50 protein-coding genes and 1 riboswitch (1 of these 51 cut by a window edge) are annotated in these 57,671 nt (G+C 56.9%); of the genes, 34 read left to right on the top strand and 16 right to left on the bottom strand.

Going from position 1 to position 57,671, the window contains the following annotated elements; genetic code table 11:
- Nucleotides 1-180: 180 nt before the first annotated feature.
- A complete protein-coding gene (locus tag HS103_07625) occupies nt 181-1,122 on the bottom strand; it encodes a thermonuclease family protein (protein ID MBE7512669.1) in 942 nt (313 codons plus the stop codon).
- Nucleotides 1,119-1,574 (bottom strand): transcriptional repressor, encoded by a 456-nt coding sequence (locus tag HS103_07620; GenBank protein MBE7512668.1) that lies wholly within the window; start codon nt 1,572-1,574, stop codon nt 1,119-1,121. Before HS103_07620 ends, HS103_07625 begins: the two co-directional genes overlap by 4 nt.
- Nucleotides 1,575-1,775: 201 nt before the next feature.
- Here HS103_07620 and HS103_07615 point away from each other — a divergent pair, with 201 nt between their 5' ends.
- Complete coding sequence (locus tag HS103_07615; protein ID MBE7512667.1) at nt 1,776-3,005, top strand: ABC transporter substrate-binding protein; 1,230 nt, start codon at nt 1,776-1,778, stop codon at nt 3,003-3,005.
- A 15-nt stretch (nt 3,006-3,020) separates the two neighbouring features.
- Nucleotides 3,021-4,361, top strand: a complete 1,341-nt coding sequence (locus HS103_07610) for a HAMP domain-containing protein (protein MBE7512666.1) — start codon at nt 3,021-3,023, stop codon at nt 4,359-4,361.
- Between the two features lie 246 nt (nt 4,362-4,607).
- Here HS103_07610 and phoU read toward each other — a convergent pair whose 3' ends face one another.
- A complete protein-coding gene (gene phoU, locus HS103_07605; GenBank protein ID MBE7512665.1) occupies nt 4,608-5,282 on the bottom strand; it encodes a phosphate signaling complex protein PhoU in 675 nt (224 codons plus the stop codon).
- A gap of 309 nt (nt 5,283-5,591) precedes the next feature.
- Between phoU and HS103_07600 the strand changes: the two genes are divergently transcribed.
- The 8 genes from HS103_07600 to HS103_07565 all read left to right on the top strand — a co-directional run bounded on the left by HS103_07600 (nt 5,592) and on the right by HS103_07565 (nt 13,731).
- On the top strand, nt 5,592-7,643 hold the full coding sequence (locus tag HS103_07600) for a protein kinase (protein MBE7512664.1): 2,052 nt from the start codon (nt 5,592-5,594) through the stop codon (nt 7,641-7,643).
- An 86-nt stretch (nt 7,644-7,729) separates the two neighbouring features.
- A complete protein-coding gene (locus tag HS103_07595) occupies nt 7,730-9,331 on the top strand; it encodes a GAF domain-containing protein (protein ID MBE7512663.1) in 1,602 nt (533 codons plus the stop codon).
- Between the two features lie 104 nt (nt 9,332-9,435).
- On the top strand, nt 9,436-9,780 hold the full coding sequence (locus tag HS103_07590; GenBank protein ID MBE7512662.1) for a hypothetical protein: 345 nt from the start codon (nt 9,436-9,438) through the stop codon (nt 9,778-9,780).
- Between the two features lie 15 nt (nt 9,781-9,795).
- A complete protein-coding gene (locus tag HS103_07585; GenBank protein ID MBE7512661.1) occupies nt 9,796-10,239 on the top strand; it encodes a hypothetical protein in 444 nt (147 codons plus the stop codon).
- A 162-nt stretch (nt 10,240-10,401) separates the two neighbouring features.
- On the top strand, nt 10,402-10,638 hold the full coding sequence (locus HS103_07580) for a KH domain-containing protein (protein MBE7512660.1): 237 nt from the start codon (nt 10,402-10,404) through the stop codon (nt 10,636-10,638).
- Between the two features lie 3 nt (nt 10,639-10,641).
- Nucleotides 10,642-11,223: a 16S rRNA processing protein RimM gene (gene rimM, locus HS103_07575; GenBank protein MBE7512659.1), complete on the top strand. Its 582-nt coding sequence runs from the start codon at nt 10,642-10,644 to the stop codon at nt 11,221-11,223.
- A gap of 16 nt (nt 11,224-11,239) precedes the next feature.
- Nucleotides 11,240-12,067: a M23 family metallopeptidase gene (locus HS103_07570; GenBank protein ID MBE7512658.1), complete on the top strand. Its 828-nt coding sequence runs from the start codon at nt 11,240-11,242 to the stop codon at nt 12,065-12,067.
- A gap of 2 nt (nt 12,068-12,069) precedes the next feature.
- Nucleotides 12,070-13,731 carry a hypothetical protein gene (locus tag HS103_07565; GenBank protein ID MBE7512657.1) on the top strand — a complete coding sequence of 554 codons (1,662 nt, stop codon included), beginning with the start codon at nt 12,070-12,072 and terminating at the stop codon, nt 13,729-13,731.
- Nucleotides 13,732-13,786: 55 nt separating this feature from the next.
- On the opposite strand, the gene HS103_07560 is transcribed toward HS103_07565, so the two are convergent.
- From HS103_07560 to HS103_07530, 7 genes are all read right to left on the bottom strand, one after another.
- Nucleotides 13,787-13,942: a hypothetical protein gene (locus tag HS103_07560; GenBank protein ID MBE7512656.1), complete on the bottom strand. Its 156-nt coding sequence runs from the start codon at nt 13,940-13,942 to the stop codon at nt 13,787-13,789.
- Nucleotides 13,943-14,202: 260 nt separating this feature from the next.
- On the bottom strand, nt 14,203-15,264 hold the full coding sequence (locus HS103_07555; GenBank protein MBE7512655.1) for a ScyD/ScyE family protein: 1,062 nt from the start codon (nt 15,262-15,264) through the stop codon (nt 14,203-14,205).
- Nucleotides 15,265-15,467: 203 nt separating this feature from the next.
- Nucleotides 15,468-16,883, bottom strand: a complete 1,416-nt coding sequence (serS, locus tag HS103_07550; protein MBE7512654.1) for a serine--tRNA ligase — start codon at nt 16,881-16,883, stop codon at nt 15,468-15,470.
- The gene (locus tag HS103_07545) at nt 16,880-17,125 is read right to left on the bottom strand and encodes a hypothetical protein (GenBank protein MBE7512653.1); all 246 of its coding nucleotides are present in this window, start codon (nt 17,123-17,125) and stop codon (nt 16,880-16,882) included. Before HS103_07545 ends, serS begins: the two co-directional genes overlap by 4 nt.
- Nucleotides 17,126-17,240: 115 nt before the next feature.
- Entirely contained in the window at nt 17,241-18,110 is an 870-nt protein-coding gene (locus HS103_07540; protein ID MBE7512652.1) for a response regulator, read from the bottom strand.
- 84 nt (nt 18,111-18,194) lie between these two features.
- Entirely contained in the window at nt 18,195-18,833 is a 639-nt protein-coding gene (locus HS103_07535; GenBank protein ID MBE7512651.1) for a 4-vinyl reductase, read from the bottom strand.
- A gap of 70 nt (nt 18,834-18,903) precedes the next feature.
- Nucleotides 18,904-19,275 (bottom strand): roadblock/LC7 domain-containing protein, encoded by a 372-nt coding sequence (locus HS103_07530; GenBank protein MBE7512650.1) that lies wholly within the window; start codon nt 19,273-19,275, stop codon nt 18,904-18,906.
- A 240-nt stretch (nt 19,276-19,515) separates the two neighbouring features.
- Between HS103_07530 and prfA the strand changes: the two genes are divergently transcribed.
- The 8 genes from prfA to HS103_07490 all read left to right on the top strand — a co-directional run bounded on the left by prfA (nt 19,516) and on the right by HS103_07490 (nt 29,319).
- Nucleotides 19,516-20,610: a peptide chain release factor 1 gene (prfA, locus tag HS103_07525; protein MBE7512649.1), complete on the top strand. Its 1,095-nt coding sequence runs from the start codon at nt 19,516-19,518 to the stop codon at nt 20,608-20,610.
- Nucleotides 20,611-20,929: 319 nt separating this feature from the next.
- On the top strand, nt 20,930-21,076 hold the full coding sequence (locus HS103_07520) for a pilus assembly protein (protein ID MBE7512648.1): 147 nt from the start codon (nt 20,930-20,932) through the stop codon (nt 21,074-21,076).
- 271 nt (nt 21,077-21,347) lie between these two features.
- A riboswitch (glycine riboswitch) is annotated at nt 21,348-21,470 on the top strand.
- Nucleotides 21,471-21,555: 85 nt separating this feature from the next.
- Entirely contained in the window at nt 21,556-21,951 is a 396-nt protein-coding gene (gene gcvH, locus HS103_07515) for a glycine cleavage system protein GcvH (protein MBE7512647.1), read from the top strand.
- Between the two features lie 54 nt (nt 21,952-22,005).
- On the top strand, nt 22,006-23,358 hold the full coding sequence (gene gcvPA / locus HS103_07510; protein MBE7512646.1) for an aminomethyl-transferring glycine dehydrogenase subunit GcvPA: 1,353 nt from the start codon (nt 22,006-22,008) through the stop codon (nt 23,356-23,358).
- A gap of 15 nt (nt 23,359-23,373) precedes the next feature.
- Nucleotides 23,374-24,876 (top strand): aminomethyl-transferring glycine dehydrogenase subunit GcvPB, encoded by a 1,503-nt coding sequence (gene gcvPB, locus HS103_07505; GenBank protein ID MBE7512645.1) that lies wholly within the window; start codon nt 23,374-23,376, stop codon nt 24,874-24,876.
- A gap of 2 nt (nt 24,877-24,878) precedes the next feature.
- Nucleotides 24,879-26,279, top strand: a complete 1,401-nt coding sequence (gene lpdA, locus HS103_07500) for a dihydrolipoyl dehydrogenase (protein MBE7512644.1) — start codon at nt 24,879-24,881, stop codon at nt 26,277-26,279.
- Between the two features lie 192 nt (nt 26,280-26,471).
- Nucleotides 26,472-27,578, top strand: coding sequence for an aminopeptidase P family protein (locus HS103_07495; protein ID MBE7512643.1), 1,107 nt, complete (start codon nt 26,472-26,474; stop codon nt 27,576-27,578).
- A gap of 490 nt (nt 27,579-28,068) precedes the next feature.
- Nucleotides 28,069-29,319 carry a hypothetical protein gene (locus HS103_07490; protein ID MBE7512642.1) on the top strand — a complete coding sequence of 417 codons (1,251 nt, stop codon included), beginning with the start codon at nt 28,069-28,071 and terminating at the stop codon, nt 29,317-29,319.
- Nucleotides 29,320-29,355: 36 nt separating this feature from the next.
- Here HS103_07490 and HS103_07485 read toward each other — a convergent pair whose 3' ends face one another.
- On the bottom strand, nt 29,356-29,664 hold the full coding sequence (locus HS103_07485) for a DegV family protein (GenBank protein MBE7512641.1): 309 nt from the start codon (nt 29,662-29,664) through the stop codon (nt 29,356-29,358).
- A gap of 54 nt (nt 29,665-29,718) precedes the next feature.
- Nucleotides 29,719-30,339: a DegV family protein gene (locus tag HS103_07480; protein ID MBE7512640.1), complete on the bottom strand. Its 621-nt coding sequence runs from the start codon at nt 30,337-30,339 to the stop codon at nt 29,719-29,721.
- Nucleotides 30,340-30,550: 211 nt separating this feature from the next.
- Between HS103_07480 and HS103_07475 the strand changes: the two genes are divergently transcribed.
- The 10 genes from HS103_07475 (at nt 30,551) to recO (ending at nt 45,917) form a co-directional block, all read left to right on the top strand.
- Nucleotides 30,551-31,522 (top strand): hypothetical protein, encoded by a 972-nt coding sequence (locus tag HS103_07475; protein MBE7512639.1) that lies wholly within the window; start codon nt 30,551-30,553, stop codon nt 31,520-31,522.
- A 15-nt stretch (nt 31,523-31,537) separates the two neighbouring features.
- On the top strand, nt 31,538-32,545 hold the full coding sequence (locus tag HS103_07470; protein MBE7512638.1) for a class I SAM-dependent methyltransferase: 1,008 nt from the start codon (nt 31,538-31,540) through the stop codon (nt 32,543-32,545).
- Nucleotides 32,546-32,556: 11 nt separating this feature from the next.
- Complete coding sequence (locus HS103_07465; GenBank protein MBE7512637.1) at nt 32,557-33,849, top strand: hypothetical protein; 1,293 nt, start codon at nt 32,557-32,559, stop codon at nt 33,847-33,849.
- Between the two features lie 142 nt (nt 33,850-33,991).
- Nucleotides 33,992-34,873, top strand: a complete 882-nt coding sequence (locus HS103_07460; GenBank protein ID MBE7512636.1) for a M48 family metallopeptidase — start codon at nt 33,992-33,994, stop codon at nt 34,871-34,873.
- Between the two features lie 522 nt (nt 34,874-35,395).
- The gene (locus HS103_07455) at nt 35,396-37,174 is read left to right on the top strand and encodes a hypothetical protein (protein ID MBE7512635.1); all 1,779 of its coding nucleotides are present in this window, start codon (nt 35,396-35,398) and stop codon (nt 37,172-37,174) included.
- A 387-nt stretch (nt 37,175-37,561) separates the two neighbouring features.
- Nucleotides 37,562-39,274: a hypothetical protein gene (locus tag HS103_07450; protein ID MBE7512634.1), complete on the top strand. Its 1,713-nt coding sequence runs from the start codon at nt 37,562-37,564 to the stop codon at nt 39,272-39,274.
- Between the two features lie 549 nt (nt 39,275-39,823).
- Nucleotides 39,824-41,503 carry a ribonuclease J gene (locus HS103_07445; protein MBE7512633.1) on the top strand — a complete coding sequence of 560 codons (1,680 nt, stop codon included), beginning with the start codon at nt 39,824-39,826 and terminating at the stop codon, nt 41,501-41,503.
- A gap of 74 nt (nt 41,504-41,577) precedes the next feature.
- Nucleotides 41,578-43,926 carry a protein kinase gene (locus HS103_07440; protein ID MBE7512632.1) on the top strand — a complete coding sequence of 783 codons (2,349 nt, stop codon included), beginning with the start codon at nt 41,578-41,580 and terminating at the stop codon, nt 43,924-43,926.
- A 159-nt stretch (nt 43,927-44,085) separates the two neighbouring features.
- Nucleotides 44,086-44,883 (top strand): cyanophycinase, encoded by a 798-nt coding sequence (locus HS103_07435; protein ID MBE7512631.1) that lies wholly within the window; start codon nt 44,086-44,088, stop codon nt 44,881-44,883.
- Between the two features lie 239 nt (nt 44,884-45,122).
- Nucleotides 45,123-45,917 (top strand): DNA repair protein RecO, encoded by a 795-nt coding sequence (recO, locus tag HS103_07430; GenBank protein MBE7512630.1) that lies wholly within the window; start codon nt 45,123-45,125, stop codon nt 45,915-45,917.
- Between the two features lie 501 nt (nt 45,918-46,418).
- On the opposite strand, the gene HS103_07425 is transcribed toward recO, so the two are convergent.
- The gene (locus HS103_07425; protein ID MBE7512629.1) at nt 46,419-47,615 is read right to left on the bottom strand and encodes a glycosyltransferase family 4 protein; all 1,197 of its coding nucleotides are present in this window, start codon (nt 47,613-47,615) and stop codon (nt 46,419-46,421) included.
- 304 nt (nt 47,616-47,919) lie between these two features.
- On the opposite strand from HS103_07425, the gene HS103_07420 reads away from it, so the two are divergent.
- The 5 genes from HS103_07420 to HS103_07400 all read left to right on the top strand — a co-directional run bounded on the left by HS103_07420 (nt 47,920) and on the right by HS103_07400 (nt 53,344).
- A complete protein-coding gene (locus tag HS103_07420) occupies nt 47,920-49,152 on the top strand; it encodes an ABC transporter permease (GenBank protein ID MBE7512628.1) in 1,233 nt (410 codons plus the stop codon).
- Nucleotides 49,153-49,172: 20 nt separating this feature from the next.
- On the top strand, nt 49,173-50,135 hold the full coding sequence (locus HS103_07415) for an ABC transporter permease (GenBank protein MBE7512627.1): 963 nt from the start codon (nt 49,173-49,175) through the stop codon (nt 50,133-50,135).
- Nucleotides 50,136-50,137: 2 nt separating this feature from the next.
- Nucleotides 50,138-52,459: an ABC transporter ATP-binding protein gene (locus HS103_07410; GenBank protein ID MBE7512626.1), complete on the top strand. Its 2,322-nt coding sequence runs from the start codon at nt 50,138-50,140 to the stop codon at nt 52,457-52,459.
- Between the two features lie 118 nt (nt 52,460-52,577).
- The gene (locus HS103_07405; GenBank protein MBE7512625.1) at nt 52,578-52,877 is read left to right on the top strand and encodes an NHLP leader peptide family natural product precursor; all 300 of its coding nucleotides are present in this window, start codon (nt 52,578-52,580) and stop codon (nt 52,875-52,877) included.
- 155 nt (nt 52,878-53,032) lie between these two features.
- The gene (locus tag HS103_07400; protein MBE7512624.1) at nt 53,033-53,344 is read left to right on the top strand and encodes an NHLP leader peptide family natural product precursor; all 312 of its coding nucleotides are present in this window, start codon (nt 53,033-53,035) and stop codon (nt 53,342-53,344) included.
- A 137-nt stretch (nt 53,345-53,481) separates the two neighbouring features.
- On the opposite strand, the gene HS103_07395 is transcribed toward HS103_07400, so the two are convergent.
- Nucleotides 53,482-54,372, bottom strand: a complete 891-nt coding sequence (locus HS103_07395; protein MBE7512623.1) for a hypothetical protein — start codon at nt 54,370-54,372, stop codon at nt 53,482-53,484.
- Between the two features lie 828 nt (nt 54,373-55,200).
- Between HS103_07395 and HS103_07390 the strand changes: the two genes are divergently transcribed.
- Nucleotides 55,201-56,154, top strand: coding sequence for a site-specific DNA-methyltransferase (locus HS103_07390; GenBank protein MBE7512622.1), 954 nt, complete (start codon nt 55,201-55,203; stop codon nt 56,152-56,154).
- Here the strand turns inward: HS103_07390 and HS103_07385 are convergent.
- Together HS103_07385 and HS103_07380 are read right to left on the bottom strand one after the other, a co-directional pair.
- Nucleotides 56,143-56,793 (bottom strand): hypothetical protein, encoded by a 651-nt coding sequence (locus tag HS103_07385; protein ID MBE7512621.1) that lies wholly within the window; start codon nt 56,791-56,793, stop codon nt 56,143-56,145. The genes HS103_07390 and HS103_07385 overlap by 12 nt on opposite strands.
- Before the next feature lie 240 nt (nt 56,794-57,033).
- A protein-coding gene (locus HS103_07380; GenBank protein MBE7512620.1) for a 2-oxo acid dehydrogenase subunit E2 crosses the window boundary here: on the bottom strand, nt 57,034-57,671 show its final stretch. The gene runs 679 nt beyond the window's last position; the window shows 638 of its 1,317 coding nt (coding positions 680-1,317); the start codon falls outside the window, past its right edge; the stop codon is at nt 57,034-57,036.

Below are 57,671 nucleotides of genomic sequence, written 5' to 3'. Positions count from 1 at the left end.
CAATCCACCTACCATGTATGAAGGCAACCCTGAGGGGGAGATCGTTTCTATTCCGCTATTTTACCATAGCCGCTCACTGGCACTGTGTTCGGTTGTGTTGACGTTTTTATTCCCGCCCCCCATTCCCCACTGGCAGGGAACGGGGAGATTGGGCGACAGGATAGGCGACCCTGTTGAGATTCAGCGCTGCCCATTGCATGTCTGGGGCGACCATAACCCCAGATCGTCGCGCTGTGCCGTTCTTTGGGCAGCTTTGAACTGTGCCTGATATTGGTAGGGGTTGCTCCGATCATAGGTGTATTCATAAGCGTACCCCTCAGCGATCATTTGCAGATTGAACAGACTGCCATCCTCCAACCAGATGAAGCGCAGCAGCCGCCCATATTGATCTACCGTGTCTGCTTTGGGGTCGGTTTCAAGGTAGACGGTCAGTCGGGCTGGCAAAAGTTCTTTGGCGCGATTCGCCGCCTCTTTGCCGAAACACTCCACCGGACGATTTTCGGCAACCGATTCCGGCGTGTTGATCCCAAGCACGCGCACCCGCTCATCACGCCCATTAAGGGTGATAACCATCGTATCCCCATCGACAACGCGCACAAGAGTCCCCTTCACCAACTTTGTTTTGGCAGGCATCGTGGGGTAGTTAATCGTGGTATCGGCAGGGGTAGCAGCTTCTGCTCTTGGACTGACCGTGTTTGTTGGGGGGATAGTGCGCTGTGTCGCGGTTGGGCGGGGCGTGTTCGTCGGTTGGGCGGGGCGTCGCGTCGCGGTATAGGTGGGCGTCCATGATGGCGGCAAGGCGACGATCCGCGTGGCTGGTACGTTTGTGGCAGTGTTGGCAGCGGACAAAGGCGATGTGGGAGATGGGGCGTGGGGCGTGGGGGATGTTGGTGTGGCAGATGTACAACCCGCCAATACACCGATCAGCAAAAGAATAATGATGCCGCCTAAGCGTGTTTCCACGTTTTTTCGAGGCGGTTCGCTGTTATTGGTATTGGGTGTCGATGTTCCTTGCGGGGCTTCACGGTGGGGCGGAGTCCACGAGGGGGTTCGCCGCCGCTTAAAGAGGTTTTTTCCCGCCCGGACGAAAAGACTGCGAAAGAAATCTCGAAGGGGGCTCACACGTTCTCCGTTTCTTGAGCAAGGATGACAACACGGCAGCGTTCGCAGCGACCATAAAGCTCCAACAAATGCCCATCAATGCGGCAGCCATAGCGCATCTCAAGGTTTTCAATGAGCGACATAAGCCCGCAGTCCTCAAACTCAATGCGGACGCCGCAGTTGGTACAGATGATGTGATGGTGGTGTCCGCTTGGCATGAGCATATAATGGACAGTGCTGCCGCCCTGCACCGTCGTCCAAATGATGCCCAATTTAATCATCAAATCAAGCGTGCGAAAGACGCTCGCCCGCCCGATGGACGGATCGCGTTCGGTGACGCGGGTGAGCAGTTCAGCCGCCGTAATATCGCCTTCGGATGCTTCTAAAATCTCCAGAATCGTCAGCCGAGGGATAGTCATTTTATATCCAGCGCGGCGTAGCGCGGCAACAGCGGGTGATTCAAAACTAGCCATGTGCGCCGTCCATTCCATTCACATTCATGATGCTATTTTACCACTCTCGAAAAATAGTGATGGATGCCGTAGTTACAATGCCCCCTCGCTTTTATTCCCTTGCCGATTTTCGCTTTTCTCCAATTCTGATATACACTTAACTCTCACAACCTTGTTCGTGAATCTTGTGCGCATCGTTGGGGAACTCATTCGGGGATGATCATGATTGTTCGTAACCCACGCTTCACGCGCCGTCCGTTGGCTCTCACGCTGGTTATAGCGCTCATGGCGCTCATGGTTTTGCCAGCTTGCTCCACCACACCCTCAAAAATCATCACGATTGGGATCGTGAACTTTGCGCCCGTCCTCGATACGGTGGTCAATGGCTTTAAAGAAGGCATGGCTGATCTCGGCTGGCGCGAAGGCGTGAACATCCGCTATCTTTACGAAGGTGACTTGGGCGGTGTGCGTGATAAAGTGACCCCCGCCATCCAAGCCTACCTTGACCAGAACGTTGATCTTCTCCTTGCTATCAGCACACCCGTTGCCCAAGACGCGAAAGTACTTTTTGAAAAATCCGAATACAAAAAACGCCAATTTGTCTTTTCCAGCGTCCTTGACCCCATCTTTGCCAAGATTGTGACCGAAGAAGAAATCGTTCGCCGCGAGGGGAACTTCACGGGGATTCGGCATGGTGTGAACGAGCCAAAACGGATGGAATGGTTCTTGCGCCTTGCCCCAGAGATCAAAACCGTTTATGTCCCCTTTAACCCCAATGATGCCGCAGCAGTAATCAATTTGCAGGTGGTTAAAGAGATTGCCGCTAAGTTTGGGGTCAGCGTGATTGAACGCGAGACTCCTGATGCGGCTGCCGTTCGTCAGGCGATTGATGAAATTCCTACCGATATTCCCGGCTTGGGGCTTGTCCTTTTGGCAGATAACGTCGTCGCCTCTCAGTTGAATTACTTCACGGCAGTGGCGCTCCAACGAAAATTACCGCTCTCTGTGCCAAACGGACCCCAAGTGCCGGCGGGAGGGCTGCTTGCCTATGGTTTTGATTTTACGGCGATTGGGCGACAATCGGCACGCTTGGTCGATCAGGTTTTGAAGGGCGTTGCTCCGGGCGACCTTCCCATTGAAACGGCGGAGTTCTTCCTGACGATTAACCAATGGGTTGCCAACCAAATTGGCTTGCCTATTTCCGATGCCATTTTGCGCCAGGCAGATCGGGTGATCTATACCGCACCAGCCCCAACGGCAACGCCTATCCCACCAACACCCTCCAACGAAGCCACCGCCGAACCGACCAATGCACCAATCAGCGCACCGACGACGGTACCCACTGGTGAGCCAACCACACCCCCAACGGAGATACCTCCAACGGAGTTGCCCACCAGTGAGCCAACACCAGAGCCAACAACGCCTGCAACGGCGACACCAGCGAGTTTCTAAGGGAGGGTAACGCCCGTGCGAACCAGCAGTATCCGCCGCCGTCTAACGCTTGCTTTCATCCTTGTGGCTGCTGTGCCGCTCCTTTTGGTCGGCGTCGTGTTGACCTTGCGCAGCTTCAATGTTCTTCTTGAGCAAGCCACATTTTTTGAGACCACCGTTGCACAGCGTGTGTCTACCGAAGTAACCGCCTTCATCAAGCGCATGGAAGGGGAGTTGAAAACGGTGGCAAACACGCTCCCCGGCAATTCCTTATCTCGCCAGCGCGATATGCTCTCGCTGCTGCCTTCGTTTCCCGAAACCTTTGAGGAAATTGCCCTCCTAGATCGGGAAGGGGTTGAACAACTCCGCCTGACGCGCTTGGATGTGGTTGCCCCCTCCGATTTGAAAAATTGGGCGGATAACGATGCTTTCACCATCCCGAAAACGCTCAAACAAACCTACTACGGGACGGTTGAAACGGATCCCCTCAGTGGCGAGCCATCGATGCTTATCAGCGTGCCGATTCCGAATGTGCGCAGCGGCATTGTGGATCAGGTCTTGATCGGGCGGATTCGCTTCAAGCCGATTTGGGACTTGTTGGGGAATATCTCGCTCAACACGGGAGAGAGCGTCTACATCACCGATTCGACAGACCGCGTGATTGCTCATCGCAACCCTTCTGTGGCGCTGCGCCGTCCGCTGTTTCCCATCCCTAGCGCAACGGGCATTACACGAGGGTTGGATAACCTCAACGTGGTTCTTGCCACAAATACAATTCGCTTTGGCGATGCCTCTTTAGCAGAGGGAGAAAACCCAGACACAGGCAATGGCAAGCCTGCTATCCCTAGTGGCGTTCAGATTTTCAATGTGATTGCCGAGCGTAATTCCGCCAACGCCCTTGATCTGTTGATCCAAACGGCGATTATCACCGGTATCCTTTTGATCGTCGCCCTTCTCATCGCCACCACACAAGGTATTCTTGCGGCGCGGCGTATCACGCAGCCAATCCAAGACCTTGCCCAAGTGGCGCAGGAACTCACCGAAAAATCGGAATCCTTTGACCCCAAGCGCCTTCACGAGGCGGCTGAACGCACCGATGAAATCGGGCAGTTTGCCCGCGTGTTCCAGACAATGGGGCAGCAAGTGGTGATCCGTGAGACGACCCTGAAGAAACAGGTCATGGCGCTCAAAATTGAGATTGACGAGCAAAAGAAGCAGGCGAGCATCAAGGAAATTGTCGATACGGAATATTTCAAGGATTTGGAAAGCAAAGCCGCCAGCATCCGGGCGGCACGGAAAAACCGTACCAGCAGCCTTGCTACCGATACACCCGCCACACCCGCCACAGGCGAACAGACAACAGAAAAAAAAGAGTAATCTTCCAGATTGCCTCAAGCCTGTTTCAGCGAACGATCCCAATTGGGATCGTTCGCTGTTTTTTAGGCTGTGCTGACGTTTTGGTTCAGAACCGCTATCCCCCCGGTTACTGCGCAGCAGCAGCCTTTTCCTGTCTACGGGGAAAGGGGGAGAGATTCCCTCTCTTTGTTTATAGGGTGGAGGTTAGGGTTTCCAAGCCCCGAAGGGGTGGCTATTCATAGCCCGCCGCTTGAGCGGTAGAGATACTTACGGCATGTCGTCCGTGCGCGGTTCAAAGAGATTGCCCGTGACAACATAGATGATCCGCTCGCAGATGTTACAGACACGATCGGCAAAACGCTCCACATTGTGCGACACCCATAGAAGCATCGTCGCCATCTCCACTGTTGTTGGGTTATCGATCATCGTCTTGATCAACATCGCGTAGACATGCTCGTGGAGGGCGTCAATGGCGTTATCGCTGCGGACGATCTGCCGCGCAAGGGGCGCATCGTGGTTGCCCAATGCCAACATCGCGCTGCGCAGGTTTGTCGTTGCAAGGGTTGTCATGTCTTTGAATTCTGGAATGTTGATCACCACTGCCTCAGGGTTCATCCGCAAAACGAGGCGGGCGATTCCAGCCGCATGGTCACCCATCCGCTCTAGATTGGTGGCAATGCTCACCGCCCCAACAATCCGCCGCATGTCGCCGGAGTTTGGCTGCTGCAAAGCGAGCAGCGTGTAGGAACGCTCCTCTATCTCATAGCGAAGGGTGTTCAAGGCGGCGTCAAATTCATGAACGCGCTGGGCGATGATCATGTCCATCGTGTAAAGGGCTTTGATCGCCTCTACAAGTTGTGTCTCTACCAATTCCGCAAGGCGCAGCAGGTCGGTTTCCAACATCTTCAGTTGACGGTCAAAAGCAGTACGAACGGTTGTCATGGCGTGTCCTCCTCGTGGCTGCTTTCGCAGTGGTTGCATTAAATGATTTAACCTGTATTTTACATTCTCTTAAACTTAAGAGAAGATTCAATTATGTGACCGTTCAATTAAAAAGTGGTCATAAAGCATCCTCTCCGCGCTGTTTACAGGCAGAGAAAGGGGGTATTTCCTTTCCCTGTCTGAAGGGAACAATGAAGGGGGAAAGGTTCTCCCGTTACCCGCGATCATCTTGTAATGAGGCAGATTGTGATCACTGCCGACCACCGCGCTATAATCAAACCTTGATCCATGCGCAAAGCGGAAACATCCATGTCCGACCTGCTTCTCGGAAAAAAACTAGGCGATTATCAAATTCAGCGGCTGCTCGGCAAGGGCGGTATGGCGCGGGTGTACGTTGGCTTTGATGAGCGCCTTCAACGTCACGCTGCGGTCAAGGTGATCAACAGCGATCTGATGGTTGCCGACAAAGGCGAATATGCCGAACGCTTCCGGCGGGAGGCGCGTGCCATTGCCCGCCTAAACCATCCTAACATTGTTGGCGTCTACCAATTTGGCGATTACGAGACGCTCTACTACATGGCAATGGCGTTTATCGAAGGGCGTGATCTGCGTCAAATCCTGCGCGAGAACAGCGATAGGGGAACACGAATGCCTTACCGCGATATTCTCAATATCGTTCAGGGTATTGGAGCAGCCCTTGATTACGCACACAGTCGGGGGGTAATCCACCGCGACATCAAGCCCTCGAATATCATGCTTGATGCCGACAACCGTCCCGTCCTAACGGATTTTGGTTTGGCGTTGGCACAATGGGAAGGGACACTTGGGGATACCTTTGGTACGGCGCATTATATTGCCCCAGAACAGGCGGTTTCCTCAGCAAAAGCTGTCCCCCAGAGTGATCTGTACTCGCTCGGCATTTGCACCTACGAGATGCTTACTGGAAAAGTTCCCTTTGACGACCCCTCGGCAATGAGTGTCGCGCTCAAACACCTGAACGACGCCCCGCCGCCCCTGCGTACCTATGTCCCCGATATTCCTCCGGCGGTGGAAGGGGTGATCCTCAAGGCGATTGAAAAAGACGCAGCCCGCCGCTTTGCCAATGGGGTGGAGATGGCAGACGCCCTCGCCGTCGCTATGGCGCATCACATTACCGATAGTCGCCCATCACGGCGCTCTGTTCTCTTTAATGATTTGAAACTAAGCGAGTCGCAAATGCGCCGTTTGGGGATTCTGTCCCCAACAAGTGCGAGCAATGCGCCCACCTCCGGCGCTAGTGCGCCACGCCCACCCATCCCTATGGAAGGGTATTCGTCCAACGCCCCTACCAGTGAGGTGAAGGCAGCAAAAACAGACGCGCCCTCTCTGCGCCGCGAGACTCTACCGGTTGCCAGTGCTGGTGCCAAACGAAGCCGCCGTCCGTTGATCCTTGCTGCTTTGCTCCTTGTCGGTCTTTTGGCTGGCGGGTTGTTTGTCTTCCTCAATCGCGGCGGCACAGACAGCCCTATCCCAACGGCAGTTGCCGGACTTGGGGGAACGGGAACGCCCACCACGCCTGAAGGAACAGCAGAATCAACCCCCAACCCGACGGGCGAGGGGACAATCGCTGTGATCGTGGAAACGCCGCCGACCTCTGCTACCGCCGATGTGGCAACCGAAATTTCTACCCAAGCAACGGGCGAAGCGACAGGGACGGCAGCCGCCACTACCAAACCGACACAAGAGTCGACGAATCAGGCAACAGAGGTCGTCACAGGGAGCGCCCCAACGGTGGATACGGCACTGGTTACAGTAGTGACGAATGTACCCACCAACCGCGCATCGCCCACCGCCACCCAAACGATTACCCAGACACGCCCGCCGCCCGCCACAAACACGCCACGCCGGACGCCCACACCCACCGCCAGCCCCACTGCCAGCGCTACGGTCACCTTAGGACCAACGCCTTCGGTGAATACGGCGGCGCAAGGCGATCTGCTCCTGATCTACAACTACCTTCAATTAAACGTGATCAACACCAGTGGGCGAACACTCGATATTTCCAAACTCGTCTTCCGGCAAGGTATGCGAGGGTTTGAGGCAAGCGTTTGGGGGCGCTTTGCCGAGTTTCCCCCCGAAGCCCTGCCCGACAAGGTGTGTTTTCAGGTAGGGCGCTTGGATCGTCCACGTGGGCTGCCCTTTGATGAGTGTGAACGGCTTTCTGGGTTTCGGCTGACCTCAGATCCCGGGTGGTTCTGGCTGAGGGAAAACCGCTCCATAGAAACCTTCGCCGTCTATCAGGGGGACATTCAGGTAGCGACCTGTGAGGTTGGCACGACAGCAGACGATACACTTCGGCGCTGTGTGATTACCCTTCCCTAATGCCGCCGTGCGGAGGGTTTGGCAAGCGTCCTTTCATGCGATGGTGGTGAATCTATCATGATGAGTAAGTGAGACAGCAGACGATCATGGCACATGTATCTGGTGTATCCGGGCAGCAGCCCAACCCCACCGACCAAACGCGCCAACTGAAAATGTTGGTTGAGATTGCTCGTCTGCTTTCGACGCTTGATTTGGATCAGGTTTTAAAAACAATCATTGAATTGACGACAGAGACAGTCAACGCAGCGCAAGGCAGTTTTTTTCTGATTGATGAAACGGGACGACGCTTGCAGCGGTTCATCCCGGCACGCCCTATTGACCCGGAAAAAATGGAGGCGGTGTCGGGAAAGATTTTGGAGAGTGGGCTTGCTAGTTGGGTCATTGCTAATCGTGTCTCTGCTCGTATCGATGACACAGCAAACGATCCGCGCTGGCAAATTTTAGATCGTGAAGCCGAATTAAAACGTGTTCGCTCAGCTATATGTGTTCCGTTTTTTGTGGCAGGGCAGCTGCGCGGGGTGGTGACCCTAGAACACCCCAACCCCGCCCATTTTACCGAGGATGACTTGCAGCTTGTGCAAGCGGCAGCAAACCAAGCAGCAAATGTCCTCCGCAACGCCCAACTCTTTGACAAAGTGACCCAACAGCAGCGGCAGTTGGAGGCAGTTCTTAACAGCATCTCCGATATACTTCTGGTCATTGATGGCGACTGGCGTTTGAAGATGGTCAACCCTGAGGCGCTGGCGTTCATCGGCGCTCCCTCAGACTTGATTCAAGACCGCCGCCTGTTCGAGATCAGCGGGTTAGGCAAACCCATTTTCGAGAACATCTATGCCAAACTCTCAGCCGAGGCGCGGCGCGGCGAAAGCATCACCTTTGAAGCCCGTGACGAACTGAGCAAGCGCGATTTCGCCATTCACGCTGCCCCGCTGAACCTGACCGATCCTAAACAGGATGGGTATGTCATTGCCCTCCACGATATTTCCTCGCTAAAAGACCTAAACCGCCTTAAAAATCACATGATTGAACTGGCGACACACGATCTAAAAAACCCCATCGGCGTGGTGAAGGGCTATCTGACCGTGATTAAAGAAGATGCCGAGGCGGGCGTTATCCCCGATGGAGCATTTTTAGAGAACATGGAGAAGGCGATCAGCCGGATGGAAGGGCTGGTGGCAAATCTGCTCGATATTCAGCGGGCAGAGAGCAGTTCTCCCTTGCGGCGCGAATTGATTGATCCCCTGCACCTTGTAGAAGTCGTTCTCGATGATATGGCGCCAACAGCCGATCACATGAATCAGACAATCGTCCGCGATATTCAAGCGAACTTAAACCCCATTTCGGGTGATTTTGACCGCCTTCGAGAGGTGATGAACAACCTCCTCGAAAATGCAATCAAGTACACCCCACCGGGCGGCACAATCACGGTCAAAGTGTTTAGCGAGGGGCGACGCTTTGCCTTCCACGTTGTCGATACGGGGTATGGCATCCCCGAAGACAAAAAAGCGTTCATCTTTACCCCGCACTTCCGCGCCCTTCAGTCGGGAACGGAACATATTCCCGGCACGGGCGTTGGCTTAAGCCTCGTCAAAGAGATGGTCGAACGGCATGGTGGGCAGGTTTGGTTTGTGAGTAAAGAGGGTGAGGGCAGCACCTTTGGGTTCTGGCTGCCGCTCTTAACAGAATGATCATCGAAAGGCGATGATCAGACGCCCCCGCTGTGGTACAATGGGGCAACTACTGGCAAAGACACTGAGCGATACTGGGCTTTTCGCCCCTACTGAGGCGCTTTATGGCATACACCCTAGAACAAGTTCAACAGATGCGCGATGCAAAACTTCGCGGCGCGTTGGGCGCTCTTGCCCCTATCTGGCTCGTCAAGGAGGAGTTTCGCCCTCGTGAGGATGCCCTGATCTTCCACCTTGTCTACAACGACCAATCCTATGGGTGGATGAACCGCGCTTACAAATACGATGCCTTTAACAACGTCCTTTACCACATGGGCTGGCATTTGGTCAGCGAGGACGATGCCGTAGCCATTCAAGACCTTCCCCCTCACATTGAGGGCGACGTTGCCAGCCATGTCCCCAACGCCCCCGCGTTCCGTGCGGGCAGCGCGGCGGGGCGTCCGCGCTAAGGAGAGCCACCACCCATGAGTCGTGTGATCAACCCCGATAGTGTCGGGAAAGAGCGTAACCAACTCATGCGCACCGCCGCCGAACTGCTGCGGCGCCTGAGCCAAAAAACGGAGATTGATGACGAGGCGAAGGATATGGTCGCCGCCCTTGTCTATTGTTTTCGGGGCATTGAGGATGGCATTGAAGCCTCCATGGTGGCGTGGGAAAAACGGAACTATTGGAACAAGGTGGAGCAGTTTCGCAATGAGTGGATTTGGGTAGGGAGCGCCAGCGCCCGCCTGACGGAACTCATCCGTAACGGCGCATGGGACGCACTCCCCGCGCAGATGGTGACTCTTTTGCCCCGCTTCGCCAGCATCAGCATTAGCAAATTCACACGGGATGCCTCCTCATGGCAGGGGGCATTTGCCAAGCTGACGGCAGAGACGCCTCCGGCAAAACCAACGTTGAAAGCATAGGACACTTCGCCATTCTTCGGTAGGCTGCCGCATATTCGGCATAGCCTACCGAGAGGGCAAACATCGCGGACAGCCTTACAACCCACCATTTGCCGCAACACCCTCTAGCCGGACGCACCAGAATTGAGTATCATTCTCCAACTTGAAGAAAGTTGGGGTCCTATGCGTGATCTTGTCTCTCTCGTTGAATACATCGCCAAAACCCTTGTCAGCCACCCCGAAGCGGTGGAGGTTGTGGAGATTCCCAAGCGCCACCTGACGGTGATCGAACTGCGTGTTGCCCCCGACGATATGGGGCGGGTGATTGGCAAAGAGGGGCGGGTGGCGAACGCCATTCGCACACTCATTCGCACTGCCACTGCCGATAGCGGCATGCGCTACGTCTTGGATATCACCTAAACCGTGCTTCCTCCAGCAAACGATTCCCCCTCACCTTCCTATCTCATCATTGGGCGGGTCTCCCGTCCGCATGGTGTGCGCGGCGATCTGCGTGTGCTTGCCCTCACGCCGGAGCCAGAACGCCTCCGCGAGATAGAAACAGTATTCGTCGGGCGTGACCCTGACAATCAGACGGCGCTCACCGCCTATACGATCACCCGCGCTCGCCCCGATACAAAAAACGAATGGCTGCTTCATCTTGTCGGAATCGACACCCGCGATGATGCCGAACGCTTTCGGGGGTGTTACCTTTTCCTTCCCCTCAGCGAAGCAGTCCCTTTAGCTGAGGATGAGGTTTATCTCTTTCAAATCATTGGGGCGGAGGTGCGCACCGAATCCGGCGAGGTTATCGGACATCTTGCCGATTACATGGAAACAGGCGCACACGGGATTTACGTCGTGCGTGGCGAGCGCTACGGCGAGGTCTTAATTCCCGATGTGGAAGGGTTTATCCGCGATATTCGCCCCACCGAAAAAATCATGATTGTGCGCTTGCTGCCCGGGCTGCTGCCCACCGATCCTGATGATCCCGACGAGACAGCTTAACGAGGTTAACGGCATCATGCGCTTACGCTGGATTGTGTTTGCACTACTGTTTATTTTCTATGTCGGAAGTGTGCCAGCGGCAGCCGAAGACCCTGTAGGGGCGACGGTAGCCACCCATTACACGTTCAGCCGACCCCTGCCCGCCTCTGCCAAACAAATTCCCGAATACCTTTACCCCTATGGATGGAATCGCGGCGGGACGCTGCTAACCCATCACGGAGCCGATATTGTCAACCCGCGTGGGACACCCGTCCTCGCCGTTGGGGAGGGGACGGTTTACTATGCAGGCGGGGACGCGGAGCGAATTTTCGGCACAAAGGGCAACTTTTACGGGAACGTGATCGTCATTGAGCATGATTTTGATGCGCCAGAGGGCGGCAAAGTCTATACCCTGTATGGACACCTGAACACGATTGATGTAGAGGGAGGCACGCGGGTGGCAGCGGGGCAGCAAATTGGGACGGTGGGCGCAAAAGGCGTGGCGCTTGGCAGCCATCTTCACCTTGAAGTGCGCGTGGGGAACCCCGATGATTACAATGCCGTGCGTAACCCGATGTTGTGGCTACAGCCCTTGCAAGGTTCAGGGACGTTGATCGCCCGAATGGTGAATGCCGATGGCACCCTTGCCACTGGCATACGGGTGACAATCACTACAGAGGACAGTGTACGCCCCACCTTTACCTATATTGAAGGCTTCAGTCAGGTCGATCCTGCCTATAACGAAAACCTTGTCCTAAGCGACCTTCCGGCGGGTTGTTATCGCCTTCGTGTCCGAGGGCGCTATGATGCTGTGTTCTGTATTCAGGCAGGCGAGGCAACCTTTGTTGAGGCGGTGTTGAACTAACGATGCGTCGTCGGCAATTTCTGATCGGGATGGTTTTCTTCGTCGTTACGTTTACAGTGCTTCGTGTGGTAGGGCGTTCCCTTGCCCAAGAGCCAACGGGAACACCAACAGGAACGGGGACGGCAGCCCCTACCTTGACCCCGACGATCACGCCTACGCCAACCATCGTCCCCACCGAAACGTCTACCCCCTCACCAACCCTTTCGGGGACGCCGCCAACGCCCGCCCCTCTCTTGGATCGTCTGAACGCTGAGACACTTCTTCCCTATGCCCTGCGCTTTTCTATTTTTCTCAGGACGACGCCACCCGCTCTAACAAAGATAGCCCTCCGCGTTTACAACGATGTCTACAGCCGCGATGTGCCGCTTGATCTGAACAAAGACCCTGTAGAGCTAACCTCAGGGCTGGTCTTAATCACGGGTATCATGCCGCTTGATTTGGCTGATCCCACCACACCACCTGTCTTTACCACTGTCAACTACACTTGGACAATCACAACGCGGGATGGGCGATCCCTTGTTGAGACACGCAGCCTGACCATCCAAGATGAGCGTCAGCCGGAAGGCGGCAGAGGCGTCTGGCGGCGGATAGGCGTGCCGCCATTGGAGATTTTTAGCCATAACCCGACACTCTCGCTGGAATTCATTCAAATCGCAGCCAACCGGACACTCTATCGCCTAAGCACCGATTTGGGCATACCCTCATCACTCAAGATAGCCCTCTATGACGCCGAGGCGCAGCTTTGCCAGCGCGATGCAGCGACGGGAGAAGCGTTTCTCGCCTCAACGATCATTGGCGGGGTGCGTTTCGCCTGTACCCCCAATGATGCCCTACAGTATTACAGGCAAAGTGGTTATACCGTCATTCGCCGTCCCGATAACAGCCTTCCTGCCACCCGTGATCGTGTGGCGGAGATTATCGCTGAGCGCGTTTTAGCCGATTACGTATCAGGTGTACCGCTGCCCCACTCAATCTCTGCGGGGGTTGTTGCCCTTTATGGCGCACGGACGCGCCCCCGCGATCTAGAGAGCGTTCGTGCAGCGCTGGCGGAAGGGCGCTGGCTCTCGCCAGAGGTGATGAATGCTCCACCGCCTGAAAACGCTGTGCAGCTTGCTCAATACAACGCCCAAGCCTATATTGGGATAGTTTATTTGGCAGATCGTTATGGGGCGCGGACTCCGCTTAATCTTGTGCGGTGGCTGGCAGCGGGGGGAAGCTATGATGATTTTTTGCGTCTGATTTTGAACACAGAGCCAGCCGCACTTGATGAGGCGGCGCAAGCATGGGTGAACACAGCCGCAGCGGAACGAGCAGTGAACTGGTCGCCCTTCTTACAGACAACTCCCACAGCCACCTCAACACTCACGCTCTATCCTAGCACCACCCCAACTTCTAGCGTCCCCTCTGCCACCCCAACGCGCATTCTCTCGCGCACGCCCGCGCAGGTGCTGCCCACACGTACCCTGACGCCGACAGTCACGCCGCTGCCGCCCGGAAGCCTGCGCCGGACGGTCACTGCCGAACCGGCGGATATTCCACCTCTCCCCCCCTCAAGCCAAAGCGAGGCTGCGCCGTTCAATGCCTTGTCGTGGTTTGTTCCAGTGGCTATTGTCGTGATTACCATCGTTGGGTTGTTCCTTGCCCTTCGGCGGCGGCGACTATAACGCGGGGCGCAGCATGTCATGCGCCCCTACCTCCCAACGTCTGCCTACCTCCCATCTACCTTTGCTGCTGTTCAAACCAATTGAGGGCGTAATCGGCAAGTTCTTCCCACCCCGCTTGCCCAATCCCGTAATGATTGCGGTTGGGAAATTCTTTGAAGGCTGTGACGGATGGTGAGGCGTTATAGGCGGCGAAATTCTTCCTGTTCGGCAACTCTTACAAGAAGGGCGGGCGTCGTTCGTTTGCCCTTTAGATCACCACCGCCTAGCCCATCGGTAAGTATATTGTGATAAGCGGGGCTATCAACCACTAAGGGGTCAATCTCCTTGAAAAATGCTGTAGGCACAGCAGCGGCAGGTTCTCCGAGGTGGGGAGAGCAGATCGGGGTGTGATCGTCCTCTTGGCGATCTCAGCCCGGCGCGAAAAACACCGGGCGAGATTAACGGCAATTGTGACCAGATACCAGCGATTACCTAGGGCATATTGTCCAGCTTTAGCACACCGCCAACAATGCCCGGTCCAAGTGGGATTGCCCCAAATGTGACATAAAAGGCGCCATCGGGAGATTTCGCTAAAGCAAACGGTGCAGGCAGCCCATCGGCAACAATCGTAGCCCCTGTGGCGTCCACTTTCACCACATTCCCCGCGCCGGGACCTTCCGCGCCAATGGTGAACAACTGAACAGCATAAAGGGTATCCCCATCAAGCAGTATGTCGGTCACACCGTCAAGTCCGCCAAACGTCTCAGCTAGTTTCCCACCTGACCAACGTTCGATCTTTGCGACGCCCGGGGCTTGCCCCGATCCAAAGAACCCAACATAGAGATCGCCATTCGCCGCAACTTCCACAGCCGTTGGGACAGAGTTATCGGCCCATGCAGCGACCACCGCCAAGCCTTTTTCTGCCGTCCACGAGAGAAGCGAATTCGCCCGCGCATCGGTAATATAGAGCGTTCCATCCGCACCCCAAGCAAGGTCACTGGGATTGCTTTCCGGCAAATTCCCATCGGGGTTGTTTGCTTGTTCAAAGGCAGAGAGGTTAATCACATGCTTTGGCTCAAGCGTGTTCATATCCATTTCTACAACAGACGCGCCCCAATACGTGCCGGGTCCCGTCCAATTGTAGAGTATCCACATTGAATCGCCCTTTGGGATGGCGCGATAGACTCCAAGCGTTTCTTGCGGTGTGGCGTAGCTAGGCAGTGCGGATAAGACAGGGAGAACCTCGCCCGCTGTGCTAAGGGCAAGGATGCGCCCGGTCAATCCGGCAGCAATGCTCATCATCACCGTTGGGTCTTCAAAACTGGGAACGCTAATTTCGGTGTCGCCACCATTTCCGGCATCCGTCACAACGAGCGTCCCATCATCAGCAAAGGCAAGCCCACGCGGAGAAACAAGATCGCTGAGTACCACGGTGCCGGGGAGAGGGGGGGCGTCTTGTGCGGCGGTGGGACGAAGGGGGCTAGAGAGTGCCGCTGCCAAAAGAAAAAGGATTAGGCTAAGTTTCATGGAAGAAATGAGGTGTTTCCTGTACATGGTCGTTCCTTTTTGCCATGTGGAGATTACCAAGAGACATTTTACTGTAGGTTAGGGGATGAAGCCACTTGAGTAGAGCGTATTTCAAAAACCCCTATCCCCCTACCCCCTTTCCGTTTATAGGGAGGGAGAAGGGGTGGCACTTTGAAATGACTTGCAGTTCGTACCGCCCCATTCTCAACGCGAGCGTCTAAACGAGATATTTATGATCCCTCTGGACGGATCACCTCTAAACCGCCGAGATAAGGGCGCAGCACATCTGGCACAACGACAGAACCATCCGCCTGTTGGTAATTTTCCAAAATAGCGATGATCACACGGGGGGCAGCCAACCCCGACCCATTCAGGGTATGGAGGTATTCCGACTTCCCCCCCGGTGTGGGGCGATATTTCAAGGCGCTGCGCCGCGCTTGATAGGCTTTCGCATTGGAACACGAGCTTACTTCTAGCCATTCATTGCAGCCAGGCGCCCACATCTCAAGATCAATCGTCCGCGACATGGCAAAGCCCATATCGCCCCCGCAGAGTTCCACTTTGCGGAAGGGAATCCCCAAAGAGCGGCACAAATCACTTGCCGCATTGATGATTCGTTCGTGTTCGGCGGCGCTTTCCTCTGGCGTACAGAGCGTGTACATCTCCACCTTTTGAAATTGGTGGACGCGCTTGATTCCGCGCACGTCACGACCAGCACTGGTCGCCTCTCGTCGCCAACAAGGAGTGTTCGCCATATAACGCAGGGGGAGTTGAGCCGCCTCCAACACCTCATCGCGGTGGACATTTGTCAAACCGATCTCTGCCGTCGGCAGAAGGTACAACCCGGCGTCTTGATCGGTATAGACCTCGTTTTTGAACTTCGGGAACTGCCCCGCCCCATAGAGCATGTCTTCTTTGACGAGGTAGGGCAGGTAAAACTCGGTGAACCCCCGCCCTCCGTGAAAATCAAGGAAGTAGTTCAACAGCGCCCGTTGCAGCCGGGCGCCCATCCCTTTTAGGATATAAAAGCGCGTCCCGCTCAGTTTGACGCCCCGCTCAAAGTCAATGATGTCGAGGGCAGGACCAATTTCCCAATGGGGTTTCGGCGTGAAATCGAACGTGCGAGGTGTCCCTTCCGCAGGGTGAATCACGTTATCATCACTGGTCACCCCTTCTGGCACAGCATCATCCAGAAAGTTGGGCAGCCATTGGAGGTGATCATGAAGATCGTGGTCGATCTTCTCCAATTGGCTGTTCAAGCCCTCTACCGCCTCTCCCATAACGCGCAGCGCATCCGAGAGGGCGCTCAGCCCGCCTTCTTTGTCGCCTTCGCCCGTTGTGGGTGGGTTGCTCAGCAGGTCAAGGGCGGCGCTGTAATCCCGCGCTGCAATGAGCATCGCTGCACGGCTGGCAGCCGCCCCCGCTGCGCCCGGCAATAAGGTTTTGTTCCCTCGAAACCGCCCAATCGCGGCATTCAGCTTTTTGCGTTCTGCTTGCATGGCTTCCGCCTGCTGAATGAGCGTCCGGCGGAGTTTATCAAGTTCAAGCAGGGGATCGATGCGGGCGAGTGCCGTCTCATCATGACGGCGGGCGATGTGCGCCTTCACCCAATCAGGTTTTTCGCGGATCAGGGCAAGGTCTATCATTGGTGTTTTTTCTCCGTCTTGCTCGTCTTGCTAGGGGTTGTCTCAGGTCTAACATCCGTCGTGGTGGGGCTGGCGGTCTTGGCAAAGGAGTCGAGCGACTGCCGATACCAGGGATCGCCATCGTTGGGAAAGCGCGCCCCCCGTTTGAAATCGGTGCGGAGGCGGCGGAGGGCAAAAAACGCCCCAACACCGATCAGGGCGATCACGATGAGATCAAAAAAAACAGGAGGGATGGTTTGCATGTGGTCTTATCCTTTGCCTTCAGTACGGCAAATTCGCTATCAAGAATGAAAAATCCCCCCGCCAAGAAAGGTCGGGGGGACTGAGTATCTTACACCATTCGCGCTACCGCGTGCCTCAGTTTGCCGTCCGCTGCCCTTTCTTGAGTGCCTCTTTGAGCGCCTCCAGAGAGCCAAGGTCGTCTTCTGTAGATCGCACTTCGGAAACGATCAAGCGCAAATGCCCCTGCGACATCGCCTGACGCGCCTTTTCGCGATCTTTCAAGGGATAAAAATACTCCATCGACTGCTTGATGCGCATTTCAACCCGTTCGCGGATGGGGGCGATTTTCGAGGGGTCGGTGAGGATGATGAACTCTGTTGGGGCAAGGTGTCCGAGGAAATCGGTATCGCTGCCTATCTCACGGATAGCGTTGTTCATCATCAGGGTGACTGCCCGCAAGACATCATCGGAGTTGACAAAGCCGTACATCTCGCGGAATTGATCTAACCCCTCAATGCCAAGCGCCAAAGCCCCCCAGGGCGTTCCAGCCGCAATCACTTGGTTGATCCGTTCGCTGACGAGCGACCCTTCAGGGGTGTTCGTCACCGGATTGATCATGGTTGATTGCTCTGCCCGTCGAAGGACATTACGCACGCGCAAGCGCAGTTCCTGAATGTCAAAGGGCTTCGTGATGTAATCAACGACGCCCAATTCCAAGCCCATCAGTTTATCAACGCGATCCCGCTTTTCGGTCAGAAAAATAACGGGGACATCTTGCGTTCGGCGGTTGGTGCGGATGCGCCGACAGACTTCGTAACCATCAATATCGGGCAGGCGAATATCAAGCATTACAAGGCTTGGTGTGTTTTCGCGGGTTAACCTCACGGCGTCTTCGCCCCACGCTGCGGTGAGGACATCATAGCCCTGTACCCGGAAATAGTTGTTCAACATCTCCGAGAGATCGGGATCATCTTCGACGATGATGATTTGCGCTTTGTCCGTCACGTTGATCTTTCCAAAAGTTTGTTTTGCTGTACCGCATGATCGCTTGAACCCAACATGCCCTTACACAGAACGCAATGGAGAGCTTTACCCGATTGGTTCTTTGTACACAACAAAGACGCCGTTTTCATCGCCCTTTGCTTTGCAATCGGTTTCCACGACGCGGAATTCCAGTCCACCGCTCACCCACCGCAAGCCTTCTTGGAGCAGCCCCACCGCCGCATGACCCACCGGCTTATCCGAGGTGCGCTGCCAGCACAGCGGGCATTTCTTGATGATGTAGGCAAAATGATCGTCGTGTTCTTCAACCACCGAAATTTGATCGCTGAAGTTTGTGAAGATTGATGCCATCGCTGGCAAGCCCATCTTCAGCTTTGCCGAGAGCGGCAGCACCTTAAAGGCAAGGTCGCCCGCGCCGGCCAAGGCGCCGAAGTTTTTCAACCCCTGGGCAAAACACGCCCGCCCCGCCCGCAGTGCCAAGCCACGCCCGCCACGCGGACCGTACATATCTTCCAGGGCAATTTGGAGTGAGGTGAAATCCGAGAAGTCAAACTCCCGCTCCAGATTATCTGGCGGGAAATTATCAATGTATTTCTGTAACCCGGCGAGGTTCAGAATTGCATTTAGCCCGTTTTTCCCCATCACATCTTCCATCGCCGCAAGGAAGATACGGGCGATTTTGTTGGGGTAATACAACCCGCTCAGTTCCCGCACTTTTTCAGCCACGAAGTCCCTCCCTAGCTAGGCATTCTCAGTGAACCATCCAGGACGTAGAATTCCGATGCGCCGAGTGCGCCTACACCAGCTTCGTCAATTCTTTTACGGCGCGGCTCATATCAAGGAAAATTAACCCCAGTTTCGCCTGTTCCCGCGCCAAAACAGTCAACACGGCTTCGTCCCCCACCGACATAAGGATGACATAGCCATATTGCCCCTTCACATACACCGTGTCAAGGTTGCCGCGTCCGAGTTCGCCGGTGATCCGTTCACCGAGGGAGAGCATCGCCGCTGACATTGCCGACACACGGTCTTCATCATAATCAGCAGGCATGACAGAGGCTATACTCAAGCCATCTACACTCACGATAGCGGCTGCCTCTACGTCTGCCGAACTCGCTTGTAAATCGCGCAACTTTTCAACAAGTTGATCGTTTCGTGTCCTAGTCAAGGCGTTATTCTCCTTCAACGAAATGCGCGTAGGTCCGCGTTTTGGGGTGCGGTACTGACGGAAGTCAATCTCTTTAGTGTAACGCTAGTTTTCTTACAAAGCCTCACCTTGTGCCGTACTGTAGCACAGCGTGACAACTATTGTCAAGCAATCCTCCCTCCCCTTCTCTGGGTAGGATTTCTATCGTTCCTCGTCTAGAATTGTACCCAGAAATTCAAACAGCAAAACAACCGAGGTTGTATGTTCGATAAATTGCGCGGAATAGCCGCCCGCTTTGAGGAACTTGAGCGGCTTTTGGCGGCGGGCGCTCCTGATGGTGATTACAGCAAAGTGGTTGCCCTTGCCCAAGAACGCGCTGAGCTTGACCCCATTATCACCGTCTACCGCGCCTATCAACAGGTCATGCATCAACATGATGACGCCCACGCCCTCCTTGAAGGGGAAACCGACCCCGAACTACGCCTTATGGCAGAGCAGGAAATTAAGGACTTAGAGCCGACCATTGCCGATTTAGAGGCACAGCTTAAGGCACTTCTTCTTCCCAAAGACCCCCGCGACGACAAAAACGTGATCCTCGAAGTTCGCGCCGGTACAGGTGGTGACGAGGCGGGCTTGTTTGCCGCCGATCTCTTTCGGATGTACACCCGCTATGCCGATGGGCGGCGCTGGAAGGTCGAAATTCTCAGCGAGAGCGAATCGGGCATTGGCGGCTATAGCAATGTGGTTGCCTCCATTTCCGGCAAAGGGGCGTATTCTCGTTTTAAATATGAGAGCGGTGTCCATCGCGTTCAGCGCGTCCCCCAGACGGAAAGCCAGGGACGCATCCATACCTCTACGGCGACGGTGGCGGTCATGGCCGAAGTGGGCGAGGTCGATATTCAGATCAACCCCACCGAGATTGAAGTAGAAACCTACAAATCCAGTGGCGCTGGCGGGCAGAACGTTCAGAAAAACGAGACGGCAATCCGTATTTTTCACAAGCCAACGGGCTTGATCGTCACCTGTCAAGATGAGCGCAGCCAACTCCAAAACCGCCTTCGCGCCATGAGCATTCTTCGCGCCCGTCTCTATGAGATGGAGATTGAACGGCGCAAGATGGAGGAGGATTCGACCCGCCGCAACCAGATCGGCAGCGGAGATCGGAGCGAGAAAATTCGCACCTACAACTACCCGCAAAACCGCATTACCGATCACCGTATCGGGATGACCGTCTACAACCTTCCCGCCGTGATGGAAGGTGATTTGGATGGCTTCATTGATGAACTTGCCACCCGTGCGCAATCGGAGAAATTAGGGGCGGGGGCAGCCCTCCCCACAACCGCCGACGACGATTAGGCTGTGCCATAGAGCGGTGGTTGAGGGGGACTTAGCCTTCAAGTCCTGTTTTGTTATAGTTCTGAGATTCAGGGGCTTATTGCAGTACCCTCACTGGTTGGACTGCAACCAGCCTTCTTACAAGAAGGACGGGCGTCGTTCGTTTCCCTTGATCGCCACCGCCTGCCCATCACCGAGTATATCGTGATAAGCAGGGCTGTCAACCACTGAGGGTCAATCTCGTTGAAAAATGCTGTAGGTTTGGGTTGTTTTGCGGCTCAGTCTTGTGGTATGCTCTCTTTTGACCATTTCATTCATCCTGGTCAAAAGGAGTTCTCCAATGTTGTATCTACCGCGTGAAGAAGGTCAGGGTTTGGTTGAATACGCTCTTATCTTGGTGTTGGTCGCCATCGTTGTGATCATCATCTTGGCGTTGTTGGGACCGGCGATTGCCAACGTCTTCTCCAACATCGTGCGCGTTCTCTAAACCGTATCTCTGCATCATCTGGTTCTTGTCAGGCAGCACCCGCTCGAAAGCGGGTGTTGTTCTTTACGACAGTTGACACCCCCTTTCCCTCCACGCTACAATCTTTCTTAAGATAACGCACCTTACGCGGTTGAGGTTGTTTACCCCGTATTCATCGAATGGGGTAGGTTGAGGGGGAAGCCCCCTCAGAAAAAGGGATTCCCCCTCCCGCTACGCGGGAGAGGGGGTAAGGGTCTGTGCGTAAGGTGAGTTAGATAATTTGGGATAACCCAACGCACGCTGAGGAGAGCCTTACCATGCTCTGCAACAAGCATGATAAGCACCGAAGGGGCAAACCCTCTACCACGCCAATGTGGGGGGTGAAACTCTCAGGTACAGGGACTCGCCGTGTTCGTTTCTCTGGTCAGACAGGGACACACCGCAGGCAGTGTGTCCCTTTTTTGTTTATGGTGATGCACACATTTAGGAGATGATTGTTTATGAGTACGTTCAAAACGCCCGCCGAATGTAAGTACGCTAAATCTGATGAGTGGGTACGCCTTGATGGTGAGGAGGCAGTTTTTGGCGTCAGCGATTACGCCCAAGACGCCCTCTCCGATATTGTCTTTGTCGAACTCCCTGCTGTTGGGGCAGTTCTGAAGGCGGGTGAGAGTTTCGGCACGATTGAAAGCGTGAAAGCAGCTTCCGACCTAAATGCGCCGATCAGCGGCGTTGTCACCGCCGTCAACAGCAGCCTTGAAGATGCCCCGGAAAAGGTGAATAGTGATCCCTTTGGCGAGGCATGGCTCGTCCGCATCAAGCCCAATAATCTTTCCGAATTAGATGCTTTAATGAGCGCTGACGCCTACGCCGCCTATTGCGACGAGCGCGGCTAAACACACTGTACGAACCACCTATATACGTGAATAAGCAGTAAAAGAGCTTCAACGATGGCATACATTCCCCACACCGAGGCAGACCGTGCGGCAATGCTGGCACGGATCGGCATTACCCGCCTCGAAGATTTATTTGACGCCGTGCCGGAAGGTCAGCGTTTTCCGGCGCTGGACATCCCCCACCCCAAAAGCGAGATGGAAACCCTCTGGGAACTGCAAGGCTTAGCCGGAGCGAACGCCTCTGCCGCCTCCCATGCCATGTTCTTGGGTGCTGGCGCGTATAACCATTACTCGCCAAGCGCGGTGAACCACATGCTGTTACGTGGCGAGTTCTATACGGCATACACGCCCTACCAACCAGAGGTTTCGCAAGGAACTCTCCAAGCGATCTTTGAATGGCAGAGCATGATTGCCGCGCTCACCGGCATGGATGTGGCAAACGCCAGCCACTACGACGGCGCAACGGCGCTGGCGGAGGCAGTGACTATGGCGATCCAGCACGGCAAAGGCAAACGCCACAAGGTCATCCTCAGCCCGAACGTTCACCCCCAATACCGCGCCGTCGCCCGTACCTATCATCAAGGGACAGGCGTTCGCTTTGTGGGGGATAAGGGCTTGGCAACCCTTGAAGACCTTGAAGACATGATTGACGATTCAACCGCGCTCTTTGTTGTCCAATACCCCAACTTCTTGGGTCAGATCGAAGATTTCAAGGGCTTGGCAGAGAAAGTTCACAAGGTCGGGGCGCTGCTGTGCATCGTCACCTACCCTATCGCCCTCGGCTTGCTCACCCCCCCTGGGGCATTCGGGGCAGATATTGTTGTGGGCGAGGGGCAAAGTTTGGGTATCCCGCTCAGCTTTGGCGGTCCCTATGTGGGCTTCTTCGCCACCCGCACCGAATATGTCCGCAAAATTGCCGGACGGATCGTTGGCGAGACGGTGGATGGCGACGGGCGCAAGGCATACGTCATGACGCTCCGCCCCCGCGAACAAGACATTCGTCGTGAAAAGGCGACGAGCAATATTTGCACCAATCAGGGGTTGATGGCGCTGGCGGGCTGTATTTACCTTGCTCTTATGGGCAAGCACGGTGTCCGCCGTGTGGCAGAACTGTGCTACCACAAGGCGCATTACGCCGCCGAACGGATTGCCGCTCTGGAAGGGTACAACGTGAACATGCGCTACCCCTTCTTCAACGAATTCGTTGTCACCTGCCCGAAACCCATCAGCCATGTGAACCAGTTTCTCTATGACGAGTACGCCATCCTCGGCGGCTATGATTTGGGGGCGGAATACCCTGACCGTGCCGGACAAATGCTCATCGCGGTGACAGAGACAAACACAAAGGCTGAAATTGACGACCTGATCGAAGGCTTACGCCGTGTGGCGGAGTCGGCAAAGGTGTAAAGGTAGAAAAACACCATGGACGCGACAAAAGAACTGATCATCCTTGAGCCACTGATTTATGATCTTGGCTCACCCGGGCGGAATGTTTCCACCCTTCTGACCCAATGCGATGTGCCACAAACAGCCCTTCCCGCCCATCTTCTGCGCCATGACCTTGACCTTCCAGAGGTTTCCGAACTGGATGTGGTGCGCCATTTTGTCAAACTGAGCGGGTTAAATCACAGCATCGACAAAGGGTTTTACCCACTCGGCAGCTGTACGATGAAATACAACCCGAAGATTGACGAAGATACCGCCCGTTTGCCCGGCTTCGCCCTCTCCCACCCGCTCCAAGACGAGGCGACGACGCAAGGCAATTTGGCGCTTATGTACACCCTTCAACAGTGGTTGGCAGAGATCGTCGGCTTTGCCGGAGTCAGCCTTCAGCCCGCGGCAGGAGCGCATGGCGAATTTGCCGGAATCCTGATGATCCGCGCTTATCACCTTGAGCGGGGCGATACAAAGCGGACGAAAATCCTCGTCCCCAACAGCGCTCACGGAACAAATCCAGCAACCTCCACGATGGCAGGGTATACCGTTGTTGAACTGCCTTCCGATGCCAATGGCGATGTTGATCTGGAAGCGCTCCGTAAAGCAGCCGATGACACAGTGGCGGGCATGATGATCACCGTCCCTAGCACGCTCGGCTTGATCGATAAAAATGTCGAGGAAATCATCCAGATCGTCCATGCCTGCGGCGGGCTGCTCTACATGGACGGCGCAAACATGAACGCCTTGCTTGGGGTCTTAAAGCCCGGCACGCTCGGCTTTGATGTGATGCACTACAACCTGCATAAAACATTCAGCACCCCGCACGGCGGCGGCGGTCCCGGTTCGGGTCCTGTTGCCGTCAGCGAAAGGCTGCTGCCTTACCTGCCGGGTCCGATTGTGGCAATCCGTGAGGAAGGCAAAGGCGGGGAAGCGCCGTTGTATGGCTGGCACATGCCGGAAAAAAGCATCGGGCGTTTGAAGGCATTTCACGGCAACTTTGGGATGCACATCCGCGCTTACACCTACATCATGCTGCACGGGGCAGAGGGCTTGGAAGCGATCAGCCGCCATGCCGTCCTCAATGCGAACTATGTACGTGTTGAACTGGCAGAGACATATACCGTCCCCTACAATCGGATGTGTGGGCATGAGGTCGTCATTGAAGGGCGCTTTAAAGATGCGCCAGACATTCACGCCCTCGATATTTCCAAGCGGCTGATGGATTATGGGATTCACCCGCCAACAAACTACTTCCCGCTCATCGTCCCCGAAGCGCTGCTCATTGAGCCGACGGAGAGCGAGACGAAAGAGACGCTCGATAACTTCATCGGTGTGATGAAGCGTATTGCAAACGAGGCGCGGGAAAACCCCGATCTCTTGCATAGTGCGCCGCACGGGACGCCCGTCAGCCGCGTGGACGAAGTTTTGGCGGCGAAACAGCTTGTCTTGTGCTGCCGCCCCGCCTACCTAGATAAAGAGGATGCATAACGATGGCACAAAACTACGATGTCGTTGTCTTAGGGGCGGGTCCCGGTGGCTATGTTGCCGCCATTCGCGCCGCACAATTAGGGCTAAAGACAGCGATTATTGAAAAGCAATGGTGGGGGGGAATCTGCCTGAATGTTGGCTGCATCCCCTCCAAGGCGCTGCTCCACAATGCGGAACTGGCGCACATTGTCAAACACCGCGCCGCTGAATTTGGCTTCACCATCAGTGGTGAGGTTCAGTTTGATTACAGCGTTGCCCACAAGCGCAGCCGCAGCACATCGGATCGCTTGGTGAAGGGCGTCAAATCCCTGATGAAGAAGAATAAAATCGATACCTATGAAGGGTGGGGATCGTTCACTTCGGCAACGACGCTGGAGGTTGATTTAGGTGGTGGCAAGAGGGAAACGCTGAACGCAAAAAATGTCATTCTCGCCACCGGCAGCGAAGTGCGGATGCTCCCCAACACCAAAGTAACCGAACGGGTCAAAACCTACCTTGAGGTGATTCTCTCCGAGACGCTCCCCAAGAGCATCATCATTGCCGGCGCGGGTGCAATTGGCATGGAGTTCGCCTATGTCATGCACAATTACGGCGTTCAGGTCACCGTCGTGGAGTTCATGCCCAACGTTCTCCCCTTAGAGGATGAGGAAGTCTCCAAAGAGATGGAGCGCCAATACAAGAAGATGGGCGTCAGCCTGCTCACCGGAACGCGGGTGGATAAGATTGACGAGGACAAAGACGGCGTGACTGTCACCGTCACCCGTGATGGCAAGGTGGAGACGCTCCGCGCTGAATGGGTCTTACAAGCATTAGGCTGGCGTCCGCGCACGGAAGGCTATGGGCTGGAAAAAACGGGCGTCAAACTGACCGAACGCGGGTGGATCGATGTCGATGATCACCTCCGTACCAATGTCCCCGGCGTCTACGCCATTGGCGATATTACGGCGAAGTTGGCGCTGGCACATGTTGCTAGTGCGCAGGGAATCATTGCCGCCGAGACGATTGCTGGCGTCGAAACGATGCCGCTCAATTACATCATGATGCCGCGCTGCACCTACTGTCAGCCACAGGTTGCCAGTTTTGGCTATACGGAAAAGCAGGCGAGGGAAAAAGGCTACGAGATCAAGGTCGCCAAATTCCCCTGGCAGGCGAACGGCAAGGCGTTGGGCATGGGCGAAACAGCCGGCTTTGTCAAGCTGATCAGCGATGCCAAGTATGGCGAGTTTCTCGGCGGACACCTGATTGGACCCAGCGTCACCGAACTGCTCCCAGAGTTAACCCTTGCCCAAATGTGGGAACTGACTCCCGCAGAGCTTGCCCGCAATGTCCATGCTCACCCCACGCTAAGCGAAGCGCTTATGGAAGTGGCGCACGGACTCGAAGGGCATATGATCAACCTGTAAGGGCGATAACTACACGTCATTTCACATCCCCCCCATGCCCCTTTCCCTAAACGGAGAGGGGGAAGGAAGTTACCCCTTTCCCTATCCACGCGGAACGGGGTAAATTTCTAAAATCTTCTTCGCCCTCCTTTAGGAGAGGATGGCGTCAGATACACATCTAAGAATCTCAAAAAATAAGGATGCTGCTCAGCCATGATTGACTTTCTCACGGATCGGGCTGCTCGCAAACCCGAAGTCGATTCCAAACTTGACCGTCTGCGGGCGCGGATGGTTGCTGCCAATATCGATGCGCTGCACATCACCCAAAACGCCACCATTGCCTGGCTGACAGCGGGGGCGCTCACCTACATCCATGAGGCGACAGATACCAGCCCAGTTTCCCTTCTTGTGACGATGGATCATGCCTATGCCCTCACCGATACAATTGAGATGCCGCGCCTTCGTGATGAACAGGGCTTAGAGGCGTTGGGCTTCGAGTTCGTCGTTGAAAAATGGTACGACAAAGGGCAGGCACTGATTACCCTGACCGAAGGGAAACGCGCCGTTGGGGATTCTGGCGGTGGGGCAGCGATTGTCCAAGAGTTACGGAGCGTGCTATCGCCCGATGAAGTGGATCGTTTCCGCTATGCCGGGCATCTTGCCGCTGATGCGATGGATGAAGCCATTCGCGCCACCCAAGTGGGAGACTCAGAACTGCTCCTCGCCGGACGTATGACCTCGGCGGCGCGGGCGCGGGGCGGGATCAGCGTCGTAAACCTCGTCGCCAGCGACGAACGGGTTGCCCAATACCGTCACCCCCTCCCCGCCCGAAAATCCGTCGATAAATACGCCATGCTCGTCATGTGCTTTCGCTACGAAGGTTTGGTCATTTCCCTAACGCGCTTTGTCTTTTTTGGGGCAATCCCTAGCGAACTCAAAGCGCGGCGGGATGCTTGCGCTCGTGTCGATACCAAGTTGATCTTGGGGACACACGCCGGGCGCACACTTGGGGAGATGTTTGAGATTGCCAAAGCGGGCTATGCCGCAGAGGGCTTTCCAGAGGCAATTGAGGAACACCATCAGGGTGGTTCGGCGGGTTATGCCCCCCGCGAGGTGGTGGCTCGCCCGGGCTTGACGACGATCATCCAGCCGAATCAGGCGTTCGCCTGGAATCCCTCCATTCGCGGGGTGAAATCCGAGGATACGATCCTGCTCACGTCGGAGGGGGTGGAAATCCTCACCGCAATGCCCGGTTTTCCGACGATCAAAGTCACCATACCGGAGGGAACATTAGAGCGTCCCGACATTTTGCAGATGTGACGCGCCACGTACAACCATGTTGAAAAGGCGAGATAACTGGCGTCACAAGGAATATGGCGTGCGCCCGCCGCTAAAGCAGCGGGCTAAGAGAACCATCCCTGACCCGCCCCGTCGCCGCGCCAACATCAATAATGACTTGATTCATAGCACTCTTTTTGACCATAAGAGTGGGTAGTAAAGAGGGTTGTTTTGAGAGTAACTAACTCACCTTACGCACAGACCCTCACCCCCTAACCCTCTCTCCCGCTATGCGGGAGAGAGGGAATGCACTTTTTTGAGGGGGCTTCCCCCTCAAACTGCCCCTTTCGATGAATACGGGGTAAACACACCCAACTGCGTAAGGTGAATAACTAGCTGACCATGTGAATGTCCTGTATCATATAGATTTAGAACTTATGCAATTGAACGTGTTTTCCCCTCTCCCCTTGTGGGAAAAGGGGGACAAGGGGTGAGGCAAAGGTATAACGTCTATAGTTAAAGGATAAAGCTCATGCGTACACGCCTAGTGACTTGTATCGTGGTTAGTATCTTGCTGGCTACTTTCCTAAGCGGGGCGGTGGTATTTGCTCCTTCAGTAATGGCGCAGGGAGAGCCGCCAATCAGCCGCAGTCCATTTCTTCATCTGCTGGCATATACTCCCGATATGCGTTCAGATGACTATCCCCTGGCTGGTGTGATTAGCTATGTCAATCTTCATGAAATCGCCCGAATTGGCAATGTGACAGTCAGCGATCTCGAAACCTTTGAAAAAGATGAAGATATTCAGATAGCATGGCGATGGGCAATGTCCCGCATTACCACTCCGCCTGAGTTTGTCGCGTATGAACGAGCGTTAATGCCCACCATGCCGGAGGTGGTTGGCATGAATTGGTTCGCCATAAACGCTGCCTTGGAGTTTGGTGTTTCGCCCCGGAACGGCGTGTTCATTGATTTTCGGTTGGGGGATGATTCTAGCGGCTTAGATTTGGATATGGTGACAAAAGCGCTCACCAAACGCGGCTTCGCTGTACAAGATGTAGAAAGTGTCCCTGTTTGGCATCGCTTTGACGATGGCAAAATGGGTACCCCGGATAGATTTAGGGGCGATCCATTCGGAGCCGATATAGGTTTGCCTGAGCGGATTCAACTCTATAACGGAGAATTCGCCGGATTGGTGGGAAATGGACGTAATTGGACGCTCGCAAAGGCGATGATCGGAGCGGTCAAGGAGACGGGGGCTGATTTGCTCGATTCTCCCGACTACGCCGTCCTTGCTCAAGCACTGACTGATCCAGCCTACTACCCAAAAGATACGGGAGAGCAGCTATCTGATCTCTTACAAGTCTACATTATCCCCCCTATTCAGGGCGAATCAACACCTTCCTCGGCGGGCGATCCACTACCACCCTATATGCTCATGGCGATGGCTGACCGCCAGAAAGGTTCACAGCAATTTCACCAGATTGTGCTGATCTACCCCTCTCGCGATTTTGCCTTACGCGCCAGCGATATTCTGCTAGGACGGCTGCGCACCTTTTTGCCTGAGGCGCTGATAACCGAACATCAGGTCGAATTTACCGAACCACTTGTTTACACCGCCAAAGATGGTTGGTCAGCCGCCATTGTCGGGGTGCACTATCCCCTGCCGGCGGACGTCCTCAATTCACAGACAGGGAAAATGAATCTGCAAGGGGAGATCTATCGCTATCTGAGTTACAAACTTTGGCAGGGTCAGCTTACACCGATTGGACTTAAGCCCTGAACGGAAGGCGGGCGCATATAATGCGCCCCCACCTACTCAACGCTCCCGCAAGAGCGCCACGCCTAACGCGCCGGGACCAACCTGGACGCCCGTCGCCGCCCCAACATCAATGAGGATCGTCTCCGCCGGCGCAAGATCGCCCAATGCTGCCCGAATGCCCTCTGCGCCCTCTGGAAAATGGGTGTGCATTACGGCAAGGCGGGCGATTGGCGCGGCGCTGCGGGCGAGATCGATAATCTTCTCTGTCGCCTTGCGCATCGTCCGGGCGCGGGCGATGGTTTCGGGGTGACCGTCTTTTAGTTGAATTATTGGCTTACAGCATTTTTCAACGAGATTGACCCTCAGTGGTTAACAGCCCCGCTTATGACGATATACGTGGTGATGGGCAGGCGGTGGCGATCAAGGGAAACGAACGACGCCCGTCCTTCTTGTAAGAAGGCTGGTTGCCGTCCAACCAGTGAGGGTACTGCAATCAACGCCTGCCACCAGCGCATTCACCCGCCCGCCCCGCCGCAGATAATCGAGGGTGTCTGGGGCTGCCCAGACCTCCACCCGGGCGCGTGCCTCACGGATCGCCATCAGCACGGCATCGGGCGGCGCTCCCTGTTCGGCGGCTTCGGCGGCGGCAAGCGCCTGCCAGCCCACGCCCATGCTCAACGATCCGCTGTCATAGACGGTGATCCGCGCTGGATCGATCTCCTTTGCCGCCAGTTGAAAAACATTGTGAATCCCGCTGAAGTTTGTCGAGAGCGTCAGGGCGACGACGTGATCGACCCCTTCCAGCGCCGCCCGCAAGCCATCCACCGCCACGCCCAAGGAGGGGGCAGAGGTCGTGGCGAGGACGCTTGAGGCGACAAGACGGCGGTAAAACTCCGCGCGGGGGAGGGCGATTCCATCGTCGGGGTAGCTTTCCGCCCCAAAATTGACAAAGGCGGGGATCATCCGCATGTCATAGCGGGCGAGATACTCTGGCGGCACGTCGGCGGTGCTGTCTACAACAATCCGAACACGACGAGTCATTGATCACCATCCTTTTTTTCATTGGCGTCTTTTAAAGCATAAACGATTAGACCCTATTTCAAGACCTCCTATCTCCCGCTGCCAACCGACCCCCCTCTCCCTGCCGATCATTTTCCCACTCTTTTCTTTGTGCTAGGTTAGGATGTGGTAAAATCGCCCTTTAATCGGTATCCCCGTCGGGCAGGGCGCGCCCCGGCACAGGAGGCTCATCGTGGTAGGGATCAAACGGTTTTGGAACGTTTTCAAAAACATTGCGATCATTTTCTCGTTCGTGATGAATTTTGTCTTTCTCGTCACGCTCTTTATCTTGCTCACGCTCTTGTTCCAGATCAAAGCGGGCATTGCCGAGCCGCTGGTCACTGGCTTGTACAGCAGCTTTGTCGGGCTGAACGACGCAACGATCAAGACGAACATCAAGGTCGAAGATGTGATCCCCGTCCGTGATTCGATCACGGTGGCGGATACGATCAACGTCAAAGACACCATTGTTGTCCAAGACACCATCCCCGTCCGCCTGAACATCCCCCTTCAGCAAAACACGACGGTTGTCCTGACCCAAAATGTAGACCTGACGGCAAACGCGCAGTTCACCCTCCCCGGCGGTGGGGGCAGTATTCGCGGCTCGGTGGCGATCACCCTCCCTACGGGCTTGCAGCTTCCCGTTGCGCTCAATTTGAACGTCCCAGTTGACCAGCCGCTGCCCATCACGCTGCGCGTCCCTGTCGATTTGAAAGTGCCGATCAACCTGAAAGTGCCGGTGAATATTGATGTTCCGGTGGTGCTGAACGTCCCTGTCAATATCCCGCTGAACGAGACGCAGTTGAACGATGTCGCGCTCAGCCTAAAAAATGTGGTCGATCCTTTTGCCCGCATCCTGACCAACCTTCCAAGCAGTTGGCGCGAGTTTTGGCCCTGGTTCTTCCGTGCCGCACGTGGGCAAGGCGGCAACTTGTTGGATAGCAACCCCTTCATTGAGGATCCATGGCCCGGCTACGAGACAGGGAACGGCTCTACGCTGTTCACGCCCACGCCAGCATCCATGCTGACGCCCTTCGTCTCCCCGCCGACGAGCATCCCACAGGTTACTAGCCAACCGCCAACCCCCGCCCCCGATCAGCCCGGCGGGGCAACGCCCACCCCCACCTTGTCGATTCCAACTCCGGTGCCGACGGTGGGAAATTAACCATCCCTTTGGTGTGTGTCCGGTGTCATAACGCCGGACACGCCTTTCCCGATAAACGCTGATGAGTCTTGCCCAACCACCGAGTACCGAACGCCCATGACCGATTTGCCTAAGACAGCCCCGAACACAGCGCCCCAAACAGCGCCCGATGTCTGCGATTACGAAGGGTCAACCTACCGCGTAGACTTCTGGGAAGGCAAAGGGCGCGGCTATGAAGATGCCGTAGAGCGGATCGCCCTGCGCCGTTTGCTGCCCGCCCGCGCCCGCCGCTACGTCGATTTTGGCGTCGGCTTTGGGCGGCTGATCAACGAGGCAGACGCCTACGATCAGGTCGTCCTCATGGATTACTCGCGGACGATGCTCCAAGATGCGCAGTCGCGCTTGGGGCGTTCCCCTCGGCTGATCTACGTCGCCGCCGACCTCTACCGCTTGCCCTTCGCCGCCAACAGCTTTGATGCCGGAATCATGTGCCGCGTGATTCACCATCTTGCCGATGCCCCCGCCGCGCTGAAGAACATCCAGGCCTGTTTTGCGCCAGGGGGGACGTTTGTCCTTGAATTTGCCAACAAGCTGAACCTGAAGGCGATTGTCCGCTACGCCTTGCGCCTTCAGGCATGGAGTCCCTACAGCCGCGATCCGGTGGAGTTTGTCAAACTCAATTTTGACTTTCACCCCGCTTACATCGGTGAGGCGCTGGTAGCGGCGGGCTTCCGCAGCGGGCGGCGCTTGGCGGTTAGCTGGCTGCGCTTGGGGCTGTTTAAGCGCCTGCTCCCCCTGAAAATGATGGCTGGAATCGATGCGCTGTTGCAGCATCTGGGCGGGGTTGCGCCGCTTTCGCCAAGCCTATGGCTGGAAACCCATGTGGCGGGGTCACCTGCCGACCTCACCCCAACGGAATCGCTGTTCGTCTGCCCGATCAGCCGCCAACCCTTGCAGCGCGAGGGGGACGTGATGATCAGCCCATCGGGTGGCTACCGTTGGGCGGTGCGCGATGGCATTTATGACTTCAAAGAGCCGCTCTGAGCCGCCGCACGATGACGACGGCTAACCCAAACACAGACTGGCGCACAGGGCGGTTCGTCCGCAATGTCGCCCTCAAGACGGTGTTCCTTTTTGTCGCCGCCAATCTCGCCTTCATTGCCCTTCGCCCGCTGGCGGGGTGGAATCAACCAAGCCTGTACAATCTGCTGGTGCCCGGGCGCTTGCGCCTTCCCTTTGGGGAAAACCCCGATCAATCCTATAACCTCAGCCTGCAAAACCTGCCCGCCATGCTTGCCAGCCATGCCCTGCACGGGACGCCCAAAGCGGCGGACGAGTACCGCGTGATCCTCATCGGGGATTCGGCGGTGTGGGGCGTTCTGCTATCAAACACAGAGACGCTCTCTGCCCAGATCACCGCCGCCGCGCTGACCACCGCCGACGGACGCCGTGTACGCGCCTACAACCTCGGCTATCCGGTGCAATCGCTCCTGAAAGACCTCCTGATTCTCTCAGCGGTGCGGCGCTATGACCCCGATCTGATTGTCTGGTTGTTCACCCCGGAAGCCTTTGCCCCCGATCAACAGCTTGCGACGCGGTTGGTTCAGGAAAACCCCGATCTCGTTGAAAGCTTGATCCGGCAGTTCAGCCTTCCCATACGGACGGACGACCCCAAATTCATCCGCCCGACGCTCTGGGAACAGACGATCATTGGGCAGCGTCGGGCGCTGGCAGATTGGCTGCGCCTGCAACTTTATGGTCTGGCGTGGGGCGTCACCGAACATGATCAAACCTACCCCCGCTTTTACCTCCCCCGCATGGAAGATTTTGGCGAGGATGTGGACTGGCACGGCTTCACCCCGGAAACTCTCCCCGAGTCGGCAATGGCGGATACCCTCGCCTTTGAGATGCTGGCGGCGGGGAGCGCCCTCATGGGGAACGTCCCCATTCTCTTTGTGAACGAGCCGATGTTCCGTTCCGAGGGAATCAACAGCACCCTTCGCTACAATTTTTTTTACCCGCGTTGGGTGGTAGATCGCTTTCGGGCGGTTATGGCGGCGGAAAGTCAGGCACGCTTGTGGCTGTACCTCGATCTGTGGAACGCTGTCCCCTCGGCACAGTTCACCGATAGCGCCGTTCACCTGACGCCGGAGGGGGTGCGGATGGCGGCGGTACGGGTGGGAATCGCCATTTTAGAGGCGGCAAACCCTACCTTATTGCAGTACCCTCACTGGTTGGACGGCAACCAGCCTTCTGACAAGAAGGACGGGCGTCGTTCGTTTTCCCTTGATCACCACCGCCTGCCCATCGGTAAGCATATCGTGATAAGCGGGACTGTCAACCACTGAGGGGTCAATCTCGTTGAAAAATGCTGTAGGCGCACTGCGCAATGAATGAGCGGGAGGGCGACCATGTGGTGTCCCCCCTCCCCGCGACTTCTCATCCCCCCTTGCGTAAAGGGAGAATAACAACCCGTTACGGAGAATCACCATGACCCGCGTGATCTTAACTGGCATTGATGGGACGGCATTTCAGCATCCCGCTGACCGCGACGCCACCGAAAACCTGAAACGCTTATTCGGCTTTGACCGCCTTGTGGCAAAGTTCCTTGAACTGCGTTACGAACGCTTGATGTACGTCTACAACATCGGCAGCAGCGTCCGCGTGGGCGAGCGCCAGTTTCCCCGTCTAAACGCCATGCTCCGCGAGGCGTCGGCGGTGCTGGATATTTCCGAACCAGAGCTTTACGTGACGCAATCGCCGCTGGTGAACGCCTTCACCTTTGGGCATACCACGCCCTATGTGATGATTTTTACCGGATTGATCGATCTGCTCAGCGATGATGAACTCTACGCCGTGATCGGGCATGAGTTGGGGCATATCAAATGTGGGCATGTCCTCTACAACACCATGACGGGGATGATCCGCGATGTGATCAGCATTGCCGGGCAGCTTACGCTTGGCGTTGGGCGTCTGATTGGGGCAACCATCGAGGCAACCCTCATGGAATGGCGGCGGCGGGCGGAGCTTTCCGCAGACCGGGCGGCGCTCCTCGCCACTCAAGATGCCTCCGTTGTGATCAGCGGGCTGACGAAACTTGCCGGCGGAACGCGCCGCTTTGCCAATGAACTGAGTACAGAGGCGTTCCTTGACCAAGCGCGGCGCTACCGTGCCGAGGGGGAGACGGACGACATGATGACCATTCTTTACCGCTCGCTGGCAGAATTCATGCAGGGCAATCACCCTTTTGCGGTGGAGCGCGTCCACGAGGTCGATGCGTGGTTTGGCGGGGAAGAATACCAAACAATCTTGAAGGGCGAGTACCCCCGTGCGGTGAAGAAAGTTCAGATCAAGGTGAATAAGGTCGGGTAGGCGCGGAGGGACGCCCGCGCTAAAGCACGGGGCTGAAAACAGGGAAAGGCGACTGCTGCGCAGTAACCGGGGGGATAGGGGTTCTGTGACCCAAACCCGTCACCACAGCCAAGAGCGCCCGCCCCTAAAGGGGACGGGCTGAAAGTAACCACCCCTTCGGGGCTTGAAGGCAAAGAGGCTCTCCTGTTTTAAGCCCCAACGGGGTGATTAGTCCTAGCGCGGGCGTTTTAACCCCGCGCTATTGCCCCGCCCCCTGGGACGCCCGCCGAGAGATACCCCGCGCCCGCACCTTCCCCGCTCGCAGATCGTCATTCTGCACAAGACCGCCTAATTCCCCTCCCAAGAATTGACCCTTCCTCCATTCTAAACGCCGACAAAAGGGCAAAAACAGGCGGGAACGGGGTAGATTTCCCCCTTTTTCGTAAGGGACAGGGCAGTTGAGCGCGTTTTGACGTGTCTTGACAGACCCTCTAGAATACTCCCTCACAAATCAAGATAGCGTGGCACACAAGGTCTTTTCTTATGGATAACGGACTTCCTGATAACGTACAGCTTCAACACTTCGCCTCCAGCATCTCGTGGGAGCGCGTGAACGAACTGCGCGAACAGTTTCAGGAATTCGTCAGCAGCATCCGCAACAAGCGCGGCTCACATCCCGTCACCAGCCGGATGATCCGTCACCTTGTGCGCGGCTATGCCGAGATGGACGAGGAAAACCCCGATGGCAACGTCCTGCTTGCCCGTGACGAACCGATTGTCCTTGCCACCCTTTTAGGGCGGCGCTTTCAGCAAGGACCATGGCTGGATTACATCAAGCCCTATAACCTGAACCCCGCCGTGATCCATGAAAACATTCACGAGGCGGGCGGGATGCTCCAAATTCGTCCGGTGGGGACGGAATTGGAAGTGGGCGTCGTCCGCCCCGATCTGGAAGACCCCACCGAGGCAGATTTGGATATGTTCCATGACGCCTACCTCACCAACGCCCAACGCCTCGGCGCAACCCTTGATATTGCCCCTGAACTGTGCATCTATCAGGCGGAGATCACGCAAGGTCCCGCCATTGGCTTTGCTAAGATTCAGCGCAACGTCGAACTAAACCTTGCGGCGCTGGCACATGCCACCAAAGCGGCGGGGCTGTGGCTGGCGGTGCTTTCCACCTACCCCACCGAGACCGAATTTGCCACCTCCCATTCGGATAAGGTGGAGACGGTGGCGATCTTCTTGAACGATATTAACGAAAGCCGCGAGCGCCAGCGCGATATTCTCTCTGGGCTGCGCCGCCGCTATGAGATCACACGGGGGGCAGCCCGCCCCGCCAACCTGCTGCGCTTTCAGGGGTATCACATGCATATCGATATTGCTGGACGCTCCGAGGCGTTGGGAATGCTTGCCTACCAACTCAATTTGGGGAGCGCCTCGGCAATTGCCAACGCTGCGCTGCTGAAGGGCGGTCCGTTCATGGATGGGGCGTGCGATACCGAACGCCTCTGTGTGCGGGAATACGTCCGTTCGATCAGCATCACCGGTCATTATGTCGATAGCCCGCTTAGCCCCCATCTGCAAGCGGACGGGATGGAAAAACACGCCCATCTGCTGCGCTCCAACCTTGCCAACGGAACAGCGCGGGCGCTTCTCTATGGCGTCGAAGATGAGCTTCCCTTTTCGGGGATGCACAACATGTTGGGGCGCGTCCGCCCCGATTTGGAATCGAGTAAGCGCGTTTGCACCCTCGAAAGCACCGGAATGCCAAGCAATCCTTCCGCCGAGCGCTTGGCGGCAGTGGCAACGGATTACCAATTCAGTATGCTGCTGTTGGAACATTATTTCCGCCGTCACGGGACGAACCTTGCCCCCCTCCACGACGACCCTGACTTTCTGGATGTGTTCGGTACCCTCGATAGGACGACCTTCCACGCCATGATCGAACGGACGGATCGGCTTGGCACAGACTCAAGCATCCTCACCGCCGGCGGGCATGAACTCTCGCTGGTCGATTTTTACGAGAAAAAGCGCCGTCTGCTAAAACGCCAACTTTCCCCGCTGAACGTGATCGACAGCCGCGATCTGGACAGCCTCTATGATCGCATTTTCCACTTCTTGGTTGCCCCCAACGGCGGCGCGGCGACGATTGACGACTTCATCAACCATCCCACCCGTCGGGGGACGGGCAATTGGGGGCGCATCCTGCGCGATGCTTATGTCGAGGCGGGCGGCGTGTTGGGCAAAAAAGATAACGTCGCGGTGGGAAAGGTTGTCCAGCAGCTTCATCAGGCGCTTCAGCACCGTTACGAGATGTAGTAGGGACGCCCGCCGATGATCCCCGCGCTAAAGCACGGGAATACCCTCACCCCCTTACCCCCTCCCCCCCAAGGGGAGGGGGAATCCGTCTATTTATCCGCATCCCGTATGTCGTCTTTAAGCCCTAACGGGGTGGTCATTCCTAGCGCGTGGGCTTCAGCCCCGCGCCTGACCCCGCCGCAGGTCGCCCGCCGCTAAAGCAGCGGGCTAAGCGTAACCACCCCCTACGGGGCTTGAAATGCGCCCTCAACACGAAATCAACCACAGGGCTTCGCAGAGGTCGGGGTGATCAGCCGCCATCCCGTTGATCAGCCGTCAGGCACAAGACTTCCCAGAGTGTGTACAATCAGAAGGGTGGTCAGAAAAGGATCAACAAGGGCGGTGGGGATGCGTACACGGTGGCAGATCACGCTCAGCGGGGCAGCGCTCATGGGGGCGCTCCTCGCCTGTAATTTATTCCCGGGCATCCCTGTGACGCCGACTCTTGTGCCAACCTTCCGTCCGACAAATACGGCAGTTGCCCTCGAACCGACCAGCACCCCGTCGCCGTTCCCGACGAGTACGCCCCTCCCGACGAATACCCTCACCTTCACCCCAACCCTCCCGCCAAGCGTGACGCCGCTCCCGCCAAGCCCCACGCCGACCTTTACGCCAAGCGCAACGATACCCTTCACGGCAACCTTCAGCCCAACGCCGCTCCCCCCCACGCCAACGCCGACCTTCACACCGACGCCACAGCCGCCGACCCATACGCCCACCGAAACACCCTTCCCCACCCAGACCGCCACCCCAACGGGACAAGGGTTCGTCACCGCAACGCCAATCACCACTCGCCCGCCCTCGCCCTCACCGCTGCCCACCGTCCTCATTTTTTTCCCGACGGCAACCCCGCAGCCAACCTTCACCCCGCAGCCCCCGCCGCCCACCGCGCAGCCAATCACCCCCGTTCCGGCAACGCGCATCGTCCTGCTGACGACCTTCACCCCCGCCCCCGCTTTCCAGCCGACGGCGATTCCCGACAGCACGCCGGTGTTCATTGCGCCGCTCCCCACCCGCACGCCGACTCCGGCGGTGGTCGCCGCGCTGCCGCCGCTCAGTTCGCCGCCCGCCCGTCTGATCGTGGGCAGCGCCGCCGATTATGTGAATATTCCCGATGGCTTGATCCAGCGTCCGGCGGCGGGGAGCGGCGTCTCAGCATTTGATGTCAGTTCCGGCGGGCGGCGGGCGGATGTCCTTTTGGATGGGCGCTTGACGATTGATGGGGCGATCTACGTAGGGGACGACAAACACACGAAGCAGCAGTTCATCTTTGCCCGCTGGTCGCCCGACGGCAATTGGCTGGCATATATCGTCCAGACGCCCGACGCGGCGGGTGGGCAGTTCAATTCGCAGCACACCATTGATGATGGCGTATGGGTGTTGGACATCTACAATGCCGCCGCCAAACCGCGCCATGTCCTGCGTAATTTCTATGTTCCGGGATCAAACGAGTACCCCTACCGGATCGCCCGTTCCCTCTCGTGGGCGTCGGATAGCGATGCGATTCTGGTGGAGATCACCGCACAAGGGGGTGTGCCGGGGCAAATTCTGACGGGCAAGGGGCGGCAAGCAAACGAGCGAGCGCCCGGATTGTTCCAGATTCGCCTCTATGCGGGCGGGTGGTGGCTCACCCGTGAGGCATGGCTGGCGACGACGAGCGATCCAACGCAGCCCGTTCAGTTGGGGCTTGTCAGCCGCGACACGGGGGCGCTGATCGCGCTGCTGAACGGCGGGCAATATGGCATATGGATGCAAAACCCGATCTTGCTTGGCGATGGGCGTTATGCCTTCCTCGGCAAGCCCTCCCCGTCGGGGCGCTTGGAGGGTGCGGCGGTGGGCTTGCAACTCTACGTTTACCGTGTGGGAAGCGCCCCGCAGCCCGTTTCCGATGCGCTGCCCGGGGAGGTGCTTTCGGCGGAGTGGAATCCCGGACGGACGGCGATCCTCGTCAATCTGCGGGGCTATGATGGTGTGCTGCGGGTGGCAATCCTCCGCGTGAACGGGCAAATCACCTACCTAGAGGCGACGACGCCGGGGGCATCGTGGGCGCGGCGGCAATAGGGCGGACGCCCCAAGGGGCGTCCCTACGGGTGCGGGGTCAGGCGCGGGGTTAAAACGCCCGCGCTAAGGCTGATCACCCCGTTGGGGCTTAAAACAGGAGAGCCTCTTTGCCTTCAAGCCCCGAAGGGGTGGTTACTTTCAGCCCGTCCCCTTTAGGGGCGGGCTAACGCATGATCCCGCCTTTTCATTGTGTTTGTACTTCGTTAGCGGACAAGCCTTAAAGCACGGGATAGCTATGTATCCCACTAGCGTGGTCAAGAAAAGTCCTGTACAATATTTTTTGTGATATGTTTTATTGCTCTCCTCACCATTTACCCACATCATCCATCCCCCTATGGCGGCTGTTCCGCCAATCTATTATGATGGATTGTTTGGCTTGAAGCCTTTTTTGACCAAAACCAAAGTTAATTTTTTTGCCAAAACCGTTAAGGTTAAAAACGAAGTAAAGTAAAAGGAGTCACAGCGCGGGCGCGAAAGCGTCCCCCATGCGTTAACGTTCCCCGACACCGCACCACGCGCTTTCGGTGATGTTTTCCCCCGCCTACCACCATGAGTACCAAAACAGCGAAAACCCCCAAGACGCTTCCGCCCCTCCAAGTGATCCCCATTGGCGGGCTTGGCGAGGTCGGCAAGAATATGACCGCCTTCATCTACGGCAAGGATATGATCATTGTCGATGCCGGCTTGATGTTCCCTGAAAACGATATGCCCGGCATTGATTACATCATCCCCGATTTTCGCTTTCTGCAACAGCAGACCGATCTCAAAGTGCATGGCATTGTGATCACGCACGGGCATGAAGATCACACCGGCGCCATTGGGCATGTGGCAGCGGCGTTCCCCGCCCCCATTTACGCCACCCCGCTGACCTGCGGCTTGCTGGAAGTGAAGCTAAAACACGCCAAGATGCTCGATCCCAAGCGGCTGATCCGCTTTGAGGCGGGCGATGTGATCAAGCTGGGACCGTTCAGCGTGGAGACCTTCCACGTCTGCCACAGCATCCCCGATTGTGTGGGGTTGGGCATTGATACACCGGTGGGCTTGGTCGTTCATTCTGGCGATTTCAAATTTGACCACACCCCCGTAGACAAAAAGCCGACGGATTTTGCCAAACTGGCAGAATTTTCTCAGCGCGGCGTCCTCGCCTTGTTCAGCGACAGCACGAACGCCGAACGCCCGGGTTGGACACCCTCGGAGAGCGTCATTGATGCCGCCTTTGATCGCGTCTTTAAGGATGCCAAAGGGCGTATCCTCGTCGCCACCTTCGCCTCGCTCATCTCACGGGTGCAGCAGGTGGCATGGGCGGCGGGGCGCTTCGGGCGAAAGCTCGCCTTTGCTGGCGCGTCTATGGCGGAAAACGTCCGTATGGCGCGGCAGATGGGCTACCTTGACCTATCCCCCGATATGATCATCCCGCTTGACGAGGCAAAGACTCTCCCTCCAGAGCGCGTCGTCCTCATGGTGACGGGAACGCAGGGTGAGCCGTCCTCCGTGTTGAGCCGCCTTGCCAATGGACGCCACCCGCAGCTTGCCATTGAGCCAACGGATACGGTGGTGTTGTCCTCCCACCCGATTCCGGGCAACGAAGAACTCGTCGCCCGCACAATCAACCGCCTGATCCAGCGCGGCGCACGGGTCGTCTACGATCCGATTGAACAAGTCCATGTCTCTGGTCACGCCAGCCAAGAGGAACAAAAGCTGCTGATCAACCTCGTCCGCCCAAAGTTTTTCGTCCCCGTTCATGGCGAACTGCGCCAACTGATGCAGCACGCTCGCCTTGCCGAACAAGTGGGAGTCCCGCACGATCATATCGTTGTCGTTGAAAATGGAACGATGATTAGTTTTTCGGCGCAGGGTGAAATGACCGTCGGTGAGCGCGTGCCGGGCGGCTATGTCTTTGTCGATGGGGCAACCGTAGGCGATGTGGGTCCCACCGTCATGCGGGATCGGGAGATACTCTCCCGCGATGGCGTCGTTGTGGTGAACGCCCTCTATGACCGGGCGCGAAAGCAGTTCCGCGAAGAGCCGGAGATCATCTCGCGGGGGTTTGTCTTTAGCCCCGATGGAGAGCATGAAATCTTGGAAAACGCCCGCCAGCGCGTGCGCGAGGTGGTTGCCCAAAGCCGCAACGGGAACACTGAAAACATTGTCCAAGACGCGCTGAGCAAGCTGTTCTTTGGCGAGACCGGGCGTCGCCCACTCGTTTTTGTTTTTGTGAACGAGGTTTAACCACCCGTACCACAAACGTGGTATGCTTTTCCGGCAAAGGCTACAGATGATTCGCTCTGAATGAGGACTCCAGCATGTCTGATCTTTCCGGCAAGACGCTTGGTCCCTATACGCTTGAGAAGCCGCTTGGCAAGGGCGGCATGGCCGCGGTTTACCAAGCGGTGCAAAGCAGCGTTGGGCGCAAAGTGGCAATCAAAGTCATGGCGCGGGACATCGCCAGCGATCCCGGCTTTGTCGAACGCTTTGAACGCGAAGCGAAGATCATCGCCGGGCTTGAACACCCGCACATCCTACCGGTCATTGACTACGGCAGCGACAATGGCATTCCCTATATTGTCATGCGCTATATCGAAGGCGGATCGCTGGATGATAAACTGCGGAAGGGGGGCATGGCGCTGCGCCAAGTTGCCACCTATATCACGCAGATTGGGTCTGCCCTCGATTATGCCCACCGGCACGGCGTTGTTCACCGCGATTTGAAGCCAAACAACGTCTTGCTGGATAAAGACGATAACTGCTACCTGACCGATTTCGGCATTGCCCGCATTGAGGGCAGCGAGCGAAAACTGACGGCGACGGGGACGGTCATGGGGACGCCTGCCTATATGTCGCCCGAACAGGCGATGGGGCGGGCGGTGGATGCCCGTTCAGATATTTACACATTGGGCGTCATGCTCTACGAATTTGTCTGCGGCAAACTCCCCTTCAGCGCCGATACGCCCGCGGGCTTGATCTTCCAACACGTCTACGAACTTCCGCCCCCGCCGCACACCATCCGCTCAGATTTACCCGCTGGCGTTTCGGAAGTGATCGAACGGGCGCTGCAAAAAAGCCCCGATATGCGCTATGGATCGGCGTCTGAGTTTGCCCACGCCTTTGAGGACGCCGTGCGCGGCACACAGGGGAACTTTTCCCCCCAGATGGGCAATCAGGCAACCCTTGTCCCCACCCCCTCTGGCACATCCGCCGCGCCGCGCCCGATAACCCCCCCCGGCACCTATCAGCAGGGGGGGGGCGGGAATGTCCCCGACAACGCCACGATGCGCCCCAACACCCCCGCTAATTCTGCACCCGCCACCGCGCCGCGCTATGGCAACGAGGATTACGGCGGCAATTATGGCGGCGGAATGCCCGCTGGCACAATGGCGGGCGGCGCGATAGGCGAGACACCCAAGCCCAAATCCTCTCCGGTGCTGCTCATCGGGGTGATTGCCGCCCTTGTCTTGGGCGGTGGCGCGTTGGGGTTGGCGGCGCTGAGCAGCAACAATGCCAATCAAGATAACCTGAACAAGACGGGGACGGCGGTCATGATGATCCTCTCCGCCACCGCCCCCGTGACGGCGACGCCGACGATCACCCCCTCGCCAGAGCCGACGGAAACCCCCAACGCCACCCAAACGCTGATTGCTGGGCGGTTGGCGACGCTCGATGCGCAGGAAACAGCGGTTATGATCAATGCCACTGCCACCGAACGCGCCGCTGCTGCGGCGACCAGCACCTCGCTTGCCGAACAAATTGCGACGGTGCGTGCCTTCAGCGCCAACCAAACGGCAGTTGCCGAAGCAGCCAATGCCACAGGGACGGCGGCTGTTCTTAACGCGACGGCAACGGGGATTATCCGCGATGCGACGAATACCGCCATCGCCTTAATTCCCACCTTTGATCCGATTCCCACCCTGACCGCAGCGGCGGCGACGATGAACGCCCTGAACCCCTCCAAAACGCCGGCGCCACTCGTCGTCACGGCGACCCCCCGTATTGTCACGGCGACAGCGGTTGCCTTTACCGGCGCTGACCCCCTCTTGCTCTCTGAAGACGCGGGGATCGTTGTCAATGCCCTGATCAGCCGAGGGGTGATTCCGTCCAGTAAAACGGCTGTGCGCGTGCCGATCCCCACCACAAAAATCCTGACGGGCAGCACGACGGCGGAAAAAACCTTCTATTTCGACCTGCTCAGCCGCGCCCTGTTCTACGATTTCGCCCTCTCGGTGGATGTGGCGGTGAACAGCAGCACGGAAAGCACCGGCGCCACCTCCTGCGGGATGCTCCTGAACGGCGCAAACGACGTGGTGCTGGAAAATGAGACCATTGATACGATTGATTTTCTCGTCTACCACCTCTACCGCAGCGGGACGTATCGTCTTGACGCCCGCGCCAATAACACGTGGAGCAGCCGCGCCATTATGAGCGAAAGTTCCTCGGAAGTCAGCCGCTTGGACGGCGGTATCAACCGTGTGACGCTGGTGGTGGTGGGGACGAACGCCAAGTTCTTCATCAATGGCAATCTTGTTTCGGAAAAGACCCTGAACGAAGGGGATGCCGTCTACAACGGCGGCTATCTCGGCTACTTCATGATTCGCGGGGTGCAGGGCAGCGGCGAGAAATGCACCTTCTCTAATTTGAGCCTGTGGCGTTTGTCTTAGCGCTTGTCTCTAAGCGTTCACCTATGGGGCGCATCGTTCGGTGCGCCCGCTTGGTTTAGGTGTTCCTTTCACCATCCTTTTCATAGACCTAACGGCAGTTTGATGACCGCACCGACGCCCACACCCTTGCCACCCCCCGCACGCGGAATTCTGATGCCCATTGGCGGCGCTGAAGATCGGCGCGGCGGACGACGCATCCTCTCCCGCTTTCTGGAACTCAGCGGCGGCAGCCAAGCGCGGATCGCCGTGATTCCGGCGGCGTCTACCTTCCCCGACGAACTGGGGGCGATCTACGACACCATCTTTGATGAGCTTGGGGCAGCCGAAACCCATGTCCTGAATGTCTGGCGGCGGGCGGATGCCGATGATGCCGATCTGTGCGCCCCGTTGGAGGACGCGACGGGGATTTTCCTCTCCGGCGGCGATCAGGTGAAACTGGTCACGCTCTTGGGTGGGACGCGCTTGGGGCAGCTTATCCGCACACGCTTTTCGGGGGGGGTCAGCGTCGCTGGAACAAGCGCGGGGGCGGCGGCGCTCTCCGCCCACATGATCGCCTTTGGGCGGGGGGGAAGCGCCCCCTCCTTTCGGATGGTGCATCTGGCGCCGGGGTTGGGGATGATGGACGGCGTGATCATCGATCAGCACTTCCGCGAACGGGACCGCATCGGGCGCTTGATGACGGCGCTTTCCTATAACCCCTCCCTTGTGGGGGTGGGCGTGGATGAGGACACCGCCTTCATCATTCACCCCGACAACCACTGTGAGGTGATCGGCACGGGGAGCGTCACCATCGTTGACGCCCGCCATATGGCTTACACCGATGTCTATCGCGTCAAACAGCACGAACCCATCGCCATGTTTGGGATGACCGTCCATATCCTCACCGAGGGGTGCGGCTATGACCTCCACGCGCACACCCCTAAGCACCCCCACCCAACGGCTGAAACGCCGCATTAAACGGGTGTGCGGGGCTAAAGCCCACGCGCTAGGCATGATCGCCCCGTTGGGGCTTAAAACGGAATACACGGCGCGGCTTTTCGCCTTTCAAGCCCCGTAAGGGTGATTGCCCTTAGCCCGCTGCTTTAGCGGCGGGCGATCACGGCGGGCTAGAGGCGCGGCGGGTGCAAAAAAGGGGTAAAATAGAGGACGTTACGCGCTCGTCAACCCCATTAACGGTGGGATCGGATGGATCAGTGATGCCCCGCCTTGAACAGACCTTTCGCACCGATGCCCTGATCATCCGCCGCCAAGATTACCTTGAGGCGGATCGGCTGCTCACGCTGATGACCCCCGCACACGGCAAGATACGCGCCATTGCGAAGGGAGTTCGCAAACCAGCGGCGAAGATGGGCGGGCATTTGGAACTCTACACGCGGGCAAACCTTCTGCTGCGGCGCGGACGCGATCTGCATCAGGTGACCCAAGCGGAGTGCGCCGAACCCTACCGCGCCGCCCGCGAACACCTTCACTGGTACGCCTATGCCTCTCACCTTGTCGAACTCTTAGACCGCTTCAGCGAGGACGACGAACCCAATCCGCCGCTCTATGCCTTGCTTAATGTGGCGTTGGGGTGGCTGGCAGAGCCTTCGAGCGATCTCGCCCTCATCACCCGCTTTTACGAAACGCGCCTCTTGCGGCTGACGGGCTTTGAACCCTCTCTGTTTCGCTGTGCGGTGGGCGGGGAAAAAATCACCGCCCAAGATCAGTTTTTCAGCGTGGGCGATGGCGGTCTGGTTTGCCCTGACCATGCGCGGGGGCGGTCTTTGATCCCGCTCTCGTTGAACGCCCTGAAGCTGCTCCGCCATATGCAAACGGATGATTTCGAGGCGGTGAGCCGGTGGGACCTGAGCGCGGCAATGCACGCCACGCTGGAACGGGTTGCCCACACCTATATTGCCCATATCTTAGAAAGCCGCCTGAAAAGCGCAGACTTTCTTCACCTGTTACAGCGCCTCGAAACGTCACCATCCCCCCCGCCCGTATCTCCATAGGGATAGGGCGGGATAGGGCGTCCCTACAGGGGCGCGGGGAGGCATGGGACTAAAAGGCATGTCCGGTAACTATTGCAGTACCCTCACTGGTTGGACTGCAACCAGCCTTCTTACAAGAAGGACGGGCGTCGTTCGTTTCCCTTGATCGCCACCGCCTGCCCATCACCACGTATATCGTGATAAGCGGGGCTGTCAACCACTGAGGGTCAATCTCGTTGAAAAATGCTGTAGGGGCTGTTGAGGGTGCAACCCCCGTAGGGGCGCAAGGACTTGCGCCCCCATCGCCGCCCGCCGCTAAAGCAGCGGGCTAGGAGTAACCACCCCTTCGGGGCTTGGATACCCTACTCTCTCCTCGCTTGCGTGGGAGAGGGGGCTAGGGGTGAGGGGGTCTTCTCCTGATCCCGCGTGTTCAATGTGGTTGTACTTAGGGGACTAAGGTCTCTTGACATAGTTTCACCCTTGTGGGAGGGGACCTACCTACCCCCACCATGCGGGGCTGGCTCAGCCGATGACTGCCGCATAGACACCCATCAAGCGCCGCGCCACCGCCTCCCACGAATAGCGTTCTAGCGCCAACGCCCGCCCTTTTGCCCCCAATTCGGCGGCGCGGGCGCTATCGGTAAGCGCTGTGTGGAGCGCCTCCGCCAGCGAGTGGGCGTCGCCTAAGGTGGCATAAAACGCCGCATCGCCCAAAATTTCGACGCTTGCCGGACGGGTAAAGGCGACAATGGGCAGCCCTTGCGCAAGGTAATTGTAGATTTTTCCGTCGCCTTCGGTGGGGGAAAGTTTCGGCGCAACAGCGACATCCCCCAACGCCAGATAACGGGGGAGTTCCTTGTAATTGATCTTGCCCGTGAAGGTGGTGTAGGCGCTAATGCCCATCGCCGCCGCCCGCGCTGCGTAACGGTCTTCATCGGGAAACCCCATGATCAGAAAATGCCCCGATGTATCCCCCAAAGCGGTGACGAGATGGTGAATCGCCTCTAAAAGGCAATCGACCCCCTGATATGGTTTGAGCAAGCCAACAAACACGACGATTTTCTTCGCGGCGGGCAGCTTGAGCGCGGCGCGGAGATCGGTTGCCTCAAGTCCGGGGCGGAACTCATCGGTATCTACCCCATCAAAGGTGTGGTAAATGCGCTCTGGGCGCACGCCAAAATCGCGGATGGCGTCCTTCACCATCTGCTCGGATTGGGTGACCACCGTCCCCAAATGGAGCGTGCGGCGCTCGATCCAACGAAGGAATTGAAAAAAGCGGCTCTCGGTTTTGGCGTAGCCGTGAGCGACGATCTCGCCCGTGAAACTCCCCTGCATATCAAAGACGAAGGGGACGCCTGTCAGCGCAGAGAGCGCGTAGGCAATCCAACAGCCATCCCACCCATGCCCATGAAGGACATCCGGCTGAAAACGGCGGACGCGCCGGAGAGAGCGCTCAAAGAGCAGCAGCATGAGGTAGAGCTTGTGGTAGCTGGGACCGGCATCGAGTTTGGTGTACCAGGGGATGCGCCGAATACGGTAGGTGGGAATGCCCGGCATATCCCGCCCGATGTGGTAAGTGACCAGTTCAACGGCGCTGCCCAAGCGCTGAAGCGCCCGTGCCTGCTCGTAAATTTGGACATGCCCCCCGCGATCTACAAAAAAGGGCGTGGGGGCAATGGCAAGGATGCGGTAAGGCGGCTGGCGGCGTGGTGGTGACATCCCTCTACTATACCATCCCCAACGCGCTTGGCGAGAGGTTGTACCCCCGCCCGAAAAGGCGTGTCCGCAAATAGGTCAGTCTAAGAGAGCTGCCAAAACACCGAGGGGTCTAGGCTTTATTGGTAGTAGGGGCGCAATGCCTTGCGCCCATCGCCGCCCGCATGTCGCCCGCCCCCTCACCGCACCGTTTCCCAAATAAATTTCAGATAGCCTTCACACACAATCTCACCCTGTGCGGTACAATCCGCCCGCACGCGAAAGAATCCCGTCCCCTCACGGGTTTATTTGAGAGGATATTCTTACTATGACTGATTCGCCGTTATCGCCCAACCCTGTCCCCGGCACGGTGCAGCTTGCCCGCCCGCCGGAGGTTTCCCCCGACACCGCGCCTTCGCTCAGCCTGCCGCGCCGCCTTTTTCGGGCGCTTGCTGTGCCGATCCTCGCTGTTTTTACAGCGGTGATCATCGGCTCGGTGTTCATCCTGCTGGCTGGCTTCGATCCCTTCCTTGCCTTTGGGGGCTTGCTGCAAGGGGCGTTGGGCAGCGATGTGGCCATCACGCGGACGTTGTTGAAAATGACGCCGCTGATCCTCTCTGGCTTAGCGGTGGCGCTTGCCTTCAAGGGCGGGTTGTTCAACATCGGGGCGCAAGGACAACTGGTGATCGGCTCACTGTGTGCCGCCATCATGGGCTACGCCGTCTATGGGCTGCCGCCGCTGCTCCATGTTGGACTGTGCCTGCTGGCGGGCGTTCTCGGCGGCGCGGCATGGGGTTTCCTGCCGGGCTTCCTAAAGGCGCGGACGGGCGCTCATGAGGTGATCACGACGATCATGCTCAACTACATTGCGGTGCTTTTCGTGGAGTGGGCGGTTGCCCCCGGACGCCCCAACTCTCTACCCGGACCGTTCGCCTTTTGTCTCACTCAAGGGCAGTGTGAAAGCAATCCCAACCGCACGCCGCCCCTGTTGGAGAGCGCCTACCTCCCGCCCATCTACGTCCCCGGCGGGCGTAACCCCTCCGAATACCTCCACCTCGGCGTGATTGTCGCCGTGATCGTCGCCATTTTGGTCGGGATTCTGCTCTTTAAGACGACCTTCGGCTTTGAACTGCGGATGGTTGGCTTGAACCCGAACGCCGCCCGCTATGCCGGAATCAAGGTGGGGCGGATGACGATCATCACGATGGTCTTGGCGGGGGCGCTGGCGGGTTTGGCGGGCGCCATTCAGGTGACGGGTGTGAACCACGATTTTCAGACGAATCAAAACTTAGCGACGGGCTTTGATAGCATTGCCGTCGCGCTGCTGGCGGGGAGTAATCCGGTGGGGATTATCCCTTCCGCCTTTTTGTTTGGGGCGCTGGATGCGGGAACAACGCAAATGCAGTTTGCCTCCCGCGTGTCCGGCGAACTGATCCGCGTCATGCAAGCGCTGATCCTCATGTTCGTTGCCGCCGATCAAATCATTCGCGGGCTTTACCGCATCAAGGGCGGCACAAGCGAGGGCAAGATCACCCTCAGTTCAACGTGGGGGCAGCGTTAAATAGGGAGATTTAACTGATCATGGATGAATTTATTGGTGTGATGAACGCGGCGATCCGCTTTAGCATCCCGATCACCTTAGGGGCATTAAGCGGGATCGTCAGCGAACGCTCTGGGATTGTGAACATCGGCATTGAAGGGATGATGTTGGGGAGCGCCTTCAGCGCCTTCATTGCCAATGTCTACCTCAGTGCGCCGGGCGTCCCGGAGGCGCTTCAAATGCAGCCCGTCCGCTTGGGCTTGGCAATTTTGGCGGCGGCGGTGACGGGCATTGCCCTTGCCATGCTGCACGGCATCCTCTCCATCCGCTTTAAGGTCGATCAGATCATCAGCGGGACGGTGATCAACATCCTTGCCGCCGGCTTGACGGGTTATCTTTACATTGGTGGGCAGAACAACCTCGGACAGCTTCCCGCGTTGTCGAACCCCTTTGCCTGCACCGCCAACACCCCCTGCGAAAAAGGAATTTTATATGGAATCAGCAGCATCGTGTTTGATAAAGCGCTGCTCACCTACCTCACCTTTATCCTCGTCCCCTTTTTGGGCTATGCCCTGTTTCGCACCACATGGGGCTTGCGCACCCGCGCCATAGGCGAAAATCCCCGCGCCGCCGATACGCTTGGGGTGAATGTCTACCGCCTGCAATACACGAATCTGGTGATCAGTGGGATTTTGGTCGGCTTGGCGGGGGCGTTCCTCGTCTTGGAGGGCGTTTCCTTCGAGCGCGGCATGACTGCTGGAAAAGGCTTCATCGCCCTTGCCGTCATGATCTTCGGCATGTGGCGACCCTCGCGGGCGTTTTTGGGGGCGCTCATGTTCGGCTTTGCCTATGCCATCAACAACCAGCTTCAGTTTGCCAAAATCCAGATACCGCATCAGTTCGTTGCCATGCTGCCTTATGTTTTGACGTTGGTCGTCTTGGCGGGCTTCATGGGGCGGGCGCGTCCTCCGGCGCATGTCGGTCAGGCGTATGAGGTGGAGTGATCATGACAACGACACAACCAACCCCCCCCGACACCCGTGAGATCGTCCTTGAGGTGGCGGGCGTCACGAAACGCTTCCCCGGCGTCATTGCCAACCAAGATGTCAGCCTAAAACTTCACAAGGGGGAGATTTTGGCGCTTCTTGGCGAGAACGGCGCGGGTAAAAGCACGTTAATGAACATCATCTATGGCTTGTACCATCCCGACGAAGGGCAAATCCTCTTAAAGGAGCGGGAGGTGAAGTTTGCCAGCCCCCGCGAGGCAATCCACAGCGGAATTGGGATGGTCCATCAGCACTTTCAACTGATTCCGGTGATGACCGTTGCCGAAAACGTCGTCTTGGGGGAGGAAAAGACGGTGAGCGGGCAAGAGGATGCCCCCCCGCCCGATGAAACCGCCTTTGCCGGCGCGGTGCGCCTTATGTGGGGGGCGCTGTGGCGGGTGGTGACGCCTTTTTTGGCAGCGCTCGTTGGCGTGGGGCTTGGCTATATCCTGTTTTTGTTTCTCTTGAATTTTGGCATTTACCTTCCGAACAACCCCGATTTTGGGCAGCGGCGTTTCCAGCGCCTAGAGCTTTTCGAGAAGGCAAGCCTTGCCCTCGGTGAGTATTACCAAAGCCACCCCGTCCTGACGACGATCCTCGTCTGGCTGCCGCTGGTGCTTGGGGCGGTGGGCGGGGCGCTGACGATGGTCTGGCTTTACCGCCACGCCCGCCGAACATGGCACGGGCGGACGTTGAAACTGGAGTACAGCGCCCACCGCTCCGTCATGGATATGGCGGTCAGTGCTATCCTCGATTGGTTTGGGACGGTGCTGAACCGCCTAAACCGCCGGCGCACCGCCCGCCGCGTGCGGGAGATTTCCAAACAATTCAACCTCGAAGTAGACCCCGACGCGACGATAGAGAAACTTCCGGTGGGTATTCAGCAGCGCGTGGAGATTGTGAAAGCGCTCTACCGCAAGGCGGAAATTCTGATCCTTGATGAGCCGACGGCAGTTCTTACCCCGCAAGAGGGGCGCGAACTGTTCCGCATTATGAAAGACCTTGCGGCGAAGGGCGTTTCGATCATCTTCATCACCCACAAGCTGAAGGAGGTGTTCGCCATTGCCGATCACATTGTCGTCATGCGCGGGGGGCGGGTCATGGGGGCGGCAGCTCCCGCCAGCATGACGGAAGCCTCCCTTGCGGCGATGATGGTTGGGCGGGAGGTGCTGCTAAAGGTGAACAAGCAGCCCGCCCAACCCGCCGATCCCGTCCTCGTTGTGGCGGGGATCAGCGCCCAAGATGAGCGGGGGACGACGGCGGTGAAAGAGGTTTCCTTCACGGTGCGGGGGGGGGAAGTCCTCGGCATTGCTGGCGTGCAGGGCAACGGGCAGACCGAATTCGTAGAGGCGCTCACCGGGCTTCGTAAACCACTGAGTGGGACGGTGACGATCAACGGCGTGCTGATACCGATCCAAAGTCCCCGCGCCCTGATGCTTGCCGATACTGCCCATGTCCCCGAAGACCGCCACCGCTACGGGATGGTAAAACCCTTCTCCGTTGCCGATAACCTTGTTCTGAACAACTACTTTAAAACGCCCTTCGCCGTGTTTCCCGATCTGCGCGAGATACCCGCCGCTGTCGCCGTGTATGGGGCTACTTTTGCGCTGATCTTCTTTGCCCTGTTCACCGTCCTCTGGACGCCGCTCTATGCCCTTTTGGTGAACGCCCTGCGCCTTTCCGAACTGGATAACCGCCGCGAGATTCCACCCTTCCTGCTGGCGATGGGCGTTTCGCTGGTGGCGGCGCTGCTTGGGGTATTGGCTGCCCACCGAGGGAGTATTGCTCTCTTGGGCGTTCTTCGGCGCTGGCTTAAGACGGCTGCCGTCTCAACAATGGGCGGGCTGACGGTGAACGCCGCCGCCGTCCACGACACCGCCCAAGAATTGATCGAGGAATTCGATATTCGGACGCCCTCCCCGGAAACGAAAGGGGGCAGTCTTTCCGGCGGCAACCAACAAAAAATGGTCGTGGCGCGGGAATTCAGCCGCCAGCCGCGCCTGCTGATCGCCTCCCAACCGACGCGGGGCATTGATGTCGGCTCGATTGAGTTCATCCACAACCAGATCATCCGCCAGCGCGATGCCGGCGCCGCCGTCTTGCTCGTCTCTGCCGAGTTGGATGAGATCATGGCGCTTTCGGATCGGATTGCCGTCATGTACAAGGGGCAAATCATCGCCATTGTGCCAAGCGAAGGGGCAACCCGCGAACAACTGGGCTTGCTCATGGCGGGCATTCACCCCGAAAGCGATCCAGAGTCTCCCGTTCCAGAGACGAAATGAGACTCTTTAGAGACACATTGCAACAGCTTAGAGACAAAAAGGGACGACATGAGACAAAATCCCCTGTATCCTATGTTCAACGTTCGGGAACACACAAGCAGTTCAGGAGAGAGTAACAATGTCTGACAATCGCTACACCGGTGAGACGAAGGTTGTTGAGCGTGCGAAGAAGGATGCGGCATTCCGCAGCCAACTGATGAGCAATCCGAAAGCCGCAGTCGCCGCCGAGACGGGCTGGCAAATCCCAGATAACGTCACGGTGAAAGTGGTCGAAGAAAGCGCCGACACGTTCTACCTTGTCATCCCCTTCAGCAGTGAAGGCTCGGAACTCGGTGATGAACAGCTAGAAGATGTGGCGGGTGGGTCGCGGACGCGCTGCTCGAATATCCAGACGTGGACGTGTGTCTGCACGGGCTAAGCTCTGGGCAGCAGTCTACAGACCAAGGCATCACAGCGTTGCACGCTTGCCCCATATGGGGACACCCATCGGGCAAGCGGGGCAATTCAACGAAAAAGGTCAGTTTTCTCATAGCAAGTGGTCGGTTTACACAGTAGGTTACACGGAGGCTCCCCATGTCTGACGCACGTCGTGAAGGTGAAGAGAAGGTTGTGGGTCGCGCTAAGAAAGATTCCGCTTATCGCGCCGAACTCATGGCAAATCCGGCGGCAGCCGTCGCTTCGGAGACGGGCTGGCACATCCCAGATGGCGTAAATATCAAGATCGTTGAGGAGTCTGCCGACACCTTTTATTTGGTGATCCCTCACATGCCCGCCGCGGAAAGCGGCAGCGACGAACTCTCCGATGATCAATTGGAGAACGTGGCGGGCGGTAATCGCGGGCGTTGCGCGAATGTTCAAAGCTGGACATGCGTCTGCACGGGCTAATCCCCTAACCCGCTCGGTTTCCGCGTTGTTCGCTGTTCTACGCGCCGCGTGTCCGCAAGGATGCGCGGCTCGTCGCGTTTGGGGGCAGGGGAGTGAGGGCAGACGACAAGGACGCTAGCCAGGCTTCGTGACGCCTCTTACTTCAAGGATTTTTTGGGCTTGGCGCTTGCTGGCAGATCAGATGTCCCCTTTGTGGATAAGGGTTTGGGCAGTAAAGGTTTCTCCGTCACCAAATCATAGCCCACGTTTTCGCTCAATTGCTTCGCCTGGGCACCAAACAATTTTGCTACCTGCCAGACAATATCCATCGCTGTTGAAAGGGATACAGTTTCGGCATCAACAAGTTTTTCTGCCGCCAACTCTTCGGCAAGGCGCGTATACATAAGGGCGTACTTCCCAAAATGATCGCGTGGGTTTTCTTTTGGGGAGATTTCTAACTCGTTACGCAATTGAATGGTCGTGCGATCCCAAAGCCCGCGATACATCCGCTCCGTCGTTTGTGCGTACATAGAGGGGGGCGCACTAAGAACGGCTTGGCTCAACGCCTCGACAAACCGTTTACGTGTGATGATTCCTTCCACACGGTAGACAATCCAACTGTCTGGTTTCCCCTTCGCCTGATACTCCGCAATCGTCCTGTCTAAGGAGCGAAACAATCCTAATTCTGGGTCATCTTGCTCCTCAAACCGTTCAGCCCCAATGTGTGCTAACCATAGTTTTAGTGGCTCGACTTTGGGCGACGGCACAGACTGAATCAAGCGTAAAACTTGTTCCGCATTCATCACATCCGTCAAATAACGCTTTCCGTCGCTGGCAAGCAGCTTTAACCGCTTAGAACCTGTGAGAGAGACATTGCCCTCGCGCTTTAGACGCCCTTTAAGGACATGATAGTAGTTTTGAGCGCGTTTTTGATCCGCATCGAGCAAAACCATCAAGATATCCACAACCCCATAGTACCATGTGTTTTCATGCCATTCACGTCTGATGTGGCTACCATCGATGGCGTCTGTAGGGATTGGATGACTCATGAAACACCTCAGATCACTTAAAAATCAAGTACACTTAAATAATAAGTATATTAAAAGGTATTGTCAATAGATCGGTCACTGTTCTGGCTGTTTTTGCCCTGCGGCAAAGTGGTGAGTGAGGGACTTACCCTGCCTCAATAGGTGTCAAGTGGCTTCAGTCTCTTACAACATGTAAGAGACTGAATGTTCATTCATTTAGAGAAACGGTCTATTCTATGGCGATAGTCGCTTAGTAGATCGTCAGAAAGGTCATCACAAAGCTCCTACAGCATTTTTCAAGGAGATCGACCCCTTAGTGGTTGGCAGCCCCGCTTATCACGATATAGTTACCGATGGGCTAGGGGGTGGTGATCAGGGGATAAACGAACGACGTCCGCCCTTCTTGTAAGAAGGATGGTTGCCGCCCAACCAGTGAGGGTACGGCAATAGCGTTAGAACATCCATGGTAACCCTCGTTTCCCCTAGTAGTTCGTCAAGAAAATTTTTAAAGAACCCCTATCCCCCGCTCCTTTCCCCGTACACAGGGAAAGGAGCGAAACGCTGCGGACGAGGGGGTGAGGGGGAAGCCCCCTCAAAGACGTGATTCCCCCTGCTCCCACAGGGAGAAGGGGGTTAGGGGGGATGAGGGCTGTCTCTTTCTATGGTTACCTTCTTGATGGTTGACTAGCCCCGCAGAGATGGCTAACTTGAGCCCCCTGCGTTAGCGGCGTCTCTGCGGCGGGGCATGTTTCGCTTACCACGCCAGCAGCGCCTGATAACGCTCAGTTCCTGTATAATAGTCAGGAGATCAGTACGACCAAGCTGATGGGGATGGAATTGGGTGAAATCATGCAGCCGATAGAGTCGATAGACCGCTTTGGTGAGCAGTTCCCATCAACACGGATCGGGCGCTCCATAGTGATTCATGGCGACTGTCTGGCATGGCTGCAAACCATCCCAGAAAACAGTTTACACGCCATCGTGACTGATCCACCTTATGGAGTCAAAGAGTACCAAGCCGAGCAGCTTACCAAACGGGAAAAAGGGCAAGGCGGCATTTGGCGCATTCCCCCATCGTTCGATGGTCATGAGCGCTCTCCTTTGCCACGTTTCACCGCCCTTAATCCGAAAGAACGGGCAACCTTAAAAGCATTTTTTACCGACTGGGGGACATTGGCAAGGCGAGCGCTGCTGCCCGGTGGTCATCTCTTTTTGGCAAGCAATGCCTTCCTCTCCCAGCTTGTCTTTGGCGCGTTGATCGAGAGCAATCTTGAATTTCGGGGAGAGATTATCCGTCTGGTGCAGACTCTGCGCGGCGGAGACCGCCCTAAGAATGCCGAAGAAGAATTTCCCGATGTATCCTCACTGCCACGGGGCGCATTCGAGCCATGGGGCTTGTTTCGTAAACCCCTTCTCCCCGGAATGCGGGTGAGCGATTGCCTGCGGGACTTCGGCACTGGCGGTTTGCGGCGCACCCCTGACGGTAGACCGTTTAGCGATGTCATTCCGAGTGAACGCACACCACAAAAGGAACGGGATATTGCCAATCACCCCAGTTTGAAGCCGCAATCCTTCCTACGCCAAATCGTTTATGCCGCCCTCCCCCTCGGACAAGGTATTCTTGCCGACCCATTCATGGGTTCTGGAGCGACCATTGCCGCCGGGGAATCTATGGGGTTGTCGTGTGTAGGGGTAGAACGACACACAGACTACTATCAGATGAGCCTAGCGGCAATTCCCAAACTAACGAAACTTCAATCGTCCTTCAAAGGCTCCGCATACCAGTCCTCTTTATTTCCTTAACCGAGGAGCTTTGTAAATCCAGTTCAGCATCATTTTTTGATAGCCGGAGTCAGCTACACTGGCTGTAATTGTCCGACGGCTGGTAGCTGACCGTCCCGCGAATTTCCAATCCTCTTTTTCCAATTGAGCGCCAGCAACCATCAAGAACCTAAAGGGTATGACCACTGCCGCCGTACCTTCGTCTGCCTCATCACTATCACTCGCTCTATTGCTCTCAAAAACGATCACCATCAGCCACACAGCCTCTGGGTTGTGACCTTGCCATGACCGCACGTAACGCGAGGCTTTGACTTCAATTCCTTCCGTTGTGTATTGCACACGGTTCTTGGGAAAACGCCCGACAGGAATCAGGTCAGGATGACCATTGTGGTAGCGATTTTTGGCAAGGGTTGGGCAGTATTTCGGAATGCTGGCAATAACAAATTCGCCGACCATACTGCTAAAATTGGCGGGCATGAGCATTGTTTCTAGGCGTGGAATATCCTTTGTTGCCAGTTGTTGATTCACAAAAGACAAGAAGTCGATGAATTCGTTCATTGCCAATCTGATGTGTTCGGGGGTGCATCCGTAGGGTAATTCGGCGTAAGGATTGAACCCCGCTGGGTCAGGTAGTTGAGGAAGGGCTGTGTTGTCTGCCATAGATGTTATTCCGATGGTAACGTAAAACCATCTGATTTCAGCCTCAACAAGTCCGTCATTCAGGGTCTTTGACAAACCGGTTGTGTAGAATGTATTTCAAACAACCTATCGCCCCTCCCCTTTTCCCGCAGACGGAGAAAGGAGACCGAGGGGTAATGTCTTTTGCCTTTCAAGCTCTGTCGGGGCAGTTCCCCTTAGGCTGCTGCGTTAGCGGCGTCTCTGCGGCGGGGCATGTTTCGCTCACCACGCCAGCAGCGCGGGCGTTTCCAAGACGCCGCGTAAATCGCTGAGAAACTGCGCCGCCACCGCCCCATCAACGACCCGATGATCCACCGAGAGCGTCACCATCAGGAACGATTTCAAGACGGGCTGATCGCGCTCATCCGGCGCAAACAGGCGCTGCGTCCGTCCGACGGCTAAAATGGCCACCTGCGGCGGATTGATGATCGCCGTGAAGCGATCCACCCCATACATCCCCAAGTTGCTCACCGTGAATGTCCCCTCACGGACATCATTCAGGTGCAGCGTGTTCGTGCGGGCGCGTTCGGTCAGCGCATCGATCCGCGCTTGCACCTCGCGCAGCGAACAACCCTCTACGTGCGGAATCACGGGGACGACCAAGCCGCCCTCCACCGCCACCGCCATGCCGATGTTCGCGGTGGAGTGCAGGAAAATCGTCTCGCCGTCCGTCGTCGCGTTCAGATAGGGGTGACGCAGCAGCGCCGAGGCACAGGCTTTCATGATGATTGCCGTCACCGAGAGTTTTTCGCCGCGCCCTTTGAGCGTCGCCCGCAGAGTCTCAATGCCGTTCATGGCGATCTGCGCATCAAAGAAAACATGGGGCGCCGTCTGAAAACTCTTTTGGAGGCGATTGGCAA

Source organism: Anaerolineales bacterium (assembly GCA_015075625.1).
Lineage (GTDB): Bacteria > Chloroflexota > Anaerolineae > Aggregatilineales > UBA2796 > UBA2796.
This window is presented reverse-complemented; position numbering and strand designations above follow the sequence as displayed.

What these genes read in the sequence shown, in the direction of transcription:
- HS103_07620 (MBE7512668.1), bottom strand. Translation starts at nt 1,574, where the DNA reads ATGGCTAGTTTTGAATCACCCGCTGTTGCCGCGCTACGCCGCGCTGGA.
- HS103_07615 (MBE7512667.1), top strand. Translation starts at nt 1,776, where the DNA reads ATGATTGTTCGTAACCCACGCTTCACGCGCCGTCCGTTGGCTCTCACG.
- phoU (MBE7512665.1), bottom strand. Translation starts at nt 5,282, where the DNA reads ATGACAACCGTTCGTACTGCTTTTGACCGTCAACTGAAGATGTTGGAA.
- HS103_07600 (MBE7512664.1), top strand. Translation starts at nt 5,592, where the DNA reads ATGTCCGACCTGCTTCTCGGAAAAAAACTAGGCGATTATCAAATTCAG.
- HS103_07595 (MBE7512663.1), top strand. Translation starts at nt 7,730, where the DNA reads ATGGCACATGTATCTGGTGTATCCGGGCAGCAGCCCAACCCCACCGAC.
- HS103_07590 (MBE7512662.1), top strand. Translation starts at nt 9,436, where the DNA reads ATGGCATACACCCTAGAACAAGTTCAACAGATGCGCGATGCAAAACTT.
- HS103_07585 (MBE7512661.1), top strand. Translation starts at nt 9,796, where the DNA reads ATGAGTCGTGTGATCAACCCCGATAGTGTCGGGAAAGAGCGTAACCAA.
- HS103_07580 (MBE7512660.1), top strand. Translation starts at nt 10,402, where the DNA reads ATGCGTGATCTTGTCTCTCTCGTTGAATACATCGCCAAAACCCTTGTC.
- HS103_07570 (MBE7512658.1), top strand. Translation starts at nt 11,240, where the DNA reads ATGCGCTTACGCTGGATTGTGTTTGCACTACTGTTTATTTTCTATGTC.
- HS103_07565 (MBE7512657.1), top strand. Translation starts at nt 12,070, where the DNA reads ATGCGTCGTCGGCAATTTCTGATCGGGATGGTTTTCTTCGTCGTTACG.
- HS103_07555 (MBE7512655.1), bottom strand. Translation starts at nt 15,264, where the DNA reads ATGTACAGGAAACACCTCATTTCTTCCATGAAACTTAGCCTAATCCTT.
- serS (MBE7512654.1), bottom strand. Translation starts at nt 16,883, where the DNA reads ATGATAGACCTTGCCCTGATCCGCGAAAAACCTGATTGGGTGAAGGCG.
- HS103_07545 (MBE7512653.1), bottom strand. Translation starts at nt 17,125, where the DNA reads ATGCAAACCATCCCTCCTGTTTTTTTTGATCTCATCGTGATCGCCCTG.
- prfA (MBE7512649.1), top strand. Translation starts at nt 19,516, where the DNA reads ATGTTCGATAAATTGCGCGGAATAGCCGCCCGCTTTGAGGAACTTGAG.
- HS103_07520 (MBE7512648.1), top strand. Translation starts at nt 20,930, where the DNA reads ATGTTGTATCTACCGCGTGAAGAAGGTCAGGGTTTGGTTGAATACGCT.
- gcvH (MBE7512647.1), top strand. Translation starts at nt 21,556, where the DNA reads ATGAGTACGTTCAAAACGCCCGCCGAATGTAAGTACGCTAAATCTGAT.
- gcvPA (MBE7512646.1), top strand. Translation starts at nt 22,006, where the DNA reads ATGGCATACATTCCCCACACCGAGGCAGACCGTGCGGCAATGCTGGCA.
- gcvPB (MBE7512645.1), top strand. Translation starts at nt 23,374, where the DNA reads ATGGACGCGACAAAAGAACTGATCATCCTTGAGCCACTGATTTATGAT.
- lpdA (MBE7512644.1), top strand. Translation starts at nt 24,879, where the DNA reads ATGGCACAAAACTACGATGTCGTTGTCTTAGGGGCGGGTCCCGGTGGC.
- HS103_07495 (MBE7512643.1), top strand. Translation starts at nt 26,472, where the DNA reads ATGATTGACTTTCTCACGGATCGGGCTGCTCGCAAACCCGAAGTCGAT.
- HS103_07490 (MBE7512642.1), top strand. Translation starts at nt 28,069, where the DNA reads ATGCGTACACGCCTAGTGACTTGTATCGTGGTTAGTATCTTGCTGGCT.
- HS103_07480 (MBE7512640.1), bottom strand. Translation starts at nt 30,339, where the DNA reads ATGACTCGTCGTGTTCGGATTGTTGTAGACAGCACCGCCGACGTGCCG.
- HS103_07465 (MBE7512637.1), top strand. Translation starts at nt 32,557, where the DNA reads ATGACGACGGCTAACCCAAACACAGACTGGCGCACAGGGCGGTTCGTC.
- HS103_07460 (MBE7512636.1), top strand. Translation starts at nt 33,992, where the DNA reads ATGACCCGCGTGATCTTAACTGGCATTGATGGGACGGCATTTCAGCAT.
- HS103_07455 (MBE7512635.1), top strand. Translation starts at nt 35,396, where the DNA reads ATGGATAACGGACTTCCTGATAACGTACAGCTTCAACACTTCGCCTCC.
- HS103_07450 (MBE7512634.1), top strand. Translation starts at nt 37,562, where the DNA reads ATGCGTACACGGTGGCAGATCACGCTCAGCGGGGCAGCGCTCATGGGG.
- HS103_07445 (MBE7512633.1), top strand. Translation starts at nt 39,824, where the DNA reads ATGAGTACCAAAACAGCGAAAACCCCCAAGACGCTTCCGCCCCTCCAA.
- HS103_07440 (MBE7512632.1), top strand. Translation starts at nt 41,578, where the DNA reads ATGTCTGATCTTTCCGGCAAGACGCTTGGTCCCTATACGCTTGAGAAG.
- recO (MBE7512630.1), top strand. Translation starts at nt 45,123, where the DNA reads ATGCCCCGCCTTGAACAGACCTTTCGCACCGATGCCCTGATCATCCGC.
- HS103_07425 (MBE7512629.1), bottom strand. Translation starts at nt 47,615, where the DNA reads ATGTCACCACCACGCCGCCAGCCGCCTTACCGCATCCTTGCCATTGCC.
- HS103_07420 (MBE7512628.1), top strand. Translation starts at nt 47,920, where the DNA reads ATGACTGATTCGCCGTTATCGCCCAACCCTGTCCCCGGCACGGTGCAG.
- HS103_07415 (MBE7512627.1), top strand. Translation starts at nt 49,173, where the DNA reads ATGGATGAATTTATTGGTGTGATGAACGCGGCGATCCGCTTTAGCATC.
- HS103_07410 (MBE7512626.1), top strand. Translation starts at nt 50,138, where the DNA reads ATGACAACGACACAACCAACCCCCCCCGACACCCGTGAGATCGTCCTT.
- HS103_07405 (MBE7512625.1), top strand. Translation starts at nt 52,578, where the DNA reads ATGTCTGACAATCGCTACACCGGTGAGACGAAGGTTGTTGAGCGTGCG.
- HS103_07400 (MBE7512624.1), top strand. Translation starts at nt 53,033, where the DNA reads ATGTCTGACGCACGTCGTGAAGGTGAAGAGAAGGTTGTGGGTCGCGCT.
- HS103_07395 (MBE7512623.1), bottom strand. Translation starts at nt 54,372, where the DNA reads ATGAGTCATCCAATCCCTACAGACGCCATCGATGGTAGCCACATCAGA.
- HS103_07390 (MBE7512622.1), top strand. Translation starts at nt 55,201, where the DNA reads ATGCAGCCGATAGAGTCGATAGACCGCTTTGGTGAGCAGTTCCCATCA.
- HS103_07385 (MBE7512621.1), bottom strand. Translation starts at nt 56,793, where the DNA reads ATGGCAGACAACACAGCCCTTCCTCAACTACCTGACCCAGCGGGGTTC.